This is a genomic window from Streptomyces sp. NBC_00178, assembly GCF_036206005.1.
Lineage (GTDB): Bacteria > Actinomycetota > Actinomycetes > Streptomycetales > Streptomycetaceae > Streptomyces.
Map to the genome: position 1 here is coordinate 3388310 of NZ_CP108143.1, position 57671 is coordinate 3445980.

Below are 57671 nucleotides of genomic sequence, written 5' to 3' on the forward strand. Positions count from 1 at the left end.
TCGGCTCGACCTTCGACGGGTCCTACGAGCCGATCGCCGAACTCTGCGCCGCGCTGGACGACCTCCAGGAGCGGACGGGGCTCGACATCCCCGTGCACGTGGACGGCGCGTCCGGGGCGATGGTGGCCCCGTTCATCGACAAGGACCTGGTGTGGGACTTCCGGCTCCCCCGGGTGTCCTCGATCAACACCTCCGGTCACAAGTACGGTCTGGTCTACCCGGGCGTCGGCTGGGCGCTCTGGCGTTCACCGGCCGAGCTGCCCGAGGAACTGGTCTTCCGGGTGAACTACCTGGGCGGCGACATGCCGACCTTCGCGCTGAACTTCTCCCGGCCCGGCGCACAGGTGGTGGCGCAGTACTACACGTTCCTCAGGCTGGGCCGGGAGGGCTACCGGGCCGTCCAGCAGACGTCCCGGGACATCGCGATGCGGCTGGCGGAGGGCTTCGAGTCGCTCGGGGACTTCCGGCTCCTCACCCGCGGCGACGAGCTTCCGGTGTTCGCCGCGACGACCAAGCCGGAGATCACGGCGTACGACGTCTTCGACGTCTCACGGCGGCTGCGGGAGCGCGGCTGGCTGGTGCCCGCGTACACCTTCCCGGCCAACCGCCAGGACCTGTCCGTGCTCCGCGTCGTGTGCCGCAACGGCTTCTCGTCGGACCTCGCGGAGCTGCTGCTGGACGATCTGCGGAGCCTCCTGCCGGAACTGCGTGCCCAGCCGGGCCCGTTGCAGCGCGACAAGGCGGCGCAGACCGCCTTCCACCACTGACCGCCCGCCGGGCCGGGTCCCGGTGACGGTCAGCCGAGGTCGCCGGGGTCGGGCGTGCCCGTCGCGTACGGGTTCTCCTGCCCCTCGGCGAGCACCCCGACGAAGGGCTCCCCCTCCCCGGCGAAGGTGTACGCACCGGCCTCGACCCGCGCGATGAGACCACGGGTCCACGCGGCGCCCGCGTCGGCCGAGTGGACCCACAGGTTCATGATCTCGCCGATGTGCCCGAGCGGTTCGGGTCCCTCGGAGGGCGTGTAGTGCTCGGTGACCGAGGCGCGCCAGCCCTCGATGGCGGTGATGCGCCGGCGCAGCAGCGCCACCGCCTCCTGCCGCTCCAGCTCGACGATGAAGCCGATGCCCGCCGAGAGCACGTCCACCCCGGGGTCGTAGGAGGTCAGGGCGGACCTCAGCAGGGCGAAGAACTCCTCGGTGCCCCGCTCGGTGACCTCGTACTCGGTGCGGGGCGGACCGCCTGCCGTGGACGGGGCGGTCTCGTGGGCGAGGAGCAGTCCCTGCTTCGCCATCTGCTTGAGCGCGTGGTAGATCGATCCCGGCTTGGCGTTGGACCACTCGTGGGCGCCCCAGTACTCCAGGTCGTTGCGCACCTGGTAGCCGTGCGCGCGGCCGTGCTGACGCACGGCGCCCAGGACCAGGAGACGGATCGCCGACATGCCGTCCACCCTACGTAGTCAGCTCCTGCCCGGGGAACCCGCCTCCTGGGCGACCAGATCGAGGGCCTTCCGGCCGTCCAGCGACTCGCGGAGGATGTCGGCGTGGCCCGCGTGGCGGGCGATCTCCTCGACCAGGTGGACCAGGAGCCAGCGCATGGAGCAGCGCTCGTTCTCCGGGTACCAGGGTGCGGGCGGCAGCGGGAAGGTGTCGTTCATGTCGCCGACCTCGTGGTGGATGAAGGTCTCGGTCTCCGAGGCGACCTTCTTCCAGAACTCGAGCATCCCGGGCACGGTCTCGTCGCCGACGAGGCGGAAGCCGTCGGCCCAGGTGGTCTCGTCCCGCTGCCGGTCGTTGGGGCGCCGCTGTGCCAACCGCAGCCAGTTCAGCTCCGTCTCGGCTGCATGCTTGAGCAGCCCGGACAGGGAGAAGTCGCTGACCGAGGGACGGCTCGCCGCCTGTTCCTCCGTGAGTCCGAGCACGGACCGGCGGATCGCGCCGCGCTGCGCCTCGACGAAGGCGAGGAGCATGCCCCGCTCGTCTCCGGGGTCGCCTGCGGGAACGTGCGTGACCATGCTGCCTGCCTTCGGTCGTACGTGACGGTGTGCCCCGCCAACGTACGGAACCCGGGGGCCGGATCCGCTCCCCGGCCGCGGGTGTCAGAAGGGAAAGACTGTTCGCCCGTGCTGCACCGAGATCCACTGCTGGGTGGTGAAGGCCTCCACCGCGGCCTCGCCGTTCAGGCGTCCCATGCCCGGCCTCTTCTCGCCCCCGAGCGCGACGAGTGGATCGTCCTGCACGGTGGGTCCGTTGACGTGGAACATGCCGCAGGTGATGCGCCGGGCGAACCGCACGCCGCGTTCGGCGTCCGCCGTGTGCACGGCGCCGCTCAGCCCGTACGGGCTGTCGTTGACGATGCGTACGGCGTCGTCCTCGCCGTCGAACGGCACCAGCAGGGCCACGGGGCCGAAGATCTCCTGCTCCAGGAGCGGTGAGCCCTCGGGCAGTCCGGTCAGCACGGTCGGTTCGACGAGTGTGCCGCGGGTGCGGCCGCGCACGAGAGCCGTGGCCCCCTCGGCGAGAGCGCCGTCGACCAGCGCCGTCAGCGCGTCCGCCTGGAACTCGCTGATGACCGGCCCGATCCGGGTGCCCGGATCGCGCGGATCGCCCACCTCCAGGGCGGACACCTCGGCCGTGAGAAGCGCCGAGAACTCCGCCTCCACGGACCTGTCGACCAGGATGCGGTCGGCGGCCATGCCCACCTGCCCCTGGAACAGGAAGCGGCTGAAGACGGCTGCCCGGACCGCGTGGCCGAGGTCGGCGTCCTCCAGGACGACCAGTGCGCTGTTGCCGCTGAGTTCGAGCACGGTCCTCTTGAAGAGCCCCGCCGCGGTGGCGGCGATGTGCCGGCCGACCCGGTCGGAGCCGGTGAAGGCGATCACCTTGGGCACGGGGTGCTCGATGAACGTGTCGCCGATCTCGGCGCTGTCGGTGATGAGGACGTTGAGGAGGCCTGCGGGCAGCCCGGCGTCCTCGAAGATGCGGGCGACCAGCGCCCCCCCGGCTATCGGGGCGTTCTGGTGGGGTTTGACGACGACCGCGTTCCCCAGGGCCAGTGCGGGGGCCACGGTCTTCATCGTCACCAGGAAGGGGAAGTCGAAGGCGCTGATCACGCCCACGACCCCGACGGGCAGCCGGTGGACGCGGTTCTCCTTGCCGTCCGCCAGGGAGGGCAGCAGCCGGCCGGAGGGGCGGAGCGCCTGCCCGGCCGCCTCGTGCAGGAACTCCTGCGCGAGGCGCACCTCGTACTCGGCGCGGTGACGGGTGCCGCCGAGCTCGTCGATGATCAGCTCGGCTATGTCGTCGGCGCGTTCCGCGACGAGCCGGGCGGCTTTCTCGAGAACGTCGCGCCGCCCATAGGGACTGGCACCGGCCCATTCGACTTGCGCGCGTTCCGCGGCTCGGTAGGCGCGGTCGACTTCCGCCGCTGTCGCCACGGTGACGGAACAGAGCTTTTCGCCGTTGAAGGGATTGAAATCAATGATGTCCCACGCACCGCCACCGGTCAGCCACTCGCCGTCGATGTACTGGTGGGCCAGTTCACTGAAGTAGGACATGCAATCCCTCACTGCAGGCGCCGACTCCTGTCAGTTCGTCATCGTACTGGCGATTCACGTCAGTTGAAGGAGTCCCCGGAGAAGATCCCGGCTCTCCTCCGCACCCGGGCTGTCCTCGTGGAGCCGCGTCATGGCCTTTTCGTACTGGGCGACTTCTTCGGGCTTGTCCAGATAGAGGGCACTTGTCAGCTGTTCCAGATACACGATGTCCGACAGATCGGATTCCGGAAAACGCAGCATGGTGAATGCCCCGCTCTCGCCGGCATGGCCGCCGAAACTGAACGGCATCACCTGGAGAGTGATGTTCGGCTGCTCGGACATGTCGATCAGGTGCCGCAATTGCGCACGCATCACTTCACGGCCCCCGTAGGGGCGGCGCAGGGCCGCCTCGTCGAGCACGGCGTGGAAGCGGGGGGCACGCTCCGAGACGAGCGCCTTCTGGCGCGCCAGTCGCAGCGCGACCCTGCGGTCGATCTCGGCCGGCGGGGCTCCGGGCATTCCGCGCGCGACGACGGCATGGGCGTAGGCCTCGGTCTGCAGCAGTCCGTGGACGAACTGCACCTCGTAGATCCGGATGAGCGAGGCCGCCCCCTCCAGACCGATGTATGTCTGGAACCAGCCGGGCAGCACGTCGCCGTAACTGTGCCACCAGCCCGCCACGTTGGCCTCACGCGCCAGACTGAGCAGGGAGTCCCGCTCCGCCTCGTCCGTGACTCCGTACAGCGTGAGCAGGTCCTCGACGTCCCTGGCCTTGAAGCTCACCCGTCCCAACTCCATGCGGCTGATCTTCGATTCGGAGGCGCGGATCGAGTAGCCGGCCGCCTCACGCGTGATGCCGCGCGACTCGCGCAGGCGCCTGAGCTGTGAGCCCAGCAGGATGCGCCGCACCACAGAACCACTCGACTCGCCTGCCGACACTGGCTTCCGACCCTCCCCATCGCTTCCCGTGCACCGGAGCTCCCCCGAACCCCGGAGCCGGATTCTGCCACCAAAACGCTTCAGCCCGTACTCATTCGATTACAGAGATGGCAAGGCTTTCCGAAAACCCCGGAACCGGGAAGCGGAAGAAATGAGTCAGAACCGTCACGCTACCGGGCACGTCCGGCGCGTGCACGTGCATCTGCCCTTGCATCTGCCGTGCGCATTGGGAACCATGGTCCTCGCGCACCTGCGTGCTCGTTCGTGTTGTGCCGCTGTACCCGCAGTGCCCGCTACAAGCAGTGTCGCTACAGCCGCGAATCCTGGGAGTGCCTCGCATGGGGACGAATGGATCGACGATGCTCGAGCCGTTACGGCAGGGGCTTCCACCCATCGACCCCTCGGCGGTCGCGGGATCGGCCTCCTGCTCGCTGCCGGCCCGGTACGAAGCTGTGGGCGGCGCACGGAAGTTCACCCGTACGACACTGACCTCGTGGGACCTGGGCGACCGCTTCGACGACGTCGCCCTGGTCGTGTCCGAGCTGGTCACCAACGCCCTCCGGCACGGTCTGCCGGACGAAGCGGCGCCGAGGCACCAGGACTCCTCCGTGCGTCTGCACCTCATGCGCTGGACCTCACGGCTGGTGTGCGCGGTGCGCGACCCGAGCGAGGCGAGTCCTGTCGCGGGCGAGGCACCCGATTCCGCCGAGTCCGGCCGGGGGCTGTTCCTGGTGGAGTCCTTCAGCGACTGCTGGGGCTGGCACCCCTCCCCGCTCCTCGGCAAGGACACCTCGGCCGCGGCGGGCCCGCGGGGCAAAGTGGTGTGGGCGCTGTTCCGGCTGACGGACCACGCCGTACCGGCGTACCCCGTGCCGGTGGACGCCTTCCCCGACAGTCTGTAGCCAGGGGGCCGGTCAGCGCCGCACGGGCGGCGCGCGCGACCACGCACCCCTCCGGCTCCGCCGGCCGCGTGCACCGCTCTCCGGGCCGTGCCGTTCCCGGGCAGGCCGCGGCGCGGCCCCGGGGTGCGGTCAGGCACCCGTCGCGAGATGGTCGAACTCCCCGTCCTTGACGCCCAGCAGCAGCGCCTCTATCTCGGCCGGCGTATAGACGAGCGCGGGCCCGTCGGGGTGGCGCGAGTTCCGCATCGCCACATTTCCGCCGGGCAGTTTCGCGAACTCCACGCAGGACCCCTGGGAGTTGCTGTGTCTGCTCTTCTGCCAGACGACTCCGCGGAGCTCTGTGGCCGCCATGCCGTTGTACACGTGGTGCACAGGACGCTCCCCGAGTTGCAAGGTGCAAGTGTCAACTAGCTCGGATCATAGCTGTGTTCATATGCCAATGCATGAGCAGATGCACGTGCACGGGCGGTGCGCGCGCGACTACAGCCTTTCCCTCTGATCCACTCCCCCAGGGCCCCTCTTCATCCGCCCCTATGGGAGAGAGACGAACGGCGCGCCAATTTGGCTCCCGTTTAACGGAGTTGTTCTGTCGCCACCCTCCGGGCGGGCGGGGGGATTCCAGGCTGTGAATCGGCAGGGGAAGTGCCGTCGTCCAGGATTGCGCAGTCCGGCACTCCGATCGCCGTCCTCCTGCCCGCCCCGCTCGCGTCGGACGGTTGCGACAGCGACGCCACGAAGGAAAGGATGCGGACGTGCGTGGAACAGCCCTCAGGGCTTCCCGGTGCCCTCCAGCGCCCGCGAGAAGTCCTCGAGGGCGTCCAGCAGCAGCAGCGCCCCGTCCCGCACGAAGGCGTCCGGCACGGGCCCCTCGGCGTCCCGGCGCCCCAGCTCGGCCCGGACAGGTTCCCAGTCGGGGACGCGGCGCTCCCGCACCGCCTTGGCCGCCTGCTCCGTGGTGCGCCGCAGCGCCACGGCCAGCCCGGCGGCCTCCGGGACCGGGGTCGCGGAGACAGCCGGCAGATGGGCCTCCATGAGCATCGCGACGCGGCCGAACTGGGCGAGGGCGTCCTCGGCGTCCGAAGCGGCCGTACGGGAGATGCCCCGGTGCCGCACGGGTTCGTGGCGGGCCGTCTCCAGGGCCTCCTGCCACGCCACACGCGCCTCCCGGGTGGTGAGCAGGGCCGTGCGCACGTCGTCGAGGCTCCGGGAGGCGGGATCGGCGTACCGGTCGAGGACCGTGGCGGCGTACCGCCCGTCCGTGACCAGCCAGCCGGCCAGCCGGTCCCGCAGTCTCGGGGTCTCCCAGGCCGGGTAGAGGGCGTACGCCACCATCGCGAGCAGCCCGCCCACGAACGTCAGCAGGACGCGCTCCGGGACGGTCTGGGCCCAGTCGTCCCCGGCCATGCCGAGCAGGAAGACGACGTAGGCGGAGACGCACACCTGGCTCACGGCGTAACCGGTGCGCATGAGCAGGTACATCAGTCCGGCGCTGATCACGGCGAGCGCCGCGGAGGGCCACGCCGTCGGGTGCGCGAGCTGCACGATCCCGGTCGCGAACCCGACTCCGACGACTGTCCCGCCGAAGCGGGCCACCGAGCGGGAGTAGGTCTGCGTGAACTCCGGGCGCATCACCATGACGGCGGTCATCGGCGCCCAGTACCCGTGGCCGAACGGCAGCACGAGGCCGATGAGATAACCCGACGCGGCCACCGCCGAGACCCGGACCGCGTGCCGCAGGACCGTCGACCCGAGGCGCATCTCGCGTCGCATGGCCCGGTACACGACGGGGACCAGCCGCAGCAGGGTGGGACGGCGGCGGTGCGGGACGAGGGGCTCCCCCGGTGTCGTGTCGTCCGTGCCGGTGCCCTCGGCGATCTCGATGACGTCGGCGAGGAGCGAGACGAGCCGCTCGGCCGCCCGGCGCGGCGGCCCCACGAGGATCACCTCGGTGTCGGGGGACTTCAGGACGGAGAGCGCCTCCTCGTCGAGCCGGACCGCGTCGCCGTGGCGCACGGCGTCGGCCGCGGAGTCGAGCAGGGAACCGGCGGCGCCCAGGATCTCCCGCGCCCAGTAGCGTTCCGGCCCCTCCGGGGGGACACCCAGCGCCGGATCGGCGAGCGAGGCCAGGACGGGCCGCAGGCGTTCGGCGACCCCGCGCGCCCCGTGCAGCTCGGCGGGGCGGCGCCGTGCCTGGCGCGGGGTGACGGCGGCCGCACTGCGCGCCGTCATCAGCGGTACGGGGTCGAAGGGCGCCACCGGGTCGTCCCGCAGCCTGCGGGCGTAGTCGGCCTCGGCCGCGAGGGCGTCGGCGAGCGCGTCGCGCTGGGCGCCCCATCTGCGTACGGGGAACAGCACGATGAGGGCCGCCTGGACGAGTCCGCCGAGCGCCATCATCCCGGCGTGCTCCGCCGCGTCGAGGACGGACGTGGGCAGGGTGATGGTGACCAGCATGATCGCGACGTTGGAGCCCGCGATGATGCCGGCGGTGGAGCCCACCGCCCAGGTCAGGCCGGCGACGAACGTCCAGAGCACCAGCAGCGCCAGGAACAGCATGGTGTGATTGACGGTGAGGTAGCCGATGAACGTCGACACGGCCAGGCTGACCCCGGAGACGAGGGCCAGCACAGGCCGCGGGCGCCAGCTGCGCTGGAAGGTCGCGATGGCCGCCTGGAACGCTCCGAACGCCGATCCGGCGGCGATCACCGGGCCGAAGAACGCCAGGCTCAGCCCCACGACCAGGGCCAGTCCCGCGGCTCCGCGCAGAGCGATGAGCGGTTCGAGACTCTGCCGCTCGATCGTCAGGCCCGAGCGGGCGGTCTCCTTCAGCGCCCGGAGCCAGCTCATGGGGCGAGCGTAGCCGGATTCCACCACCAGACCGATATAAGCCGCATGACGGTTTCTAGCGTCGGATTTCGGGCCCTCTCCCGCCCATCCTGGCCCGGTCGGCGGCGGCTGTGCCGTGGTCCCAGCCCTCGGCGTCCGTCGCCCCGCGCAGCCGGGTCGTGGTGGTCCGCGGGAACATCCGCTCGGCGGTGTCGGTGACGGCGACGTCCCTGGCCGCCAGGACCGGCAGCAGCGCGTCCCGTCCGCCGTCGTCGCCCTCCGGGCCGGGCCCGGCACCGGCCGCGGCGGTGACACGGGCGGTGTCCGCCGCGAGGCGGCTGCCCAGGCGCTGGGCGTACGCCAGCAGGAAGGACTGCCGGAACGTCTTGGTCCGCTTGCGTCCCGCCGCTCGCTGCCCGGCCTCCGCCTTCGTCATCGCGGCGGTGCCCTGGACGAGCAGTGAGGTGAAGAGCAGTTCCACGGCGTCGAGGTCCGGCTCGAAGCCCACGACCGTGGTGAACCCGAGGTCGCTGTTCCACACGGCACGGCAGCGGTTCGCCGACGCGACGGAATCGAGCAGGACCGCCTTGGCACTCTCGTACGGGGCGTCGACCCCGATCCGGCGGGCGCCCGGCGTCCCGGCGGCGTGCGTCCGGGCGGCGAGGAGCGCCTCGTCGATGCTGTGCCGGGCCATCAGCTCCTGCGCCTTGGTGGTGAGCGCCTCGGCCTCCTCGGGGAAACCGGTGGCCTCCGCCTTGGCGAGCAGCGCCCGGATCCTGGTCAGCATGCGGGGCTCGCCGTGGGCGGGCGGCCGGTGCGAGGCCTCGGCCGCGGTCCCGGGGGGCGGGCCGGTCGGCTCGATGGCGGGCAGCCGCAGCAGCACCCGGTAGAGCACGAGGATCTCCGAGGCGTAGGTGAAGCGGTCGGGCCGGTTACGGGGCACGGGGCCGGGCAGCGCGGCGACCTGGTCGGCCCAGCGCGGGGGCAGCTGCCCGTACGCGGCCGTCTCGGCCCTGATCAGCACGGCGGCCAGGGCCGCCCCGTCCTCGTCCAGCTCGCGCCGGACGGTCCGTACGACGTCCGCGGGCTGCCAGCCACGCGCCCACGCGCGGCGGACGAACTCCTCGCCCCGGCGGTGCAGCTCGTCGTCGGCGGACGGATCGGCGGCGAGGAGGGAGGCGCCGGTGTCCAGACCCGCGTCGTCGTCCGAATACAGGGCCGCGGCGCACGCCCGGTCGATCACCGATTCCATACGGCAAGCGTAGGCGGCGGGGTGCCGCTCAGTGCTCCCCGGGGAGCAGGACCAGTTTGCCGCGCACGTGCCCGGCCTCGCTCAGCTCCTGCGCCCTCGCCGCCTCGCGGAGCGGGAAGGTCCGCTCGACGGGGATCCGCAGGCCGCCGACGGCCGCCGCCTGCGCGTACTCGCCGAGCCGCCTGCTCTCGCCGGCGGCGCCACCGCCGCCCGCCGAGAACGCGACCCCGTGGTGCGCCGCGTCCGCGTCCGCGATGGTGACGATCCTGTCGGCGGTACCGCCGCGCAGTTCCACCGAGTCGGCGAGCACGCCTTTCCCCGCGACGTCGAACACCGCGTCCACGCCCTGGGGAGCGACCTCCCGCACCCGCTCCACCAGCCCGTCCCCGTACGCCACCGGAACCGCGCCGAGCACCCGCAGGTAGTCGTGATTGGCCGGTGACGCGGTCCCGACGACCGTGGCCCCCCGCGCGACGGCCAGCTGCACAGCGGCGGAACCCACCGCTCCGGACGCCCCGTGCAGCAGCAGCGTCTCGCCCTCGGACACCGCGAGCTCGTCCAGTACCCGGGCGGCGGTCCCCGTCGCGACCGGCAGCGCGGCGGCCTCGGGCCAGCCCAGTATCTCGGGCTTGCGGGCGACGGCGCCCACGTCGGCCAGCACGTAGTCGGCATACGCCCCGGTCGCGCTCCGGCCGAGTACCGCGTCCCCGACCGCGAACTCCGTCACGCCCTCACCCGTCTCGTCGACGACCCCGGAGAACTCGCTGCCCGGCACGGCGGGCAGCGGGGTCGGGAACGCCGCCTCCATCCAGCCGTTGCGGATCTTGTAGTCGACCGGATTGACCCCGGCGGCCCGGACCGCCACCCGGATCTGCCCGGGGCCGGCGTGGACGTCGTCGATGCGGGCCCGGCGCAGCACCTCGGGGCCGCCGAACTCCTCGTACACGATCGCTTCCATACCGGCTCCTCCGCGTCCTCGCCGCTCCCGGTGCGCGCGGCGCGCACCTCCCTCCGATCCTCGCCGCAGTCCGGCGCGCCCGCCCGCCGAGCCGGGGGCGCCGGACCTGGCGTGGGGGACGCCAGGGCGTGGCGGTTCCGGTCACCGGGCGGCCCGGCGAGCCCGGGTGCGCTGTCAGTGGCGGGTGCAAGACTCGGCCCATGACCGAACGTTGGGCTCTGGCCATCGCGGAGGGTGGCGGCGCACTCGTCGCGCCGCTGACGCGCGACGGCCTTCCCTCGGGCCCCGTCCTGGCCGAGCCCGACCTCGTGGAGGCGGTCCGCTCCCGCCCCGGGGTGACCCGTTGGGTCTGGCGCTCGACCGCGGCGGTCTACCCCCGGCTGCTCGCCGCCGGCGTCCGGGTCGAGCGGTGCTACGACATCGAGTGCGCCGAGCAGCTGCTGCTCGGCCACGAGGGAAGACTCGGCGAGCCCCGCTCCGCCCCGGCGGCCTGGGCCCGGCTGCGCAACGCCCCGGTGCCACCCGATCCGCCGCCCCGCTCCGCGGAGCCCGGTTCGCAGTCCTCCCTCTTCGAACCGCGCTCGGGCGCCGATCTGCCGTTCGAGGCGCTCCTGGAGGTCTACGCCGAGCAGCTGCGCCGCCACGAAGCGGCCGAACACCCGGACAGGATGCGGCTGCTCACGGCGTCCGAGTCGGCCGGCATGCTGGTCGCCGCCGAGATGAACCGGTCCGGCCTGCCCTGGCGGGCCGACGTGCACCGCGAGGTGCTGAACGACCTGCTCGGCGAGCGCTACGCGGGCGGGGGCGAGCCGCGCAGGCTGGCGGAGGCCGCGGACGAGGTCTCGGCGGCGTTCGGCAGACGGGTGCGCCCCGACCTCCCGGCGGACGTGGTGAAGGCCTTCGCCGGGGCTGGGATCAAGGTGCGGTCCACCCGGCGCTGGGAGCTGGAAGGGCTCGACCATCCCGCGGTGGAGCCGCTGATCCGGTACAAGAAGCTGTACCGCGTCTGGACGGCCCACGGCTGGAGCTGGCTCCAGGACTGGGTGCGCGAGGGGCGCTTCCGGCCCGAGTACCAGCCCGGGGGCACGGTCAGCGGCCGCTGGACGACCAACGGCGGCGGCGCCCTGCAGATCCCCAAGGTGATACGCCAGGCCGTCGTCGCCGACGAGGGCTGGCGGCTGGTCGTGGCCGACGCCGACCAGATGGAACCGCGCGTGCTGGCGGCGATCTCCCGCGACCGGGGGCTCATGGAGGTGGCGGGTCATGACGCCGACCTCTACAAGACCCTGTCCGACCGGGCGTTCCACGGCGACCGCGACCACGCCAAGATCGCCCTGCTCGGCGCCGTGTACGGACAGACCTCGGGCGACGGCCTGAAGAACCTGGCGGCGCTGCGGCGACGCTTCCCCCACGCCGTGGCGTACGTCGACGACGCGGCGAAGGCCGGCGAGGAGGGGCGGCTCGTCCGCACCTGGCTCGGCCGTACGAGCCCGCCCGCCGCCGGGGCGGACGAGGACGGGGAGGCCGGCATCCCGCAGGAGAGCGAGGAGCCACCTGCCGGGGGGAGTGCCGACGGGTACGGCGTCACCCCGGGCTACGCCTCGTCGAACGCCCGTGCCCGGGGCCGCTTCACCCGGAACTTCGTGGTCCAGGGAAGCGCGGCGGACTGGGCCCTTCTGCTGCTGGCCGCCCTGCGGCGGACACTGGCCGCGCAGGGGATGCGTGCGGAGCTGGTGTTCTTCCAGCACGACGAGGTGATCGTGCACTGCCCGGAGAAGGAGGCACCCGCGGTGGTGGAGGCGATCCGCGAGGCGGGAGAGCTGGCGGGGCGGGTGGCGTTCGGCGAGACGCCGGTCAGGTTCCCGTTCACCACGGCGGTCGTCGGGCGCTACTCCGACGCCAAGTAGCCCTGTCCGAACGGCCGATCCCGTCGCACCGCGACCGCGGCGCCCGCCGTTCGTCGGCGGACACGGCCTGCGACGTGAGGCCGCCGGGGTGCCCCCGCGGGCGGGTCCGCACCGGTCCGGCGTCCGCGGACACGGCCCGCGACGTGAGGCGCCGGGATGCCCCCGCGGCGTGTCCGGTGCCCCGCTCCGCGCGTTGCGGGGCGCCCCGGGGAGCGCCCCCGGCGCACCCACGTCCGAACGGGAAAGGGCCCGTACCCCGCTATAGGCTCCGGCCATGGCGACGCACGAGCACGAGATCACCGAGCCCGTCGACCTGTGCCTGCCCGACGGCAGCCTGAACCCGGCGGCGGTCGGCTGGTCCAGGAAGCCCTTGCACCGCGCCAACCTGCGGGGCTGGGGCCGGACGAAGCGGTGGGAGCACTGGTGCGTGACGACGCCCACCCACCTGGTCGCCCTGACCGTCAGCGATCTCGACTTCCTCGCGCTGAACAGCGTCTACGTCCTGGAGTTCGGACCCGGGGGGCGGGAGTTCGAGTGCTCCGCGATCGTGCCCGCCGGGCGGGGCGTCAGCCTGCCCGACACCATCGCGGGGTCCCCCGGCTCCCAGGACGTGGTGGTCGGGCCCGCCCGGCCGACGGGCGGCAGGGTGCGCGTCGAGATCCGTGACGAGAACGCCGGGACCCGCCTGCGGGCCCGCTGCCTGACGCCGGAACGCCTGCCCCTGGAGGTCGACATCCTGGTCGCGCGGCCGGAGGGCCACGAGTCGCTCTCGGTCGTCGTTCCGTGGAGCGGGCAGCGCTTCCAGTACACCTCCAAGCACACGGCGCTCCCCGCCGCCGGGCGGGTCCGCGTCGGCAGGGACCTCCTCGTCTTCGGCGGGGCGCACGACGACACCTGGGCCGTCCTCGATCACGGGCGCGGGCGCTGGCCGCGCACGGTGGACTGGAACTGGGGGGCCGCATCCGGACGTGCGGGTGGACGGACGATCGGCCTCCAGTTCGGCGGACGCTGGACGAAGGGCACGGGGGCCACCGAGAACGCCCTCTGCGTCGACGGCCGGCTCACCAAGATCGGCGAGGAGCTGGACTGGCGGTGGTCGATCTCCGACCCACTGGCCCCCTGGACGATCCGTACGCCCGGATCGGACCAGGTGGACCTGACGTTCGTCCCCTTCCACAACCGCTCCGCGCACACGGACGCCGGCCTGATCGCCAACCGCACCGACCAGCGCTTCGGCCACTACACCGGCACGATCCGCACCGACGACGGCGAGCGCATCGCCGTGCGGGAGCTCCTGGGCTGGGCCGAGGACGTCCACATGCGCTGGTGACTCCCCCGCGCGGGGCGGCGCGGGTAGGTTTCCCGCATGCATATAGGCCCACTCCTGGGCTCGGGCCGCACCGCCGACGTGTACGCACTCGAAGGTCCCTGGGTCCTGCGCCGCTACCGCGACGGCATCGACGCCGCCGGTGAACTGGCCGTGATGTCCTACCTCTCGGCTTCGGGCTTCCCTGTCCCGCGCATCGGTCCGCGCGCCGAGGGGGCGCTGCCGACGGACCTGGTGCTCCAGCGGCTGACCGGTCCGACCCTGGCCGAGGCCATGCTGACGGGGGTGGTGACCGCCGCGGAGGGGGCGGGGCTGCTGGCACGGCTCCTGCGCGAACTGCACGCGATCCCGCCCCGGCTCTCCCTCGACACCGGGGACACGATCCTGCACCTGGACCTGCACCCCGAGAACGTGGTCCTGGACCCCGAGGGTCCCAGGGTGATCGACTGGCTGACGGCGGCCGAAGGGCCTCCCGCCCTGGACCGCGCCATGTCCTGCCTGATCCTCGCCCAGGTGGCGCTGGACCCGTCGTTCCCCGCCGGCGCACCCGTCCGCGACCTCCTCGAAGCGTTGCTCCGGCGGATCGACGAGGACGGCGGCGTACCCGCGGAGGCCCTCGCGCGGGCGACGTCCCTGCGCGGACGGGATCCCCGGCTCACCGCGCACGAGCGCGCGGTGCTGGACGAAGCGGCGGCGCTGGTGGCAGCGCTCGGCGGCTGACCCGGCGGCGCCGGACCGTGCGGATCACTTCCGCAGGTAGGCCAGGACCGCCAGGACGCGGCGGTTCGTCGCATCGGTCAGCGAGAGGTCGAGCTTGGTGAGGATCGAGCCGAAGTGCTTGCTGACCGTGCCCTCACTGACCGTCAGCGCCTGTGCGACCGAGGCGTTCGACCTGCCCTCCGCCATCAGGGCCAGCACCTCCCGCTCACGGGCGGTGAGACGTTCCAGCGGGTCCCGCCGGTGCCTCAGCAGCTGGCGGACCACCTCAGGGTCGACGACGGTTCCGCCCTCGGCCACCCGGCGCAGCGCGTCGACGAACTCCTCGACGCGGCCCACGCGTTCCTTGAGGAGATAGCCCACGCCCACTCCGTCGCACGAGTCGAGGAGTTCTTCCGCGTAGGCCCGCTGGACGTACTGGCTGAGCACCAGGACCGGCAGCCGGGGCCGGGCCTCACGCAGGGCGACGGCCGCCCTGAGCCCTTCGTCGGAGAAGCCGGGCGGCATCCGTACGTCGGTCACCACGACGTCCGGGACGTGTTCGGCCACGGCGGCGGTGAGTTCCCCGGCGGTACCGACGGCCGCGGCCACCTGGTGGCCGAACCTCTCCAGCAGCCCCACGAGGCCCTCCCGCAGGAGCACACTGTCCTCGGCCAGCACGATGCGCAGCACGGAATCCTCATTCGGCCGGGTGGGCGGGCACCCGGGGCACGTCGAGCCGCAGCACGGTCGGCCCTCCGGGCGGGCTGGACAGTAGCAGGCTGCCGTCGAGCACGGACAGCCGGTCGGCGACCCCCTGGAGCCCGGTCCCCCCGCTGGTCGCGGCTCCGCCGTTCCCGTCGTCCCGCACCTCGACGGTAAGCCGCCCGCCGTCCGCCCGGCCGGTCACCCGGGCCCGGCTCGCCCCGCTGTGCCTGGCCACGTTGGCCAGGGCCTCGCAGACCGCGAAGTACACGGCACTCTCCACCGGTTGAGGCAGCCGCGGCAGGGGGAGGTCCACGTCGACGGGTACCGCCGAGCGGTCGGCGACGTCCTCGACCGCCGCGGCCAGACCCCGGTCGGTGAGAACCCGCGGGTGGATGCCCCGGATGAGTTCCCTGATCTCCACCAGGGCCGCCCCCGCCTCGTCGTGGGCCCTGGCCAGCAGACCGCCCAGCGGCTCGGCCGGACTCTCCAGCCTGGCGAGGCCGAGCGTCATGGAGAGGGCCACCAGCCGCTGCTGCGCCCCGTCGTGCAGATCGCGCTCGATCCTGCGCCGCTCGGCCTCGAAGGCGTCGACCAGCCGCATCCGGGACCGCCCCAACTCCTGGATGCGGGCGTCGAGTCCACCGGGCTCCGACGGCAGCAGCACCCGGGTGAGAGCCGCCCGCCCGACGGCCGCCCAGCCCAGCGGATACGCGGACAACGGCAGCAGCGCCACCCCGAGCAGGGCGACGGCGAACGCCTGCGGATAGGAATCGGCCAGGTACAGCTTCAGCACACGCACCTCCCCGCCCCCGGTGACGGCGGCCATGACGACGGGAGTCGCCGACAGGGCGCCGCAGACGGCCAGGACCCCACCGGCCAGCAACGCCTCCAGGGGCCACAGAACCCCCGCGAACAGCACCGCGTACCCCAACTCCCGCCAGGTGGCCGGCTCCCGCAGCCGGGTGCGCAGCCAGACCGCGAGCCCGGGACGCTCCGGCGCCCGGTGCGGGTCGCCGAGGCGTACGGGATCGATCAGTCGCAGCCTGCGCCGCTCCACCGCGGCGACGGGGATTCCGATGAGGACCAGCGTCAGCAGGAGGGGCAGACCCACGAGTACGGGCGTCAGGGCGGCGCCCGTCGCGGCCAGCAGCACGACGGACACGAGGAGCACCAGTCCGGCCGGAACGCTGCTCAGCAGGTACAGCGCCGCGCGCCACGGCCAGGCGCCGAGCAGGTAGCGGCGCCGCACGAGGGCCTGCCGGAGGGTGAGGGAGCTCATGGACCGCACGGTAGACAGGGCGGACCACCGGCCACCACCCGGCAGGCGGGGGCCCCGTGGTGGAGCTGTCTCCACCACGACGACTCCCCCTCGCTGCGATGTGCCCGCGGTCCGCGGGCGGTTGGCTCGACACCATGAATCAGCGACCAGCCGAAGCCCCGCCGGCCGTCCGGCTCGACACCGTCACCCGGTCCTTCGGGAAGGGCGGGGACACGGTCACGGCCCTGGACGGCGTCAGCCTCACCGTTCCCCGCGGTTCCTTCATGGCGATCATGGGACCGTCCGGTTCGGGGAAGTCGACTCTGCTCCAGTGCACCGCCGGCCTCGACCGGCCCACGTCCGGCCGGGTGTTCCTCGGCGACACGGACCTGACGGAGCTGGGCGAGCGCCGGCTGACCCTGCTGCGCCGCGAGCGGATCGGCTTCGTCTTCCAGGCCTTCAACCTGCTGCCCGCGCTCACCGCCGAGCAGAACGTGGCACTCCCGCTGCGGCTGGCGGGCCGCGGGCCCCGGCGCCCGGAGGTGCGCGCGGTGCTGGAGCGGGTCGGCCTGGGCTCCCGGGCGCGGCACCGGCCCGCCGAACTGTCGGGCGGGCAGCAGCAACGCGTCGCCCTGGCCCGTGCCCTGGTGACCCGGCCCGAGGTCCTGTTCGCCGACGAGCCGACCGGCGCACTCGACTCCCGTACGGGCCGCGGGGTCCTGGAACTGCTGCGGTCGATGGCCGACGACGGCCAGACGGTGATCATGGTGACGCACGACCCGGTCGCCGCCTCCCACGCGGACCGGGTGGTCTTCCTGGCCGACGGATCGGTACGCGACGAGCTCCACGCCCCGGCTCCGGAACACATCGCCGCGCGCATGACCTCCCTGGCGGTGGTCCCGTGCTGAGCACCGCGCTGCGTTCGATGCGGACGCGCTGGGTCACCTTCACCGGCTCCTTCGTCGCTCTCACGCTGGGCGTCGGGCTGACCGCCATGACGGGACAGGCCCTGGCCTCGACGTTCGACGCCCCCGAGCGCGCTCCGGAACGCTTCGCCGCGGCCCCCGTGGTCGTGGCGCCCTCAAACACCCTCCGGGTCGCCACCCCCGTCGGGGAGCGCACGGCCCCCCTCACCGACCCCCGTCCGGTGCCGGAGGCTCTGGCCGCCGGTCTCGCACGGCTGGGCCGGACGGCCGAGGACCGTACGTTTCCCGTGGAGGCGGCCGGGAGAGAGGCCGTCGGCCATCCCTGGTCCATCGCCGCCGCCACCCCGTACCGCGTCGTCTCGGGCCGTGCCCCCGCCGCTCCGGGTGAGGTCGTCGTGACGGGCGGCGCGGGCCTCCGGACCGGGGACCGTATCCGTGTCGGCACTCCCGGCGGAGCCGGAACCCGGACCGTCGTCGGCACCGTCGCGGACGCGGGCTTCGAGTCGGCCGTGTTCTTCACCGACGCCGAGGCCGCCCGCATCCGTCCGGCGGTCGACGCGGTGGCCGTGCACGCGGACCCGGCCGCCGTACGGGCGCTGACCCGCACGGTCCCCGGGATGAGCGTCCTCACCGCGGACGAGCGGCGCCGGGCGGACCCCGGTCCGGACCGGGACCGCGAGGCGCTGACCGCGGTCAACGCGCTGCTCGGGACCGCGGCCGGCATCACCGGTTTCGTCTCCGTCTTCGTCGTCGCCTCCACCTTCTCCTTCGCGGTGGCCCAGCGACGGAGGGAGTTCGGGCTGCTCCGCACGGCCGGCGCCACACCGGGCCAGATCCGCCGCGCGGTCGTGGCCGAGGCACTGGTGGTCGGGGCCCTCGCCTCGGCGGCCGGCTGCCTGCTGGGGGAGGCGGCCGCACCACGGCTGGCCGCCCGGCTTGCGGCTCAGGGGCTCGCACCGGCCTGGTTCACGATCGGGGACGCGGCCTGGCCGCTGCACACCGCCTTCTGGACCGGGCTGGGTGTCGCACTCGCCGGTGTCGCCGTCGCCTCGCACCGGGCAGGCCGGGTCCGGCCGGCCGAGGCGCTGCGGGACGCCTCTGTGGACGAGAGCAGCATGCCCCTGAGCCGTCTGCTCGGGGGCTCCGCCGTCCTGCTGACCGGGCTCGGGCTGCTGGGGTGGGCCCTGCTCACCGACCCCGGCGACCTGCTGAAGCGGAAGACGTACCTCCTGCAGCCCTTGTGGATCATCGTCGGTGTCGCGCTGCTCGCGCCGCTGTTCTCCCGCCCGCTCACACGTCTGCTCGCCTGGCTGCCCGCCCGGCTGCCGGGGGCGACCGGGCTGCTGGCCCGGCAGAACGCGTCCGCCGGCGTCCGCCGTACCGCCGCGGTCGCCGCACCCGTCCTGATCACCGTCGCGCTCGCCGCGTCCCTGCTGGGCACCGTGGCCACCATCAACGAGGGCAAGGCGTCCGAAACCGCGGCGGTCCTGTCGGGCGCGGACTTCCGGGCGGGCGGGGACGGCCCTCTGGACCCCCGCTTCATGCAGCGCGTGCGGCACATCCCCGGCGTCGTGACGAGTGCGTCCCGCTCGACGGGGGTCACCGTCCTGGAGGACGGCACGGCGCTCGTCTCCTCCGAGGCCAGGGCGGCCGAGCCGGCGGGCCTGGCGGCGACGGGCCGGCTCCCCCTCGTGTCGGGCCGGCTCGCCGACCTCGACGACGACTCCATCGTCGTCAACGAGGAGTGGGAGACACGGACGGTGGGCCGCCGCGTCGGCGTCTGGCTCGGCGACGGCCGCAGGGTGTCGCTCCGGATCGCGGCCGTGATGCGTGTCGGCACCGGAGGCAACGGCGTGTACGTGACCCCCGCCAACGCTGCGGGTGCCGCCGTCGACCGAGTCGACGTCAGGCTCCGTGCGGGCGCCGACCGTTCGGCCGTACGCGCCCTGCTGGAGGAGGCGGGGCGCGACACGGGCACCCCGGTACTGACGGGCGAGGCATGGGTGGCGGCGCACCACCCGTCCGCCGGCGGCCACACCCGTGCCGGCCTGCTGCTCGTCCTGGGCATCGCCCTGCTGTACAGCGGGATCTCGCTGGCGAACACCATGGTCATGGCCACCTCCGACCGGGTCCGTGACTTCGCGGTGCTGCGCCTCACCGGAGCGACGAAAGCCCAGGTGCTTCGGCTGGTGGCCGTCGAGGCGCTGCTGGTGGTGGCGGTGGGTGCGGTGCTCGGAGCGGCCGTGGCCGGGCTGGACCTGCTGGGCGTGCGGGCTGCTCTGGCCCTCCTCTCGGTGGACTCCCCGGTGGCGGTCCCGTGGATCCCGGTCGGCGCGGTGGTGGCGGCCTGCGCCGTACTGGCCGTGGTCTCCGCCGTGCTGCCGGCCCTCGCGGCGATGCGCACACGGCCGGTGGAGTCCGCGGGCACCCGAGAGTGAGCCGGACGGGGGCGACCACGGGGCGGACCGACGGGGTTGCGGGCCGCCGTGGGCACGTACGGACCGGGCGGCCTCCGTACGGGGCCCGGAGGCGGTACGGACCGGGCGGCCTCCGTACGGGGCCCGGAGGCGCGGGCGGCCGGAGCGACGGTGATCCGCTCGGGCGGGGTCAGGCTCCGTCGTCGCCGGCGGGATTCGGGCCCGTCACGACCGGTCGGTCCGACGGCAGACCCCACTCGCCCCACGAGCCGTCGTACACGAACACGTCGCGGTACCCGGCCAGTTCGGCCCCGAGCGCCAGGACACACGCGGTGACGCCCGATCCGCAGCTGACGACGAGCCGCTCCCGGCTCCCCGCCGACGCCGTGAACGCCGCGCGGAGTTCGTCGGCGGGGAGCATCAGGCCGTCACGCTGGATCTCGCCGAACGGCAGGTTCACCGACCCCGGCATATGGCCGCCGCGCAGGCCGGGCCTGGGTTCCGGGGCCGAACCCGCGTACCGCTCACGGGACCTCGCGTCGAGCACCGCCGAGCGGGCGTCGCCCAGGGCCTCGGCGACATCGTCGGCGCCGGCGAACATCCCGGGGCGGGGGCGGGCGGTGAAGTCACCGGCCCGCTCCGCGGTCCCGAGCTTCGCGGTGCCGGGCTCCCGGTACTCCACCGGGAGCCCGGCGGCCTCCCAGGCGGGCAGGCCGCCGTCGAGCACCGCGACCCGGTCGAAGCCCATCGCCCTGAGCATCCACCAGGCGCGTGCGGCCGAGTAGATCCCCGCGGTGTCGTAGACGACCACGGTGTCGCCGCCGTCGACGCCGAGGGCCCGCATTCCGGCGGTGAACTGCTCCGCTCCGGGCATCGTGTGCGGCAACGGCACGGCAGGGTCGGACATCGCGCCGTCGATGTCGAAGCGCAGGGCACCGGGGACGCACCGCCCGGTGGCACGGTGGGCACCCACGGACGCGTCGAGGACCACCATCCAGGGGAGAGCCAGACGCCCGGCGAGCCACTCCACCCCGACGAGCGGGCCGGGCAGCGCGCCCGCCTCCGGCGCCGTCCCCGCGTGCCCGGTCATGTTCTCCCTCTCGTCGGCGCCTGCGCGGTCGCGGGTGCGGACGTGCTCTCGCTGCGAAACGGGTCCGCGTCGAGAGGCACGTCCGCACCCGCGCCTGGCCGGCATCCTGATCCGCTGCTCCGGGAAAAGCAGAAGCCCCAGGTCACGGCGAGTGAGTCCTGGGGCTTCGGCAGGGCCGCCTTCGGGATTCGAACCCGAGACCTACGCATTACGAGTGCGTTGCTCTGGCCAGCTGAGCTAAGGCGGCACGCCCTGTCGCACCGTGGTGCGATCAGCAGCGACGCCAAGTCTACACAGTTTCCGGGGGTGCTCCGCACCGCCCGCCCTTGGCGGCATAAACGCAGGTCAGGCGCACTTCTTCCCGTTCTTGGGCGGAGTGCCGTCCAGCAGGTACCTGTTGATCGCCGTGTCGATGCAGTCGCTGCCGCGGCCGTACGCGGTGTGCCCGTCGCCCTCGTAGGTGAGGAGGACGCCGGAGGACAGCTGGGCCGCGAGGGCCTTGGCCCACTTGTACGGGGTGGCGGGGTCCCGGGTGGTGCCGACCACCACGATGGGGGCCGCCCCCTCGGCCACGGTGCGGTGCGGGGCACCGGTGGGGTCGACGGGCCAGGCGTCGCAGTTCAGCGCGGCCCAGGCGAAGCCCCTGCCGAAGACCGGGGACGCCTTCTCGAAGGCCGGGACCGCCTTCTCGACCTCTTCCGGGCCCGAGAAGGCGGGGGCCAGGTCGAGGCAGTTGACGGCCGCGTTGGCGAACATCAGGTTGGCGTACTTACCGCTCGGCTGCCGCTCGTAATAGCTGTCGGCGAGCGCGAGCAGGCCGGACCCGTCGCCGCGCTTCGCCCCGGCGACGGCCTCCCGCAGCTGGGGCCAGGCGGCCTCGTCGTACATCGCGGCGATCACCCCGGTCGTGGCCAGGGACTCGGTCAGCTTACGGCTCTCACCGGTCGGCACCGGCTCGGCGTCCAGGTCGGCGAAGAGCCGCTTCAGCGCGGTCGCCGCGTCGGCCGTGGACGTGGTGCCGAGCGGGCAGTCCGACTGCTTCACGCAGTCCGCGGCGAACGACTGGAACGCCTTCTCGAAGCCCGCGGTCTGATCCCGGTTGATCTCCTCCGCGGGGAGCGACGGGTCCATCGCCCCGTCCAGGACCAGACGGCCCACCCGGGCCGGGAACAGGTCGGCGTAGGTCGCACCGAGGAACGTGCCGTACGAGGCGCCGACGTAGTGCAGTTTCTCGTCACCGAGCAGCGCGCGCAGGATGTCCATGTCCCGGGCCGTCTCGACCGTGGACACGTGCGGGAGGATCCGGCCGGAGCGCTTCTCGCAGCCTTCGGCGAACTTCTCGAACGCCTGGTTCAGCCGGTCGGCCTCGCCCTGGTCGTCGGGGGTCTGGTCCACCTGCGTGTAGGCGTCCATCTCCTTGCCCGTGAGGCACTCGACGGGCTCGCTGCGGGCCACCCCGCGCGGATCGACGGCCACCATGTCGTACCGTGCGCGGACGGGGGCGGGGTAGCCGATGCCTGCGTAGCCCTGGAGGTACCCGATGGCCGAGCCGCCCGGACCGCCCGGGTTCACCAGGAGCGAGCCGATCCGCTTGCCCGGACCCGTGGCCTTCGTACGGGACACGGCCAGTTTGACGTCCCCGTCGCCCGGCTTCGCGTAGTCCAGCGGGGCCTTCATCGTGGTGCACTGGAAGCCCTCCACGCCGCAGTCCCGCCAGCGCAGCTTCTGCGCGTAGTACGGCTTCAGCTCCTCGGTCGCGGCCGAGCCCGTCGCCGAGGCGCTGGGCGCCGAACCGCCACTGCTGCAACCGGAGACGAGCACGCCGGCAGTGCCGAGCGCGGTGGCGAACGTACGGAGCAGGCGCCTGGTGTCCATCCCAGGAGCGTAGCGGCAGGGTGACGAGTCGATCGATTTCCAGCTCATACGGGTGAATTCGCTCATCCCGTAGACATCTTGACGGGACGTCAGGATGCCTCGCCCACCCGCGCGCGCAGGACGGGGCCACTCCCCGGCCCCCGGATTCAGCCCGCGCGCAGTGCCACGGCCATCGCCTCGACGGCGAGCAGCGGGGCGACGTTGCGGTCGAGGGCGCGACGGCAGGCGATCACGGACTCGATCCGCCGCAGGGTGCGCTCGGGCGTCGACGACTCGGCGACCCGGTCCAGCGCTTCCCGCACGTCCATGTTGGCCAGGGCGATACGGGAGCCCAGCTGGAGCGCCAGCACATCGCGGTAGAAGCCGGTGATGTCGCTGAGCGCGAGATCCAGGCTGTCGCGCTGCGTACGCGTCCTGCGGCGCTTCTGCCGGTCCTCCAGCTCCTTCATCGCCCCCGCCGTGCCGCGCGGCATGCGCCCTCCAGCGACGCCGCCGAGCGCCGCCTTGAGGTCCTCGGTCTCCTTGACGTCGACCTCCTCCGCGACCTGCTTGGCGTCCTCCGTGGCCGTGTCGATCAGTTCCTGGGCCGCCTTGAGGCAGCCACCGACGTCGTGGACGCGCAGAGGGAGCTTCAGCACGGCCGCACGGCGGGCGCGCGCCCGCTCGTCCGTGGCCAGCCGGCGGGCCCGGCCGATGTGCCCCTGCGTGGCGCGGGCGGCGGAAGCGGCCCGCTCGGGGTCGATGCCGTCCCGCCTGACCAGCACGTCCGCGACGGCCTCCACCGGTGGCGTGCGCAGGGTCAGATGGCGGCAGCGGGAACGGATCGTGGGCAGCACGTCCTCGATGGACGGTGCGCACAGGAGCCACACCGTGCGGGGGGCGGGCTCCTCCACCGCCTTCAGCAGGACGTTCCCCGCGCCCTCGGTCAGGCGGTCGGCGTCCTCCATGACGATGACCTGCCAGCGGCCCACGGCCGGCGACAGCTGGGCACGGCGGACCAGTTCACGGGTCTCCTTCACACCGATGGACAGCAGATCCGTGCGGATCACCTCCACGTCCGCGTGCGTCCCGATCAGCGCGGTGTGGCAGCCGTCGCAGAATCCGCAGCCCGGCGCGCCCCCCAGCGCCCGGTCGGGGCTGGTGCACTGGAGCGCGGCGGCGAAGGACCGGGCCGCCGTGGACCGGCCCGATCCGGGCGGGCCGGTGAAGAGCCAGGCGTGGGTCATCTTCGAGCCGGGCGGCACCGCCCCGCCCTCGGACTGCGCGGTGACCAGCGCGTCGGCGTCCCGGGCGGCGGCACCGAGCTGCTCCTGCACCCGGTCCTGTCCGACCAGGTCGTCCCATACGGTCATGGTCACCGCCCTTCCGATGGCGTGTGGTGCGGCAAAGCGGGTGGTTCGGGAAAGCGTGTGGTGCCGGAGACCGCGCGAGACGGAAACCGGCTTCCCCGTCGGACTCCCATTGTGCGGGACGGGTCCGACAGTCCCGACAGTCCTGGTGTTCCGGCTGCCGGGCCCCTCGCACCCGGGCCGTCGCGCCCCCGTCCCGTTCCGGCCGCCGAAGTGGTCGGGCCGCCGCGGGGAGACCGCGGCGGGACGGCCGCAAAAGCGCCGGGCCCGCCGCATCACCGGTGACCGGTGGTGCGGCGGGCCCGGCGCCGGACCGTCAGCGGCGTGGCGGACGGCCGCCGGAGCCGCGTTCGTCGTCGTGCTCGCCGAGCAGTTCGTCGGCCAGCGACGGCAGATCGTCGAGCGGTGTCTCCTCGGCCCAGTCGGGCCTCGGCCGCTTCCGCTGGGCGGAGCCGTCCTGCGCCGACCGCCCCGCCTGCGGGTCCTCGGCGACCTGGGGCAGCTCGCGGGTGCGCTCGTTCTCGCTCTCGGCCGACCGGTCGCGGGGCTCGTCGCGGAAGACGCCCGGAGGTACCCGGTCCGACGGCTTCTCGTCCCGGACGGGAGGCAGGACCGCCGTCTCGTCCGCATCCCGCAGGGACGGCAGGACCGTGGTCTCCTCCGCGTCACGGGAAGGACCGTCGGGCCGTGCGACCGGCACCGGCTGGGTGATCTCGTTCGGATTGACGACCGGGGTCGGCACCGTGAGCTCGTTGTCCGGTGCGGAGGAACCGGATCCGGACCGCTCCGCCTCGCGGGAACGCTTCGCGGCGGCGGCGGCAGCGGCCTCCTCCGCCCGTGCGGCGGCCTCGCCCTCGGCCCGGCGACGCGCCTCCTCGGAGCGGATCAGCGCCTCCTCGGCCTTGCGCTGCTTCTCCAGGCGGAGTTCCTCGGCCTCCTTGCGGAGCCGCGCCTCCTCCTGGGCCTGCAGGCGCAGCCGCTCCTGTTCGGCGTCACGCACCCGCTCCTCGGCTTCGAGGCGGGCGCGCTCCTCCTCCGCCCGGCGGCGGGCCTCCTCGGCGCGCTGCCGGGCCTCCTCCGCCTGGCGCTCGGCCTCACGCTGCCGGGCCTCTTCCTCCTCGCGGCGCCTGCGCTCCTCCTCCTCGGCGCGGAGCTTGGCGAGCTGGGCCTCCCGCTCGCGCTCCAGCCGCTCCTCCTCGGCCTTGCGCGCCGCCTCTTCCTCGGCCTTGCGGCGGGCTTCCTCCTCGGCCGCCCTGCGCGCCTCCTCCTGGGCCTTGATCTCGGCCTCGGAGAGCGGGAGGAGCCGGTCGAGCCGGTGGCGCACGACGGTGGTGATCGCCTCCGGCTCCTGTCCGGCGTCCACGACCAGGTAGCGGGCCGGGTCGGCGGCGGCGAGGGTCAGGAATCCGGACCGCACCCGCTCGTGGAACTCGGCCGGCTCGGACTCCAGCCGGTCGGGGGCCTCGGTGAACCGTTCCCTCGCGGTCTGCGGGTCGACGTCCAGAAGCACCGTGAGATGCGGTACGAGTCCGCTCGTCGCCCAGCGCGAGATACGGGCGATCTCGGTCGGGGCGAGGTCCCGTCCGGCGCCCTGGTAGGCGACCGACGAGTCGATGTAGCGGTCGGAGATGACGATCGCGCCGCGCTCCAGCGCCGGGCGGACGACGGAGTCGACGTGCTCCGCGCGGTCGGCGGCGTACAACAGCGCCTCGGCCCGGTTCGACAGTCCGGCCGACGACACGTCGAGCAGGATCGAGCGCAGGCGCTTGCCGATCGGGGTGGCCCCCGGCTCGCGCGTCACGACGACCTCGTGCCCCTTGGCGCGGATCCAGTCGGCGAGCGCCTCCACCTGCGTGGACTTGCCGGCCCCGTCGCCGCCCTCGAGGACGAGGAAGAAGCCGTTGCCGGCGGGCGAGACGGCGGGGTCGCCGCCGCGCAGCGCCTCGCGCAGGTCGCGGCGGAGCGGCACCCCGGCGCGGTCGTCGGTCTTGGCCAGGACGATCACCGCGACGGGCAGCAGCAGCGCGCCGATGAGCATGAGCGCGAACGCCGCTCCGCCGTGCGCGAAGACGAAGTCGCCCGAGCCGAGCCGGTGGCGCCCGATGGCGGCGGCCAGCAGCGGGCCTCCCACAGCTCCGAGCGCGACCAGCACCCGGACGACGGCCTGGAGGTGCTCGGTGTTCCTGGCCTGGCGGAAGGCCTCGGTCTCCTGGTCGATGACCGCGTGCCCGATGTGGGCGGCGACACCGGCGGCGTAACCGGCGACGAGGGCGATCAGGATCCCGGTCGCCGTGTCGGGCACCAGGCCGAGGGCGAGGAGGGCCACACCCGTGACCGCGGTGGCCAGCGCCAGCAGCCTGCGTCGCGACAGGGCGGGCAGCACCTTCCGCGCGGTACGGATGCCGAGCGCGGTACCACCGGTCAGGACCAGGATCAGCAGCGCGAAGGTGACGGGCCCGCCGTCGAGGTCCGCGGCATGCAGCACGGACACGGACGCGGCGGCCGAGATGGCCCCGGCGACCGCGGCGGACGCGGCGACGACCAGCGGGATGCTGCCGGTGCGGCCCTTGTCCGAGCCCGATTCGGCGGTCGGACGCCGCAGTCCTTCCAGGGGGGACCGGGGCCGGGGCGTCTGCGTGCCCGGGAAGTGCAGGAAGTACAGGGTCGAGATCGAGGCGGAGAACAGCCCCGCCGCGACGTACGAACCGAGGGCCGCCTGGTGGAAGGAGAACCAGTCCAGGCCGGTCCCCAGCAGTTCACCGATCAGCGCCGCGACGACGAGGACCGCCGCGGCCGCCGGGACGGCGAGGAAGTTCGTGCGCAGGGACAGCCTGCGCAGCGCGTCGAGGTGGTCGGGCAGCGGGCGCACGGCGGCGCCCTCCGGCGGCGGGGCGGGGAGCAGCGCGGGAGCCGCGCTCTCCTTGGCCACCGCCCACAGCCGCTCACCCGCACCGGTCACGAACACGGTGATGAGGACCATCAGGAGTGCCTTGTCCGGCATCCAGTCGATCCAGAGGGGCGCGACGACGAGCAGGGCGAGCCGGAGCCCGTCCGCCCCGATCATCAGCCAGCGGCGGTCGACCGGCCCGCCGGGCGAGGTGAGCGCCGTCAGCGGCCCCAGGAGTACGGCTCCGAAGAGCACGGTGGAAAGAATCCGGGCACCGAAGACGGCGGCGACGGCAAAGGCCGCCCCGCGGTATCCGGCCCCGAAGGAGCCCTCGACGACCGCCGCCTGCAGCGACAGCAGCACAAGCACGAGAAGGGCGAGTGAATCGCCGATACTGCCGACGACCTGGGCGCTCCACAACCGCCTGAGCGGGGGAACACGCAACAGGGCTCGTACGGCGCGCTCGCGTGAGTCTGCGGCAAGTGTGTCGGAGGTGGGGCTCACGACCGGTGGCTGCTCGGCTCGCGTCATCCGCCCAGCCTATCGGGAGCGGTGCGGTGGCCGGGGGCCCGGTCCGAACATATGCCCGCGGGAATGCCCTCACCGCACGCACGAACGCCGGAGGAGCTGGTCGTCCCATCTCCTCCGGCGTTCACGCACGGCCCGTGGCCGAAAGGTCAGCTCTCGTCCTGCGAGGCCGGAGCCGCCTTCCGCGCCGCGGCGGTCGCCCGCTTCGCGGGCGCCTTCTTGGCCGTGGTCGCCTTCTTCGCCGCCGTCGTCTTCGTGGCGGTCGCCTTCTTGGCCGTGGCCGCCTTCTTCGTCGCGGTGGCCTTCTTGGCCGGGGCCTTCTTCGCCGTCTTCTTCTTCGCCGGCCCCTTGGCGCGCTTCTCGGCGAGCAGCTCGTAGCCGCGTTCCGGCGTGATGTCCTCGACGCTGTCGTCGGTCCGCAGCGTCGCGTTCGTCTCGCCGTCCGTGACGTACGCGCCGAAGCGGCCGTCCTTCACGACGACCGGAGCACCGCTCACGGGGTCTGTGCCCAGTTCCTTCAGCGGCGGCTTGGCGGCGGCCCGCCCGCGCTGTTTGGGCTGGGCGTAGATCGCGAGCGCCTCGTCGAGGGTGATGTCGAAGAGCTGGTCCTCGGACGTCAGCGAGCGCGAGTCCGTGCCCTTCTTCAGGTACGGGCCGTAGCGGCCGTTCTGCGCGGTGATCTCGACGCCCTCGGCGTCCTCACCGACGACGCGGGGCAGGGACATCAGCTTGAGCGCGTCGGCCAGCGTCACCGTGTCGAGGGACATCGTCTTGAAGAGCGAGGCGGTCCGCGGCTTCACCGCGTTCTTCCCGGTCTTCGGGGTGCCCTCGGGCAGCACCTCGGTGACGTACGGGCCGTAGCGGCCGTCCTTCGCGATGATCTGGTTGCCGCTGACCGGGTCGGCGCCGAGCTCGAAGTCGCCGCTCGGCTTGGCCAGCAGCTCCTCCGCGAGTTCCACGGACAGCTCGTCGGGTGCCAGGTCCTCGGGCACGTCGGCGCGCTGGTGGCCCTCGGAGTCCTTCTCGCCGCGCTCGATGTACGGCCCGTAGCGGCCGACACGGAGCTTGATGTCGTTGCCGACGGGGAACGACGAGATCTCGCGGGCGTCGATCGCGCCGAGGTCCGTCACCAGTTCCTTGAGACCTCCGAGGTGGTCCCCGTCGCCGTTGCCCGCGTCGGACGCCGCCCCGGCACCGGCCGTGTCGTCACCGGCTCCGAAGTAGAAGCGCCGCAGCCACGGCACGGACTGGGCCTCGCCCCGCGCGATGCGGTCGAGGTCGTCCTCCATGCGCGCGGTGAAGTCGTAGTCGACGAGCCTGCCGAAGTGCTTCTCCAGCAGGTTGACCACGGCGAACGAGAGGAACGACGGCACCAGGGCCGTGCCCTTCTTGAACACGTACCCGCGGTCCAGGATCGTCCCGATGATCGACGCGTACGTCGACGGGCGGCCGATCTCGCGCTCTTCGAGCTCCTTGACCAGCGATGCCTCGGTGTAGCGGGCCGGCGGCTTGGTGGCGTGCCCGTCGACGGTGACCTCGTCCGCCGTCAGGGCGTCGCCCTCGGCGACCTGCGGCAGACGGCGCTCGCGGTCGTCGAGCTCGGCGTTCGGGTCGTCCGCGCCTTCGACGTACGCCTTCATGAAGCCGTGGAAGGTGATCGTCTTGCCGGACGCGGAGAACTCGGCCTCACGGCCGTCGCTCGCCCGGCCCGCGATCTTGACGGTGACGGAGTTGCCGACCGCGTCCTTCATCTGGGAGGCGACGGTGCGCTTCCAGATCAGCTCGTACAGCCGGAACTGGTCGCCCGTGAGGCCCGTCTCCGCCGGGGTGCGGAAGCGGTCGCCCGAGGGACGGATCGCCTCGTGCGCCTCCTGCGCGTTCTTGACCTTGCCCGCGTAGGTGCGCGGCTTGTCCGGGAGGTAGTTCGCCCCGTACAGCTGCGTGACCTGCGCCCGGGCCGCGGAGATCGCGGTGTCCGAGAGGGTCGTGGAGTCCGTACGCATGTAGGTGATGAAGCCGTTCTCGTACAGCTTCTGCGCCACCTGCATCGTGGCCTTGGCCCCGAAGCCGAGCTTCCGGCTCGCCTCCTGCTGGAGGGTCGTGGTGCGGAAGGGCGCGTACGGCGAGCGGCGGTACGGCTTCGACTCGACCGACCGGACCGCGAACGCGGAGTCGGCGAGCGCGGCGGCCAGGGCGCGGGCGTTCGTCTCGTCCAGGTGCAGCGTCTGGGCGGAGCCCTGCTTGAGCTGCCCGTCGGGGCCGAAGTCCCGGCCCTGGGCGATACGGCGCCCGTCGACCGCGCTGAGGCGGGCGATGAGCGTCGAGGGGTCGGAGGCGTCACCGGTGCGGCCGGTGGCGAAGGTGCCGGTCAGGTCCCAGTACTCGGCGGAACGGAAGGCGATCCGCTCGCGCTCCCGCTCGACGACGAGGCGGGTGGCGACGGACTGCACCCGGCCCGCGGACAGCCGCGGCATGACCTTCTTCCACAGGACCGGCGAGACCTCGTAGCCGTAGAGGCGGTCGAGGATGCGGCGGGTCTCCTGGGCGTCGACCATCCGCTGGTTGAGCTCGCGGGGATTGGCGACGGCGGCCCGGATGGCGTCCTTGGTGATCTCGTGGAAGACCATCCGGTGGACCGGGACCTTGGGCTTGAGGACTTCCTGCAGGTGCCACGCGATGGCTTCGCCCTCGCGGTCCTCATCGGTGGCGAGGAAGAGTTCGTCGGATTCGGCGAGGAGCTGCTTGAGCTTCCTCACCTGGGCCTTCTTGTCGGCGTTGACGACGTAGATCGGCTGGAAGTCGTTCTCGACGTCCACACCGAGGCGGCGGACCTCACCGGTGTACTCGTCCGGCACCTCGGCGGCGCCGTTCGGCAGGTCGCGGATGTGCCCGACGCTCGCCTCGACGACGTATCCCGGGCCGAGGTAGCCCTTGATCGTCTTCGCCTTGGCAGGCGACTCGACAATGACGAGTCGGCGGCCTGCGGTCTCGCTGGTCGGGGACAACTTCGCTCTTCTCTCCGGTCGGCACTCGTGGGCATCCGGGCAGCGCTCTGCGCTGCCTGCGGTGCTGTCGCTGCGGAGTGTGACGGTACAACCCGCCCCCGTGTCAAACGGCAAAAGCCCGCAACGGCCACTCGAACGGTAACCCGACTTCCGCCATTCCTGCCGCCCGGACCGCCCGGTCCGCTCTTCGCAGTGCCGCCGTCTGCGGCTTTCGGGCCACCGCCGGGAAGGACGCCCGGCGGATCTCCGGCAGGTGGCCGGACCGGCCGGCGAAGTGGATCAGATGCGGGTGAAGCACCACACGCCGAGGACGAGGAAGAGTACGCCGAAGAGCGTGGCGAGGGCGGTGGAGGCGACGGGGCTCACACCGAGTGCCACCGGCGCGCGCTGGATGGTGCGCGCCCCCGTCCAGACGAGGAGGGCGGCGCCGAACAGGGCGAAGGCCGTACCGGCGAAGAACGCGGCGGTGCTCTCCATGTCCGTACCCCTCGTACTCGTCCCAGCGGCCGCCGAGGCACGGCGAGTCCCGCGTGCGCCCGGCAGAGGGGAGGCTGCCACCCCCGGACGTCCCCGGCACGAACCCCGGATGAACGCCGCACAGCGCGCCGGGGAACGCCCCGGCCGGAATCCCGGGGCACATCCATGGCCCCGCTTCGCCCGCACCAGCGGGCGTGCGGTGCGGGCGGGGGACGCGGCCGGGACAGGTCTTGGCAGCCTGGGCGGCGTCCATGAGCCCGCTTCGCCCCGCACTCCTTGCGCCGCTGGGGGCATACGGATGGACGGGTCGGCGGACGCGGAGAAACGGAACCCAGCGGAAGCTCTTCCAGGCAGGCCGGGGGCCGGCCGGATCAGCGCAGCGGAACGCCGTCGCCGCCCACCGGGTCGAGGAAGCCCTCCTCGACCAGGAGCCGGATCGCCTGCGGCGTGCGGTCACGCAGCAGAACCGGGTCCTCGGCCATCAACTGGGCGATGGCGTCCAGGATCCGGCCGGCGGGGAGCGAGCCGTCGCAGACCCCGGCGAACCCGGCACCCACCGCGTCGACCTTGGTCGCCCTCCGCATCCCGCGGTTCTGACGCAGCACCACATGCTCCGGGTCCTCGGCGCCCGGCATCCCGACCTGCTCCTGGACGACCTCCTCGGACAGCGTGAAGTGCGCGGCGAGCAGGGCCGCGTCGTCGTGCTCGCGCAGGTAGTCCTGCCGCGCGAAGTGCGCCTCCACAGCCGGTCCGAGAGGCTGCTCCACCGCGTGCGGCCATTCCTCGGCCACCACGGAGGGATGCCCGGCGGCCGCCGACGCGGATTTCCGGAGCGTGATCCAGCCGAAGCCCACGGCCCTGGTGGCGCGCGCCTCGAACTCGTCCAGCCAGGACTCGTAACGCTGGGCGTACTCGTCGGGGTCGGTGCGGTGATCGCCGCTGTCGCGCAGCCACAGTTCGGCGTACTGCGTGACGTCCTGCACGTCGCGCTGCACGATCCAGGCGTCACAGCCCGCCGGCACCCAGGAGCGGACACGGTCCTGCCACTCCTCGCCGTCGACGTGCTGCCAGTTGGCGAGGAACTGCGCGTAACCGCCTTCGTTCAGCCGGTCCCCGGCCTGACGCACGAGAGTGCTGCACAGGTCGTCGCCGCCCATGCCTCCGTCGCGGTACGTCAGCCGTGCGCCGGGCGAGATGACGAACGGCGGGTTGGACACGATCAGGTCGTACGTCTGTGTGCCCACCGGCTCGAAGAGGGAGCCCTCCAGCAACTCGGCCGGCGCCGCGCCCGACAGGGCGAGCGTCAGACGGGTGAAGTCCAGGGCGCGCGGGTTGACGTCGGTGGCCGTGACGCGGGTGGCGTGCTGGGCGGCGTGCAGCGCCTGGATGCCGGAGCCCGTACCGAGGTCGAGGGCGGAGGCCACGGGCCTGCGGACGGTGATGCCGGCCAGTGTGGTGGACGCGCCCCCGACACCCAGGACGACGCCTTCCTCGCGCGAGCCGATCCCCCCGGCCCCGCCGACCGCGCAGCCCAGGTCGGAGACGATGAACCAGTCCTGGGCCTCGGGTCCGCCGTAGGGGCGGACGTCGACCGTCGCCCTGACCAGGTCGTCCTCGCGGACAACCCAGCCGTCCTCGACGCACTCGTCGAGGGGCAGGGCGGCGGCGGCCGCGGCGGCCGGGACGGAGCGCTGGAGGAGGAACAGCCGCACCAGCGTGTCGAGCGGCGATTCCTCGCGGGTGGCCCGGAGCGCGGGGACGGTCTCGCTGCGGGCCAGCGCGGCGTACGCGGGCGCGCCGAGCTGTTCGAGGAGGCCGTCCGCGGTGAACGCGGCGGCGATCAGGGCTTCGCGGAGCCGGGGGGCGCGGTGGGATGCGGGAAGGCTGGTCGTACTCACCCGCCCATTGTGGCCGCTCCCGCCGACAACGGCAGCGGCCCGGTGGCCACACATGCCCACCGGGCCGCTTCACGCGCTTCGTCCCGGCTCGGCGCGGGGCAGAACGGAAGCGGGGGCACCGGCAGGAACCCGAAGCGGTCGTCGGGGGCGAGGCGGCCGTGTCGACCGCCTGACGCCTCCGAACGCCGCCCGATGGGACCGCCCACCCGTGCACCCTCGCTGCGCTGCGCCGGGCCTGAGGTGCCGGGCCTGAGGTGCCGGGCCTGAGGCGCCGGCCCCTTCGCCACCTGCTTTCGCTGCGGGCAGCGCGCTGCCCGTCCTCCGCCCTCAGCCCCTCGTTGTCCGCCCACCGACGGTCGGGCCTTCGCGGTAGGCCCGACACGGTCAGGCCCCAGCGGGCAGGCATTCCGGGTTCGGGCTTTCCGCGTTCATGCCTTTCGGCCTTCATGCCCTTCGGGTCAGGCCTTCGGGTCAGGCCTTCGCGGTCGCGGAGGCCGAGGGCGACGCCTGCTTGGACGCGGGAGCGGGAGCGGACGGCGCGGAGGCGGGCGGCGCGGAGGCCGTCGGCTTCTGGCAGCCCTTCTGCTTCGCCATCGCGGATCCGACCTCGCCGGACTGCAGCTTCTTCAGCGCCTGGTCTCCGTTGGTGCTGATCTTGTTCAGCTCGTCGGCGATGCCCTTGAGACCGTCGGCGAACTTCGCCTGGTCCTTCGTGTCGAGCGCGTCGACCTTCGTCTTCAGGTTCGCGTAGGCCACGGAGGAGGCGTTGAGCTCCTTCACGGCCTCCTTCTGCGTGGTGTCGCCACCGTCCACGGGCGGCGCGCCCGCCGACTCGACGGCGGAACCGAGTGCCTTGTACGCCTGCGAGATCTGCTGGAAGGCCGCCGAGTCCGTCTTCTGGACGTCGACGGGCTTGCTGTTGTCGGCCGTCTGCTGCTGGATCGCGGCATTGGCGTTGGCGATCTTCTGGAGCTGCGGCTGAACCTGGTCGCAGACCTTCTTCGCCCAGTCATTCACCTTGTTGTCGCTGTCGTCGCTGCAACCCGACAGTGCCAGTACGAGTACCGCACTGCCGGACAGTGCGGCTGCAAGCTTCTTGTTCACCGGTCTGGATCCCTTCCAAGGCTCTCGGCCCCGGAACTTACACGCCATGTGGGCGACATTCAGGCGCCCGGCATCCGATATGCATTCTTTTGCAGCCATTTGCACCAAGGGAAATGAGGGAGATACAACTCACCCGCCGAGTCGGACATGCGCCTGGTTCCGCGACCTTCCGACGACACCCGCCGCGCACGGCAACGGCGGACGACACGTCAGTTCACGTCGTCCGCCGCGGCACTGAACAGGCGTCACTCAGGAACTGCTTCCCCGCGACACCGAATCCTCATGAAACGGATCCTCATGAAAGGGCGGCGGGATCGGTGGATACGACCGGGCCCTCCCCGCCGCTGTTGCCGCCCCCGCCGGAATTGTCGTCGTCCCCCACGGTGACGCCCCGGCGCTTGGACACGTAGACCGCGCCGACGATCACGGCGATCGCGATGACGGCCACGAGCGCCCGGATCCACGGGCTCGCGTCATCTCCGTAACTGAACTGCACCACCGCCGGGGCGATGAGCAGGGCGACGAGGTTCATCACCTTGAGAAGCGGGTTGATCGCCGGGCCCGCCGTGTCCTTGAACGGGTCGCCGACCGTGTCCCCGATCACCGTCGCCGCGTGCGCCTCACTGCCCTTGCCGCCGTGATGACCGTCCTCCACGAGCTTCTTCGCGTTGTCCCAGGCTCCGCCGGAGTTGGCGAGGAAGACCGCCATGAGCGTGCCCGTGGCGATCGCCCCCGCGAGGTACGAGCCGAGAGCGCCCACACCCAGGGTGAACCCCACCGCGATGGGAGCCAGAACGGCGAGGAGCCCGGGCGTGGCCAGCTCGCGCAGCGCGTCCTTGGTGCAGATGTCGACCACACGGCCGTACTCCGGCTTCTCCGTGAAGTCCATGATTCCCGGGCGCTCGCGGAACTGCCGTCGCACCTCGTAGACCACGGCCCCGGCGGAACGGGAGACCGCGTTGATGGCCAGCCCGGAGAACAGGAAGACGACCGCGGCTCCGAGGATCAGGCCGACCAGGTTGTTCGGCTGCGAGATGTCCAGACTCAGCCCGAGCTCCCCGGCCCGGGCGCCCACGTCGTCGACCGCCGTCGCGATGGCGTCCCGATAGGAACCGAAGAGCGCCGCGGCCGCCAGGACGGCCGTGGCGATGGCGATGCCCTTGGTGATCGCCTTGGTCGTGTTGCCCACGGCGTCGAGGTCGGTCAGGACCTGGGCGCCGGCGCCCGTGACGTCTCCCGACATCTCGGCGATGCCCTGGGCGTTGTCCGACACCGGGCCGAAGGTGTCCATCGCGACGATGACGCCCACGGTGGTGAGCAGACCGGTACCCGCCAGGGCCACCGCGAAGAGCGCCAGCATGATCGACGTCCCCCCGAGCAGGAACGCCCCGTAGACCCCGAGGCCGATCAGGAGCGCCGTGTAGACGGCGGACTCCAGGCCGATGGAGACCCCGGCCAGGACGACGGTCGCCGGGCCGGTCAGCGAGGACTTCCCGATGTCCCGGACAGGGCGCCGGGTGGTCTCGGTGAAGTAGCCGGTCAGCTGCTGGATCAGGGCCGCGAGCACGATCCCGATGGCCACGGCGACGAGGGCGAAGACACGCGGGTCACCGCCGTGCGAGGAGACGGCGGCGTCGGTGACCCCGTCCAGGCCGGCGTACGAGGACGGCAGGTAGACGAAGACCGCGACGGCCACCAGGACCAGGGAGATCACGGCGGAGACGAAGAACCCGCGGTTGATGGCGCTCATCCCGCTGCGGTCGGTCCGCCGGGGCGCCACGGCGAAGATCCCCACCATCGCGGTGATCACACCGATCGCCGGAACGATCAGCGGGAAGGCGAGCCCGGCATCCCCGAAGGCCGCCTTGCCCAGGATGAGCGCGGCGACGAGCGTGACGGCGTACGACTCGAAGAGGTCGGCCGCCATTCCCGCGCAGTCCCCGACGTTGTCGCCCACGTTGTCCGCGATGGTGGCGGCGTTGCGCGGATCGTCCTCGGGGATGCCCTGCTCCACCTTGCCCACGAGGTCGGCACCGACGTCGGCGGCCTTGGTGAAGATTCCGCCCCCGACCCTCATGAACATCGCGATCAGCGCCGCACCGAGGCCGAACCCCTCCAGCACCTTGGGCGCGTCGGCGGCGTACACGAGGACCACGCAGGAGGCGCCCAGCAGCCCGAGGCCCACCGTGATCATTCCGACCACGCCACCCGTGCGGAAAGCGATCTTCATGGCCTTGTGCGAAACGGCGGTCAGATCTTTGTGCGGTTCTCCTTCGGCGGGAGTCGCCTCACGCGCGGCGGCGGCCACACGCACATTGCTGCGTACGGCGAGCCGCATCCCGATGTATCCGGTGGCCGCCGAAAAGAGCGCACCCACCAGGAAGAACAAGGAGCGCCCCACACGCTGCGACCAGTTGTCGGCCGGGAGGAGCATGAGCAGGAAGAACACGGCGACGGCGAAGACACCGACGGTTCGCAGCTGCCGGGCCAGATAGGCGTTGGCACCCTCCTGGACGGCTGCCGCGATCTCTTTCATGCGTTCGGTGCCCTCGCCGGCCGCCAGGACCTGGCGTACGAGCAGCTGGGCGACGATCAGCGCGGCGAGGGCCACCACCGCGATGACCACGACGATCAGCCGGTTGCCATCGGTCAGCACAGCTGCCGCGAGTGGGTTGAGCCGGCCGGAAGGTACGGAAACGTGCGCCAGTTCTGCCATTGGGGTGTTGAAGAACTCCGCCATACGTCCTCCTTGACGCTCAGCGCTCAAGTCGTGGACGGATTGTAGGGAGCCGGGGCTGATCAAAACAGTGGGTGGTCAATGAAATCGACTTTCGTCCACCCAATGACAAATGATCTCCTCCCGGAGGGGACCCGAATGCAGTAATGGGGTCGGGGCATGACACCCGCGCATTCCTGGAGATCGCCGATCAGGCAAGCCTGTAATTCCCCTGTTCACCGGGGTTGATAAACGTTCGCCGGGACCGGGCCGGCCGTGGGGCCTGCTGGGGGCCTGCCGTGCCGGGAACGAGGAAACAGCACCACTACGCCGCGCCGCCGAGTCCGCGCGAAGCCGAGCACCGGCCGGCAGACCGCTTCGCTCCGGCGGCCCCGCGAGCGCCCGGGCCCAGGTGTCTGCGCGGCCCTCTCCAGCCTCGCCGACGGACAGTTCGATGAGCCGGTGATCGGGCCGCACCTCAAGCGAGCCGGCCGGACGGCCCCTCTCGGACGCAGGCGACGAGGTGCAGGCGCAGGCAAGGTGCATCGCGCGCGTCCGGCAGATGCGCGCCGCCCCTGCCTAGTGCCGGATCAGGCCGCCGACCGGGATGGGCGCGACGTGGCCGGTGGCGGGAAGGGCCTCGGCCAGGGTGAGGCCGACGTCGACCAGTGATGACCTGCGCAGGCCGGCGACGTCGGCGGCCTTGGTCCACACCGTCTCGGCTATCTCGCCGTTCAGCTCAGGCCGCAGCCGACCACCGGTGATGCGGACCCGGTAGAAGACGCCGACATTCTGATGCTCTACTCCCGCACGCGCTTCGGCCGCTGGAATGATCCGTGAGTCGATGCCCAGCAGCCGATCCACCACGGCGACACAGCCGGTCTCCTCGGCAACCTCCCGAATGACCGCATCGAACGGATCTTCGCCGTGCTCCACACGGCCGCCCGGCAGGGTCCAGGTGCTTTCGCCCATCGGCGGTACGTGGCGGGCGAGCAGCACCCACCCGTTCTCGACACACACGGCGTACGCCGCCAACCGAAAACGCATCCCCCACCTTCCTTGCTGCTACCTCGATGGCCCGGCCGGATACTGTCCCACGCCCCCTCCGGAGCAGCGCACGGTTGCTCCACGAGGCTCCGGTGCGCCAGAGCGCGGGAGGCTACGACGGTGGCGCGCGAGCCCGTTGGCCCATTGCGGGCATCGCGTCGGCCCATTGCGGGCATCGCGTCCGAAGCATGGGGAAGGCATGGCCCGCGCAAGCCAAGGCCACACGGCCCTCATGGCTGCACTTGCGGCATGGGGCGGGCCTGCGGAGGGGGCACTGGGGGCGTGTGGCGGTGGACCTGCGGATGGCTGGGTGGCCTGCGGCACGGGCCTACGGGATGGACTGGGTGGCCTGCGGGGCGGGCCCTCGGGATGGACTGGGTGGCCTGCGGGGCCCTCGGGATGGACTGGGTGGCCTGCGGGATGGACTGGGCAGCGCCCCGTCAGAGCCGGCCGCACCACGGGGGCGTCTGAGCCCATTCGAGGTGGGCCGCGCCTGTGGGCCGGCCGACGCCCGGTGGGTGAGCCGACGCGTGGGGGGCCGCGATACACCGGGTGGAAGCTGCGGGCTCGCGATGCGGAGTCTTCCGCTTCGGGGCTCAGGGGCAGCCCGCGCGTCGGCGCAAGCGAGTGTTCCGGCCGGCGGGTGTCACATGGCTCCATGCCGCGGCCTGGGGTCTGCGGGGGCAGCCGGCCAAGGCGGGCGACGCGGCAGCAGGAGCACGGGGGCTCCGGAGGGAGGCGGCCAGGGCTCAGCTCGGGTCGACCCTGCTGGCCACCAGGAGGCGCAGCGGGGCCTTGCGTACTACCCGTCTAAGCTGCGGCGCGCGCAAGTGAAGGGCGGGGAACGAGCCAGCGGCACCAGGCCACCGCTTCGGCTGAAGGCCGTTCCTCAGTGGCAGGGACTCCAGGGAAGAACGGTGGCAGGGACTCTAGGGAAGAACAGTGGCGGGAACGGTAGGCCAGGTCATGCGAATGACGCCGCCGTCCTCGCCCGAGAGTACTTCCATGTCGTCGACCAGCCCGCTGATGACGGCAAGGCCCATCTCGTCCTCACTGTCGGCGTCGGCCTCCGGATCATCGGGGCCCCCACCGCTGGAAGCACCTGAGGACGTGGCTGCACCGCCCGAGCTGGACAGTCCGTCGCCGACCTCGATGGAGAACGCTTTCTCCTCCTCGGTCAGGATGACCGTCACCGGCGCGGTGATGTCATGGCTCCGATGGAGACCGACAGCACGGCTGCATGCCTCACCGACGGCAAGTCTGACCTCGTCGAGCACCGCCTCGTCGACGCCTGCCCTACGTGCCACGGCGGCCGCCACAAGGCGAGCCGTCCTGACGTGTTCAGGCTGGGCGCTGAAGCGGAGTTCAACGGTTGGCATGCCATCCCCCTCGAACGTACGGGCGTGCTTCTCAGGGGCCCGGGCCTTGCGCCCGGTACCCCTGCTCTCATTCTCTCCGGCAACCGACGAAGCCGGCAGCCGACCACATGGTCGACCACCTGCTCATGGCGGCCCGAATGCTGCCGCCTGCCGGCCTGTCACCGCATGCCGGCCGACCCGGTGGGGCCGACCGGCGCCGACCGCTCTAGTCGGTCGCCGCGACAGCCTCGTCGACCGTGGTGTGGATGGGAAACACCTTGGTCAGACCAGTGATCCGGAAAATCTTGAGAATGCGCTCCTGGTTGCACACCAGGCGCAGCGAGCCCTCATGGGCCCGGACACGCTTCAAGCCGCCCACGAGCACGCCGAGTCCGGTGGAGTCGAGAAAGTCGACGCCTTCCATGTCGACAACCAGGTGGTAGCTGCCGTCATTCACCAACTCGACCAACTGCTCGCGCAGCTTGGGCGCGGTATACACATCAATCTCGCCACCGACCTCGACGACCGTACGGTCGCCACCAGGGCCGGACACATTGCGAGTCGACAGGGACAGGTCCACGGATCCTCCAGCACCTTGCTATCGAGCGGTCGCCCCTCGGTCTCCCCGACGGAGGTCAGGGGACGGATCGCCAGCCGCGATGGCATTCAATCACTTACCAGGAGCCATGCACGACGCCTTGGGACCATTGTCCGTCATGCCAGTGACACACTCGATGCCGATGGCCAAGAATCACCGCCCCAGTCGACCACCCGAGAACGCGGGCTCGCGCCCCTCTCCGTCGGTGGTTCTCGACCGGCTCGCCGCAGGGGCGAGCCGGGCAACGCGCATCACTCATACGGAGCACTTGCCCCCACGTGCCGGAACCCATGCCATCTGGCCGGATCGCATCCGGCCGGAAGTGATCTCGGCGATCGGCAGGGCCGGAATCGACCATCCGTGGACGCACCAGGCCACGGCGGCCGAGCACGCCTTGGACGGCGAATCCGTCGTGATCGCCACCGGGACCGCGTCCGGCAAGTCGCTCGCCTACCTCGCGCCGGTACTGAGCGCCCTCGTCGACGGCTCCGAAGCACCCACCGGCCGCGGCACGACCGCCCTGTACCTCGCCCCCACGAAGGCTCTCGCAGCTGACCAGCGCCGGGCGGTCAAAGCGCTCGCGGCCCCCCTCGGCACAGCGGTCCGCCCCGCGGTCTACGACGGGGACACCCCGGTCGAGGAACGCGAATGGGTGCGCCAGTACGCCAACTACGTCCTGACGAACCCCGACATGCTGCACCGGGGCATACTCCCGTCACACCCTCGGTGGGCCTCCTTCCTGCGTGCCCTCCGTTTCGTCGTCATCGACGAGTGCCACACCTACCGGGGCGTTTTCGGATCCCATGTGGCCCAGGTACTGCGCCGACTCCGCCGCCTGTGCGCCCGCTACGGCTCCGATCCGGTCTTCCTCCTCGCTTCCGCCACCGCGGCACACCCGGCTGTGGCAGCGGGACGTCTGACGGGCCTGCCGGTCCAGGAGGTCGCGGATGACGCTTCTCCCCGGGGGGAGATGGTCTTCGCCCTCTGGGAGCCCCCGCTCACCGACCTGCACGGGGAGAAGGGCGCCCCCGTGCGCCGCACCGCCACGGCCGAGACGGCCGACCTCCTGACCGACCTGACCGTCCAGGGCGTCCGGTCCGTCGCCTTCGTGCGCTCACGGCGTGGCGCCGAGCTCGTCTCCGTCATCGCCAAGGAGCGTCTGGCCGAGGTGGATCGCTCCCTGCCCGGGCGCGTCGCCGCCTACCGGGGCGGCTATCTGCCCGAAGAGCGGCGCGCCCTGGAGCGCGCCCTGCACTCCGGCGAACTGCTCGGGCTCGCCGCCACGACCGCCCTGGAGCTCGGCATCGACGTCTCCGGCCTGGACGCCGTCGTGATCGCGGGTTACCCCGGCACGCGCGCCTCCCTCTGGCAGCAGGCCGGCCGCGCCGGACGGTCCGGGCAAGGGGCCCTGGCCATCCTCGTCGCCCGGGACGACCCGCTGGACACGTATCTCGTCCACCACCCCGAAGCGCTGTTCCAGCAGCCCGTGGAATCGACCGTCCTGGACCCGGACAACCCGTACGTACTCGCTCCGCACCTGTGTGCCGCCGCCGCCGAACTGCCGCTCACGGAAGCCGACGTCGCACTCTTCGGCCCCGCGGTGCCCGACCTGCTGCCTCAGCTGGAGGCCGCGAAGCTCCTGCGCAGGCGGACGACGGGCTGGCACTGGACCCGCCGAGAGCGCGCGGCAGATCTGACCGACATCCGCGGCGGGGGCGGCCGGCCGGTCCAGATCGTCGAGGAGGGCACCGGCCGGCTCCTGGGCACGGTGGACGAGTCGGCCGCGCACACAAGCGTTCACGAGGGTGCAGTCCACCTCCATCAGGGCCGGACGTACCTGGTCCGGAAGCTCGATCTGGAAGACGCGGTCGCCCTGGTGGAGGAAGCCGCCCCGCCGTACTCGACCAACGCGCGGGACACCACCGCCATCGCCGTCCTGGAGACCGACACCGAGATCCCGTGGGGCGACGGCCGTCTGTGCTTCGGCTCGGTGGAGGTGACGAACCAGGTCGTGTCCTTTCTGCGTCGGCGGGTGATGACCGGCGAGGTCATGGGCGAGACCAAGCTCGACCTGCCACCCCGGACTCTGCGTACCCGCGCCGTGTGGTGGACGGTCACCGAGGGTCAGCTCGACGCCGCCCGGATCAATCCCGAGATCCTCGGAGGCGCCCTGCACGCGGCTGAGCACGCGTCCATCGGGATGCTGCCGCTCTTCGCCACCTGCGACCGGTGGGACATCGGTGGCGTCTCCGTCCCTCTGCACCCGGACACCCTCCTTCCCACGGTCTTCGTCTACGACGGCCATCCGGGTGGCGCGGGCTTCGCCGAACGGGCCTTCCACACGGCCCGCACGTGGCTGACGGCAACACTGCAGGCCATCGCGTCCTGCGAGTGCGAGGCGGGTTGCCCGTCCTGCATCCAGTCGCCCAAATGCGGCAACGGAAATGAACCACTGCACAAGCGCGGCGCCGTACGCCTCCTGAACGAGTTGCTCAGAACCGCACCACCGGACCCCGAGGCGGACTCCGAGGCGGACTCACGAGTGACACCCGGGGCCGACTCGCGGCCTGACGGGATGACCGACCGTCGGCCGACAGGGGCGGAAGGACCCTGACCGAGGATCGCTGAGTGCTGCCCCTGCGGGGCTGCACCGGGGTGTCCACCGACGCCGGTGACGACAGGTGATCTGCATGCCCCACAGCCCCGGGAGGCCCTGCTCGCGCCCTGACTTCCGGCTTGTAGGGGCCGAAATGCGCACGGGCCGTCACGTCGGCGATCTCGCCCTCGATCGAGCACCGCACAAGTTCCGCTTCCTGGGCCGCGGCGACCTCGCCCGCTGCGCCACACGCCTCGGCGGGACCGCTCAACGCACGGTCGGCCGCGGCCAACGCGGCGAGGTCCGCCGCACCGCCGGCCCTGTGCCGGGCAGACACGACCTGCCCGAGGGCCAGCACCACTGCGAACACCACGCAGAGGCTCGTCGTCGTGATGGCCGCCCAGACCGTAGCCAGCCCCTCGTCCTCGGCGGAGCGAAGCCGGCCGTACCTCCTCCTGGCTCGCGACCAGCCGACCCTCGGCCTCACGGTTCCAACCCTGCCGCGCCTCACGGTTCCGGTCCCCCTCTGCCTCCTGGCTCCTCCCCTACCGTGTCCTCCGCCAACGCGACCGCTTCCGCGCTCAACATCAGGCTCAGCGGACCAGGACCCGGCGTCGGCGCATCCACCCGGACGCGCCACGAATCCCCGACCCGCCGCACCTCCACCCGCGCACTGTCCGGTGCCGACTCCTTCGCCACCAGCCGTACAGCCGTCTCCGGTTCGGATCTGGCCGCAGCCCTCGCACCCGCCCGTGCAGCGTCCACACACCGAATCTGGTCCGAAGCGGCGACCAGCGCCCAGACGAGAACCATGACGAATGCCACCAGTACAGGCAGCACCATCGCGGCCTCCGCCGTCACCGCACCGCGGTCCCCAGAACCCTGGTTCGCCTTGGCCGCCGCCAGGTTGAGCGTCCTGTGCACCGTGCGTGCTTCAGAACTTCGCATCGAGAGCGTCCTTGATCAACGACTGCAGGGCCGACAGCACTGCCCCGCTGGTCACCACCTTGTAGAGCACGGCCGCGAACGCGCATGCGGCGATGGTTCCCACCGCGTACTCGGACGTCGTCATCCCCCGGTCGCAGCCGCCGGCGCGGCGCCTGACCACCAACATCTCCCAAGCGCGACGACTTGCGCTCAGCGCCCGCCGGATGCTGTTCCTCTTCATCTCTACCTCCATGATCTCGTTACGTTGGGCTGATGTTGTTGCGCTCGCTCGTCAATGCCGGCGAACAGCGCTGCTCTGCCCCGGACTTCGACGGGTGCAGGTGCGGGCTCGGCCGCGGTCACGGCTCGGGCACTGGCCCCGTGGCGGGCCAGCCACCGGTCGCGGCGGCAGGATCGGCCCCGGGCCGGGGTTCGCCGCAGGGCGGGATCGACCGCGGGCGGGATCTGCAACGGAGCGGGACCGGCCTGAGAGCAGGCCGCGCACCCGGTATCGGCCTGGGCCGGAGCAGATCCACACGGGCGCTCTCCATATCGGCCTGGACCGGAGCGGATCCACACGGCCGCGCCTATTCGGCGGCCGCGGTGGCCCCGGGTCCGCCCGGGCACGTGCGCACGCTCGGGAACGCGTGCGGCCCTCCCCGAACTCCCCGAACCTGCACTTCGCCTCTCGCCCCCGGCCCTCAGCGCAATCGGCCAGACATACAGCGAATGCGCCGGCTCAGGCTCTGACCTTCCCTACGCAGTAGCTCAGTTGCGATGCAGCAGGCCGGACGCAAGCCCGATGACCACAGGCGCAACGCCGACCGCCAAGAAGGCGGGCAGGAAACAGAGGCCGACGGGCGCGGTGATCAGAACACCCGCCCGCTGGGCACGTGCAACGGCCGCGCTTGCCTGCCCCGCGCGCATCTCGTCAGCAAGTCGGGCTACGGGCTCCGCAGCAGGCGCCCCGGTCGTGGCAGCCCGCTCCAGGCAGTGCGCCAGGGACGCGGCACCCGGTATCTCAGCGAACCGCCCCCATGCCTCGACCGGGTCGCCTCCCAGCCGGATCTCGGCTGCCGTCCGGGCCAATCGGTCACCGAGTGGTCCTCCCATGGACTCTCCCACCGCTTCCGCGGCATCCCGAGGCCCGGCTCCGGCAGAGATGCACGACGCCAGAAGGTCTGCGGCAAGGGGCAGTTGTCGGCCGATCCGAGCGGACTCGCTCTGCTCACCACTCTCTTCCCTGCGCTTCGAAGAATGCCGCCACCCTCGGACGCCATACGCGGCCACCGCGCCCAGTACGCAGCCCGTCGCACCACCGACCAGAACCCATCCGGTCGCCCAGGCCGCGAGGGGCGCGCCCCAGCGCCGAGCCTGACGCCACCCAGCCCGCCGCAGATCCAGTCCACCCCGCCCCTTCCTGGGCGATGAGGACATGGTCAGGAGCGTCCCTCGTCTGCGTATCACCCGCGCGTGCCGGCCCTCGGCCACTGTGAGGGCCATGTACGCAGCGGCGCCGAGCGCCGCTCCCACCACACCCGCCGTTCCGAACACTTCGCCGGCTTCAGGCACACCGCTCACGTCGCCTCTCCCGCCCTCACGATCCGCGCTGCCCAGAGAAGTCCAGCAACCTCGAGCAGGCCCCCCGACATCAGGCAGACCAGTCCCCCCGGGGTGTGCAGGAGGATGTGCAGGGGATCCGCTCCAAGCGCCGCGCCGAGTCCGAGGCCGATCAACGGAAGCAAAGCCAGCACCGAAACCGTCGACCACGCTCCTGCCAACTGGGCCCGCAATTCCTCTCGCCGGCGCCGTTCGGCCCGCAGCGAACCCTCCAGGCGCGCCAACCCCGCAGCAAGGCCGGCTCCCCCGTCGACCGCTACCCGCCAGCAGGCCGCGACTCCGGCAAGCCCGTCAAGACCGGGGCCGGCCGATGCCCGTCTCAGCGCACTCGGCACGTCGCCGCCGAATCGCGCAGCCGCCAGCACCGCGGATTCGGCGACACCCAGCGCACCGGCATTCCGCCCAGCAGCCAGCAGAGCCTGTCCAGGCTCTCGCCCTGCCCGCAGCTCACCCACCACCGCTGCGCAGAGCGCCGTGACCGCGTCGGCGGCTTGCTCACGCTCGCGACGCCGGGCTCTCCGACGCAGCCAGCGCCGCACCAGCGGGATCGCCACCGCCCCCACGATCAGGGGCAGCACCGAATCCCCCACGACAGCAAGGCAGACCGCTACAGGGGCACACAGCCATTCGCGCCGCCGATTGGCGAACGTACGTACCACTGCGCACGCCACCGCAGCGTCCGGCCAAGACGCCCGTTTCCTCACGAAGAGCGCCCTCGCCCGCCGTACGCCCTGGTCGCGGGTCACGGCCAGGCCACCAGCCACTCCCGCGCATACGGCCATCACCCATGCAAGTCCGCTCATGAGCGGGTCATCGCCCGCCGCGATCACAACTGCTCCCCGGTCAGCGCGCCGAGCCGCTGCCACCCGCGCTCCCGGATGAACCCCTCGGGGCCCCACCTCAGCGCGGGCACGGTGACCACAAGGCCCGCCCCGTCTCTCTCGATCACATGCACCTCGGCCAGCCGGCGCCTTCCCCCGCGGTCCCTCGCGAGATGGAGGACAACGGAGAGTGCCGCGGCCAGTTGGCTGTGCAGGGCAGCCCGGTCGAGGCCAGCAGCAGTCCCGAGGGCTTCCAGACGCGCCGGGACGTGCTCGGCCGCATTCGCGTGCACCGTGCCGCACCCGCCTTCGTGCCCCGTGTTCAGCGCCGCCAGCAACTCCGTCACCTCGGCACCTCGCACCTCGCCCACCACAAGGCGGTCAGGACGCATGCGCAGCGCCTGCCGCACCAGATCCCTGAGTGTCACCTGGCCCGCTCCCTCCTGGTTGGCGGGGCGGGACTCGAGGCGCACCACATGCGGGTGGTCGGGGCGCAGTTCCGCAGAGTCCTCTGCGAGCACGATGCGTTCGCGCTCGCCGACCGCCCCCAGCAGGCTCGACAACAACGTCGTCTTCCCGGCGCCGGTTCCACCGCTGATCAGATAGGACGCCCGAGCCTCCACCAAGGCCTTCAGGAGCCGGTCACCGCCGGACGGGACCGTTCCCGCCTTCACCAGTTCCGCCAAGGTGAAGGCCTTGGGCCGCACCACACGCAGAGACAGACACGTCGAGCCGACCGAGACCGGTGGCAGCACGGCATGCATCCGCGTGCCGTCGGGCAACCGCGCGTCCACCCACGGCCTTGCGTCGTCCAGCCGGCGACCGGCCACCGCGGCAAGGCGCTGAGCCAGTCTCCGGACCGCAGCCGCATCGCGAAAGGTCACGCGGGTGAGTTCGAGCCCGCCCCCACGGTCCACCCACACCCTGTCCGGTGCGGACACCAGTACGTCGGTCACCGCCGGGTCTGCGAGGAGCCGCTCAAGGACCCCCGTGCCGACCAGCTCACCACGCAGCTCCTCTGCTGCTCCCAGGACTTCGGTGTCCCCGAGAAGCCTGCCCTGTTCCCGCAGCGCGGCAGCGACCCCGGCCGGAGTGGGCTCCGCCCCGCTGCGCGCCAGCCGCTGCCGAACCGCGTCGAGAAGCGCTTCGGTCATGGCGTGCCTCCCTGGGAGTGCCCGGCCGGGATGCCGGCCGAGGTACCGGCGGCTGTCCAGAAAGCCGCACAGAAGCGGGCGAGAGCTCCACGGGGGTTGCCGCCGGGCGGCATGCCGCCTGCCTGGGCCGCGAACAGTTCCGCATCCACGGGCAAATCGCCCACGAGCGGCAGCCCCAGCGCCTGCGCCACCCACTGATCGTCCAGTCCTGGCCCATACGGGCCGCGCGCGACAACTCGCAGGTCCTCGACGATCGTTCCCACTGCGGATGCCACACGCTGGGCCGCTGCCACCGCTCTCAGTTCCCCGGGGACCACCAAGAGGCCGACGTCCAGCTGCGCGATCGCTTCCGCCACGCTTTCATCGACCCGCCGCGGCAGGTCCACCACCACCGCTCCGCCGAGTCGGCGAGCCGCGGCGAGAACCGACCGCATGGCCCGAGGCGGAATGACCACCCCGTCGTCCCGGCCCCAGCTGAGGACGCGCAACCCATGCAACTCGGGCAGGGAATCCTCCAGCGCGCCTCCGCCGACCCGCCCTTGCGACCGCGCGAAATCCGGCCACCGCGAGCCCTTGGATCCCTCACCTCCCAGGAGCACGTCGATGCCGCCGCCCAGCGGATCACCGTCGATCAGCATCGTCCGGCGGCCGGACCTGGCCGCGGCGACAGCCAGCGCGCAGGCCAGTGTCGACGCGCCGGAACCGCCCCGGCCCCCCATCACTCCTACGGTCAGCGCCGTCCGGCCCACGCCCTCCGCCGCGTTGGCGATCTGATCGACCAGCCAGCCCTCGGAGTCCGGGAGCCGCAGCACGTACTCGGCCCCGATCTCCACTGCACGCCGCCACACCTCGGGGTCGTCCTGATCCCGCCCGACGAGCAGGACGTCCCGCCTGCGGGTCAGGCCCCGGCACCGCGCCGCCGCGTCATCCCCCACCAGGACGAGCGGAGCCCGCTCCCACTCACCTCTTTCATCCGGGGGGCCGTGGTGCACCTCGGGCACGGCTCCGGCAGCGGCACACAGCCGGAGCAGATCATCGAGGAGATCCACGTCCCCCGTCACGATCATGGGTCCGCCCCCTGCTCCCCCGACGCTCGGCAGCGCCACGTCCGCGATGGATCCAGCCACGATCTCCGCCTCCTTCTCCGGTCCCTCCCGTGCGGATTCGCGGCGGCTCGACAGCTCCCGAGACGCGCGATTCCGGAACCCGCGGTCTTCACGGGTGGAAACAACATGCAACGCCTCGGAAAAACATGTGGATCTTGCTCAAAAACTGTGGACAACCACAGCATTGTGAATAACTCGGTAGCTCGTACAGGGGACATTCGGAGCGCAGCCCTACCGCTACACCGAGTAACCAGGCATGATCGAGACGACCCGTCCCGCGAGGGGTCAGCGGACCGCGCGACAAGCGGGAAGAGGCCTGGATCGTGAAGCCGGAAATGCGTCCGGACATGCGACGACCCCCGCCGGGGGGGAGAGCGGGGGTCGTCCCCACGGCCGACTCGGGGGGGGAGGAGCCGGACCGGGTTAGCACGGTCGCGAACGATCCGTGACTTCCATGGTGTACCCGAGCGCCTTCTCAAGCAAACCCACCCACCGCGGTTTACGCCGAATGGCGGGCCCCTATGCTCACCTTTGTGGAAAACTGCTTCTCGCCGCGTACCGCAGCCTTCTTCGACCTGGACAAGACGGTCATTGCGAAGTCATCGACACTGACCTTCAGTAAGTCCTTCTACCAGGGCGGGCTGATCAACCGCCGCGCCGTACTGCGCACCGCGTACATCCAGTTCGTGTTCCTCGCCGGGGGCGCCGATCACGACCAGATGGAGCGAATGCGCGAGTACCTCTCGGCGCTCTGCAAGGGATGGAACGTCCAGCAGGTCAAGGATCTCGTGGCCGAGACCCTGCACGACCTGATCGACCCGATCATCTACGACGAGGCAGCGACCCTCATCGAGGAGCATCACACCGCCGGGCGCGACGTCGTCATCGTCTCGAGCTCGGGAGCCGAAGTCGTCGAACCCATCGGGGAACTGCTCGGCGCGGACCGGGTCGTGGCAACCCGGATGGTCGTCGGCGACGACGGCTGCTTCACCGGTGAAATCGAGTACTACGCCTACGGCCCGACCAAGGCGGAGGCGATCAGGGCCCTCGCAGAATCGGAGGGCTACGACCTTTCTCGTTGCTACGCCTACAGCGACTCGATCACGGACGTGCCGATGCTCGATGCGGTCGGCCACCCGTACGCCGTCAACCCGGACCGAGCCCTGCGGCGGGAGGCCGCCCTCCGCGAATGGCCGGTTCTCGCCTTCGACCGCCCCGTCCGCCTCAAGCAACGCCTGCCCGCCTTCTCCATGCCGCCGCGTCCGGCTCTCGTAGCCGCCGCAGCCGTGGGCGCCGCAGCTTTGACCGCGGGGCTGGTCTGGTACACCAACCGCCGACGCGCTGCCGCACTCACCACCTGACGGTCGGGGATACCGCCGAAGCCGAGACCCGAAGCGCAACTGCCGGCACGACGATGCGGGTCTGGGGGTCGCGGGGCCGCACCTAGAAATAGCCGATTCGCCCCATTTGAAAGCAAAAGTAAAGAAGTCCGCCCAGGGGTTCCTCGGCACTGGATCCTGGAGTAGAAAGGGATTACCGGCCCGCGAGACCAGGGACATCCGGGAGGATTACCCTTTCACGCACGAACGGCCCCACGGACCGCGCACGAAAGCCGGGTACCCACGCGACGTCGACCCGTCGATTACGGGCCTGCCGCACCAGGTGACGGGCAATGAACCCGACCTGATGGGCGCACCTCGAGGACGCCTGGTAACCCGGCGGACGTGCCAGCGGCGGTACCGGATCCGGTACCGCCGCAACCCTTCCCGGCACGACGCCTGAACCCGGCGCCACGATGGACCATTTCAGCGCTAGGCCGCGCCCCGCTGCAGGGCTTCGCACACAGCGGTGGATTCCCTGACGCCCAGCTCCACGGACCGTCCACAGTGGGCGATCCACGCCGCCATTCCTTCGGGACGGCCCGAGAGATACCCCTCGAACGCCGCGACGTAGGACGCCCGCCCCTGCTCGGCGTGACCGACTTCGGCGGGACAGATCGACTTCGGATCAAGACCGCTGCCGATCAGCACGATCCGCTCGGCGGTCCGCGCCACCAGACCGTTGTGGGAACCGAACGGCCGCAACGCCAGCAGTTCACCGTGGACGACCGCGGCGGTCACGAGCGCGGGCGCCGCACTCCCGGTGATGATCAGACGCGACAGCCCTTCCAGCCTCCCCGACACTTCATTCGCGTCGGGCAGGGGCGCCTCGATCACGGGCTCCACCACCGGCTCACCCGGCAGTCGCGGCCGGCCCACACCGTCGTCGGGAGCGGCCCCACCGGCTGCGACGAGATGCAGACGCGCGAGCACCCGGAGAGGCGACTGCCGCCAGATGGAGAGCAGCTGCCCCGCCTCCGCCGTGAGCCGCAGAGCGGCACCGACAGTGCGAGCCTCCGGATCACCGCTGAAATCCGTACGCCTGCGTACCTCTTCGAGATTCCAGTCGGCGCCCGAGAGGGCCGCCGAACCTCTGGCGCCGCGCAGGGCCGCTTCCGCGGTGACCTCGTTGCTGCGGCGTCGCATCACTCGATGGCCGTAGACCCGGTCCACAGCCTTGCGAACGGAGTCCACCGCGCCGGTGACTCCCGGCAGGGCGCCCAGGGCGGCAAGCGGGTCCGAGGAAGTCGTACTCATAAGTAGGGAGGCTACGCGTCCCCCGCGCGGATGCCGCCGCGGAGTGTCCTTCTTCACGAACTGCGGACACAAAGAGCGATGGTGCAGCTACCCTAGGTGAACATGAAGATCGCTTTCGTGGGGAAGGGCGGCAGCGGCAAGACAACGCTGTCCTCGCTCTTCATCCGCCATCTCGCCGCCAATGAAGCCCATGTCGTCGCAGTGGACGCCGACATCAACCAGCATCTCGGAGCCGCTCTCGGCCTGACCGAGGACGAGGCGTCCGCACTTCCCGCCATGGGGTCCCAGCTCCCCCTCATCAAGGACTACCTGCGCGGAAGCAATCCACGTATCACCTCAACGGCCACCATGATCAAGACCACGCCGCCCGGGCAGGGATCGCGGCTGCTGCGCGTCCGGGAGGACAACCCCGTCTACGACGCCTGCGCCCGCACGGTCGCGCTCGACGACGGTGACATCCGGCTGATGGTCACCGGCCCGTTCACCGAGTCCGACCTTGGAGTGGCGTGCTACCACTCGAAGGTCGGGGCGGTCGAGCTCTGCCTGAACCACCTGATCGACGGCCCTGACGAATACGTCGTGGTGGACATGACGGCAGGTTCGGACTCCTTCGCGTCCGGGATGTTCACGCGCTTCGACATGACCTTCCTCGTCGCCGAGCCGACGCGTAAGGGCGTCTCCGTCTACCGGCAGTACAAGGATTACGCGCGCGACTTCGGCGTCGCGCTGAAGGTGGTCGGCAACAAGGTGCAGGGCCAGGACGACCTCGACTTCCTGCGCGCGGAGGTCGGCGAGGACCTGCTGGTCGGGGTCGGCCATTCCAACTGGGTACGGGCGATGGAGAAAGGGCTGCCCGCACCGTTCGACCTGCTGGAGGCGGACAACAGAATGGCCCTTCAGGCGCTGCAGGATGCCGCGGAGGATTCGTACGAGCTGCGCGACTGGGAGCGCTACACCCGGCAGATGGTGCACTTCCACCTGAAGAACGCCGAGAGCTGGGGCAACGAGAAGACGGGCGCCGACCTGGCTGCCCAGGTCGACCCCGCCTTCGTCCTGCATGAGCGCCACGCGGGTGCGGGCGCCGCACAACCGGCCTGACCGCACGGAAAGAGCCCGGGTGGTTCAGTTCAGTCCTGGCCGGCCCCCTCCCCGGCACCCGTGCCGGCCGGCCGTCCATCCGGCCCGGCGGGCACGGGACTCTCCGAGGCGTTGGCCTGCGCCGTGCCCGCCATGAAGGGCGCCCAGCCGGGCTTGGGCGCCTGGCCGACCTTCAGCGTCCCGAGCTTCTCCAGCGTCGCGGGGTCCTGAGCGTCCAGCCAGTCGGCGAGCTGACGGAAGGACACGCACTGCACGTCCCGCTGGGTGCACACGGTCTTGATCGTCTCTTCGATCGCACGCATGTACGTGCCACCGTTCCACGATTCGAAGTGATTGCCGATGATCAGGGGAGCCCGATTCCCGTTGTAGGCGCGGTCGAAGGCCTGGAGCAGGCCGTCGCGCATCTGGTTGCCCCAGTACGCGTGCTTGGCCTGATCCCCCTGCGTCGTGCCCGACTGGTTGAACATGAAGTTGTAGTCCATCGACAGCGTCTCGAACGCCCGGCCCGGCACGGGGACCAGCTGAAGCGGGAGGTCCCAGAGACCGTCCTTCTTCGAGGGCCAGACCTGGTTTCCGATACCGCTGGAGTCGTAGCGGAAGCCCATAGTCCGCGCTGCCGCGACCATGTTCTTCTGGCCTTCGAGGCAGGGAGTGCGGGCGCCGACGAGTTCCTTCTCGTAGTCGAACGGCAGGGGCGCTTCGTTCTTGAGGGCCGGAACGTTGGTCTTCCAGCTCTTCACGAACGACTTCGCCTGACTGATCTCGCTCTTCCACTCATCCACGGACCAGGTGCCGACACCTCCGTCCGGACCGCAGAAGTGCCCGTTGAAGTGGGTGCCGATCTCGTTGCCGTCGAGCCACGCGGCCCGGAGCTCCGTGAGGGTGTCACGGATTCCCTCGGCGTCGTTGAACCCGATGTCGGAGCGCCCCGCCGAGTGCTGAGGCGGGTCGTAGAGCGCCTTCTTCTCCTCGGGCAGGAGATACACACCGCTGAGGAAGTACGTCATCTTGGCGTCGTACTTCTTGGAGACGGCCCGGAAGTGCGAGAACAGCTTCTGGCTGTCCTCACCTGCTCCGTCCCACGAGAACACGACGAACTGCGGCGGCTTCTGACCAGGCTTCAGCCGCTTCATCGTGGGGAGCTTCGGCTGAGTACCGGTGAACGCGGTGGAGCCGTCCCCGATGAGGGTGACCGCCGCCTTCGGCGCCGCAGCCGGCGAGTTGCCCTCCGCCGGCTTCTTTCCGGGACCCGCGGCTCCCGTACCGAGGCCCGAGCAGCCGGACAGGCCGGCGATCAGTGCCGTGACCACGGCACCCAGGGCAATCCGCTTCGTGGCGGCCATCATCCGTCCACCCTCTTCCTTGCAGGAGGTCGCGCTCCGTAGCGCCGACACGGCGCGGCCAACCTCACACGCGGGGGAGGGAAACCAGTACTACAAACTGAATGAAAAGCTGCTTATTCACTTAAACGAGTGACCAAATGGGCTATTTGCTCGAAAACATGGACACCACTCTTTACCCTCCATTACGATTCGTTTACTGAGCGTTGAAGATCCCGCCGCTTCACCCCCACCGCCGCACGCCGTGATCCACGGCCGCCGTCACTCACATACCGCGACCGCGCTGCCCCGGAGGAGACGGGAACATGTCTGCCTGCGTCCCTACCCGCGATGACCATTCATCCCGCAGTTCGCGCCTCTCTGAGGCGTCGGGCTTCAAGCAGCCCCACAGTCCGCCACCTCGCCGCGGACGCTTCCGCGTCTCCGGTGCCGACCTGTCCGCATCCATCACCGTCTTTCTGATCGCCGTGCCCATGTCGCTCGGGCTTGCCGTGGCCATGGACGCCCCCCTCGCGGCCGGACTCGTCTCGGCGGCAATCGGCGGCATCGTCGCCGGGCTGCTCGGAGGCACACCCCTCCAGGTCAGCGGCCCGTCCGCGGGACTGACCGTCGTCACGGCCGAGTTGATCCAGATCTACGGGTGGCGGACCACCTGTGCGATCACCGTCGGAGCGGGCCTCCTGCAGATCCTGCTCGGCTCGCTGAGAGCCGCCCGCAGCGCTCTGGCCGTCAGCCCCGCCATCGTGCACGGGACGCTCGCGGGCATCGGGGTGGCGATCGCCCTCGCCCAAGTGCACATCGTGCTCGGCGGAGGTCCTCAGAGCTCCGCACTCGACAACGCCCTGGCGCTCCCTGCCCGCCTCGCACAGTCCGAGCCGGCCGCCCCTCTCATCGGCGCGCTGACGATCCTTCTCCTCATCGTGTGGCCACGCCTGCCCGGCCGCATCGGGTCGACGATGGGAAGAATTCCGGCCGCGCTCGCCGCCGTGGGTGTGGCAACGGCGGCAGCCGCCGCGGCGACACCGGGAATCGCGCGGGTCGACCTTCCGTCCTGGCGCTCCCACGCCCTGCCCGAGGTGCCGCACGGCCCGGTGGCCGCTCTGGCCACGGCGGTGTTCACCGTCATGCTCGTCGCGAGTCTGGAGTCCCTGCTGGCCGCCGTCTCCGTGGACAAGCTGTCGGCCGACCGGGCGATGTCCGTACCGAAGGACGGGGCCGCACCGCTTCCGCCCGTCGAACGCTCGGATCTCGACCGGGAACTGCGAGCCCAGGGCGTCGCCAACACCTTGTCGGGACTTGTCGGGGGCCTGGCGGTCTCCGGTGGCGCGGTGCGCAGTTCCGCGAACGTTCGAGCCGGTGCGGAGACCCGTGCTTCCACGGTGCTCCACGGCGTATGGGTGCTGCTGTCGGCCGCGCTGCTGGTCACGGCACTCGAATGGATTCCGCTGGCCGCGCTGGCCGCACTGGTGATGGTGGTCGGCATCCAGATGGTCAACTTCGCCCACATCCGCAAGGTGCACAAACACCGCGAGTTCCTGGTGTACGGAGCCACCATCAGCGGCGTGCTCCTCGCCGGTGTGCTCGAGGGGGTGGCCATCGGCATCGTCGTGGCGGTGGCGGTCGCACTCCACCGACTGGCCCGCACACGCATCACCGTGTCGGAGCAGGAGGGCCGCTATCTCGTGGCCGCTCGCGGACAGCTGACCTTCCTCGCGGTGCCACGACTGAGCCGTGCCCTGGGACGGCTCCCGCACGGAGTCGACGCCGTGGTCGAACTGGACGGCTTCTTCATGGACCACGCGGCATACGAGACCATCCAGGACTGGTACGCGGCTCAGACCGCGATGGGTGGGCGGATCGAGTTCACCGGGCGTTCCGGAGGCCGCATCGCCGAGCCCGCGTCGGCGGCCCACTCCTGCTGCCGCCCATGGACACCATGGCGCAACCATCACTGCCACGACCGTGTGCAGGAGACCGTGCCCACGCCCGCCGCCGCGGTCCCGCCCGTGGTCCCGGAGAATCCGCCGGCGGCCACCTCGGTCAGCGACCCGTCCGAGCGAAAGGGCGGGCATCGCCTGCTCAGCGGTCTCAGCTCCTTCCAGCGCAACACGGCACCCCTGGTCCGTGAGGAACTGGCCCGCCTGGCGGCCGAGGGGCAGCGACCCTCCCAGCTCTTCATCACCTGCGCCGACTCCCGTCTGGTCACGAGCATGATCACTGCCAGTGGACCGGGTGATCTCTTCACCGTGAGGAATGTCGGCAACCTGGTGCCGCCGCCGGGCGCCCCGGAGGCGGGCTCCCAGGACGACTCGGTCGCAGCCGCTGTGGAGTACGCCGTGGACGTTCTGGGGGTGGAGTCCATCACCGTATGCGGCCACTCGGGATGCGGTGCCATGCAGGCCCTGCTGGGGGCGGCCCCGGAAACACCCCGTACGCCTCTGTGGCGTTGGCTGCGCCATGGGCTGCCGAGCCTGGACCGGATGCGTTCGCGCCGGCACTCCTGGGCTCGCATCGCGGGCAGGATGCCCACCGACGCGGTCGAACAGCTCTGCCTCACCAACGTGGTCCAGCAGTTGGAGCATCTACGGGCACACGAGTCGGTGGCCCGCAGACTGGCGACGGGCTCCCTGCAGCTACACGGCATGTACTTCCATGTCGGTGAGGCGCAGGCCTATCTGCTGACCGAGGGCGTCAGTTCCGGGACGGGACCCGATGAGGTCTTCGCCAAGGTCGCTCCCGGGGCGGAGGAGACGGCGGAAGACGGCGCCGAGATCCTGGACCTCGCACCCGGCACCGCGGTCCGCGCCTGAACCGCTCGCGCATCCGGTCCGTGAGACCTGGTGGTCCCGCTTCTGCTCGGCGCACGTCGCGCCTCGCGGAGGCGGGACCCGTAGCTCCATACACGAAGCACAGGTCTAAACCAATTCCCGGCAGACACTTGTCACCTGGCCCGCAGCCTGATGAGCTGTCCCCCGGGACACAACGGACACCCTGGGAATGGGAGATGTCGTGAGCAACGAAAGCCTGGCCAATCTGCTCAAGGAGGAGCGGCGGTTCGCACCGCCTGCCGATCTGGCCGCGAACGCCAACGTGACAGCACAGGCGTATGAGCAGGCCGAGGCGGACCGGCTGGGCTTCTGGGCCGAGCAGGCCCGTCGCCTGACCTGGGCCACGGAACCGACCGAAACACTGGACTGGAGCAATCCGCCCTTCGCGAAGTGGTTCGCGGACGGCAAGCTCAACGTCGCCTACAACTGCGTGGACCGCCACGTCGAGGCGGGCAACGGCGACAGGGTCGCCATCCACTTCGAGGGCGAGCCCGGCGACAGCCGCGCGCTCACGTACGCCGAGCTGAAGGACGAGGTCTCCCGCGCCGCCAACGCCCTCATCGAGCTGGGCGTCTCCAAGGGCGACCGGGTCGCGGTCTACCTGCCGATGATCCCCGAGGCCGCCGTCGCGATGCTGGCCTGTGCCCGTATCGGTGCCGCGCACTCGGTGGTGTTCGGCGGCTTCTCCGCGGACGCCATCGCCGCCCGCATCCAGGACGCGGACGCCAAGGTCGTCATCACCGCCGACGGCGGCTACCGCCGAGGCAAGCCCTCCGCGCTCAAGCCCGCTGTGGACGCCGCCGTCTCGCGCATCGACAGCGTGGAGCACGTCCTCGTGATCCGGCGCACCGGGCAGGACACCGCGTGGACGGAGGGCCGGGACGTCTGGTGGCACGAGATCACCGCACGGCAGTCGGCCGAGCACACTCCCGAGGCCTTCGACGCGGAGCAGCCGCTCTTCATCCTGTACACCTCCGGGACCACGGGTAAGCCGAAGGGCATCCTGCACACCTCCGGCGGCTACCTGACCCAGGCGGCCTACACGCACAACGCGGTCTTCGACCTCAAGCCGGAGTCGGACGTGTACTGGTGCACCGCCGACATCGGCTGGGTGACCGGACACTCCTACATCGTCTACGGGCCGCTGGCCAACGGTGCGACCCAGGTCATGTACGAGGGCACGCCCGACACCCCGCACCAGGGGCGCTTCTGGGAGATCGTCCAGAAGTACGGCGTCACGATCCTCTACACCGCGCCTACGGCGATCCGTACGTTCATGAAGTGGGGCGACGACATCCCCGCCAAGTTCGACCTGTCGTCCCTGCGCGTCCTGGGTTCGGTCGGTGAGCCGATCAACCCCGAGGCGTGGGTCTGGTACCGAAAGCACATCGGGGCCGACGCCTGCCCGGTCGTGGACACCTGGTGGCAGACGGAGACGGGCGCGATGATGATCTCCCCGCTGCCCGGCGTCACGGCGACCAAGCCCGGTTCGGCTCAGCGTGCCCTGCCCGGCATCTCCGCCACCGTGGTCGACGACGAGGCCAACGAGGTACCGAACGGCGGGGGCGGCTATCTCGTCCTCACCGAGCCGTGGCCGTCGATGCTCCGCACCATCTGGGGTGACGACCAGCGCTTCATCGACACCTACTGGTCGCGCTTCGAGGGCAAGTACTTCGCAGGCGACGGGGCCAAGAAGGACGACGACGGGGATATCTGGCTGCTCGGCCGGGTCGACGACGTCATGCTCGTGTCCGGGCACAACATCTCCACCACCGAGGTCGAGTCGGCCCTCGTGTCGCATCCGTCGGTCGCAGAGGCGGCGGTGGTCGGTGCCAACGACGAGACGACCGGTCAGGCCATCGTCGCCTTCGTCATCCTGCGCGGCACCGCCACCGCTTCCGAGGAACTGGTGGCCGAACTGCGCAACCACGTCGGAGCCACACTCGGACCGATCGCGAAGCCCAAGCG

General features: G+C 71.5%; 42 protein-coding genes, 1 tRNA gene and 1 pseudogene (2 of these 44 running past the window's edge). 12 read left to right on the top strand and 32 right to left on the bottom strand.

The window, feature by feature from the left end; translation table 11 throughout:
- Window positions 1-767, top strand: partial view of a glutamate decarboxylase gene (locus OHT61_RS14615; protein ID WP_329038567.1) — the 3' portion only. The gene continues 658 nt to the left of window position 1, outside the view; 767 of the gene's 1425 nt are visible here — the last part of the coding sequence; its start codon lies off the left edge, out of view; it ends in the stop codon at window positions 765-767.
- A 29-nt stretch (window positions 768-796) separates the two neighbouring features.
- Here OHT61_RS14615 and OHT61_RS14620 read toward each other — a convergent pair whose 3' ends face one another.
- The 4 genes from OHT61_RS14620 to OHT61_RS14635 form a co-directional block, all read right to left on the bottom strand.
- The gene (locus OHT61_RS14620) at window positions 797-1438 is read right to left on the bottom strand and encodes a PadR family transcriptional regulator (RefSeq protein ID WP_329038569.1); all 642 of its coding nucleotides are present in this window, start codon (window positions 1436-1438) and stop codon (window positions 797-799) included.
- Between the two features lie 18 nt (window positions 1439-1456).
- Window positions 1457-2011 carry a DinB family protein gene (locus OHT61_RS14625; protein ID WP_329038572.1) on the bottom strand — a complete coding sequence of 185 codons (555 nt, stop codon included), beginning with the start codon at window positions 2009-2011 and terminating at the stop codon, window positions 1457-1459.
- 84 nt (window positions 2012-2095) lie between these two features.
- Window positions 2096-3553, bottom strand: a complete 1458-nt coding sequence (locus OHT61_RS14630) for an aldehyde dehydrogenase family protein (RefSeq protein ID WP_329038574.1) — start codon at window positions 3551-3553, stop codon at window positions 2096-2098.
- A 54-nt stretch (window positions 3554-3607) separates the two neighbouring features.
- Window positions 3608-4471: a helix-turn-helix domain-containing protein gene (locus OHT61_RS14635; RefSeq protein ID WP_329038576.1), complete on the bottom strand. Its 864-nt coding sequence runs from the start codon at window positions 4469-4471 to the stop codon at window positions 3608-3610.
- A 359-nt stretch (window positions 4472-4830) separates the two neighbouring features.
- Between OHT61_RS14635 and OHT61_RS14640 the strand changes: the two genes are divergently transcribed.
- The gene (locus OHT61_RS14640) at window positions 4831-5373 is read left to right on the top strand and encodes an ATP-binding protein (RefSeq protein WP_329038579.1); all 543 of its coding nucleotides are present in this window, start codon (window positions 4831-4833) and stop codon (window positions 5371-5373) included.
- Window positions 5374-5502: 129 nt separating this feature from the next.
- On the opposite strand, the gene OHT61_RS14645 is transcribed toward OHT61_RS14640, so the two are convergent.
- The 4 genes from OHT61_RS14645 to OHT61_RS14660 form a co-directional block, all read right to left on the bottom strand.
- Complete coding sequence (locus OHT61_RS14645; RefSeq protein ID WP_327117265.1) at window positions 5503-5745, bottom strand: DUF397 domain-containing protein; 243 nt, start codon at window positions 5743-5745, stop codon at window positions 5503-5505.
- A gap of 396 nt (window positions 5746-6141) precedes the next feature.
- Window positions 6142-8217 carry an FUSC family protein gene (locus OHT61_RS14650; RefSeq protein ID WP_329038581.1) on the bottom strand — a complete coding sequence of 692 codons (2076 nt, stop codon included), beginning with the start codon at window positions 8215-8217 and terminating at the stop codon, window positions 6142-6144.
- A gap of 55 nt (window positions 8218-8272) precedes the next feature.
- Window positions 8273-9448 (bottom strand): DUF2786 domain-containing protein, encoded by a 1176-nt coding sequence (locus OHT61_RS14655; RefSeq protein WP_329038582.1) that lies wholly within the window; start codon window positions 9446-9448, stop codon window positions 8273-8275.
- 28 nt (window positions 9449-9476) lie between these two features.
- The gene (locus OHT61_RS14660; protein WP_329038584.1) at window positions 9477-10406 is read right to left on the bottom strand and encodes an NADP-dependent oxidoreductase; all 930 of its coding nucleotides are present in this window, start codon (window positions 10404-10406) and stop codon (window positions 9477-9479) included.
- A 200-nt stretch (window positions 10407-10606) separates the two neighbouring features.
- Between OHT61_RS14660 and OHT61_RS14665 the strand changes: the two genes are divergently transcribed.
- The 3 genes from OHT61_RS14665 to OHT61_RS14675 all read left to right on the top strand — a co-directional run bounded on the left by OHT61_RS14665 (window position 10607) and on the right by OHT61_RS14675 (window position 14360).
- Window positions 10607-12313 carry a bifunctional 3'-5' exonuclease/DNA polymerase gene (locus OHT61_RS14665; protein WP_329038586.1) on the top strand — a complete coding sequence of 569 codons (1707 nt, stop codon included), beginning with the start codon at window positions 10607-10609 and terminating at the stop codon, window positions 12311-12313.
- A gap of 274 nt (window positions 12314-12587) precedes the next feature.
- Window positions 12588-13643, top strand: a complete 1056-nt coding sequence (locus OHT61_RS14670; RefSeq protein ID WP_329038588.1) for a DUF2804 domain-containing protein — start codon at window positions 12588-12590, stop codon at window positions 13641-13643.
- Window positions 13644-13679: 36 nt separating this feature from the next.
- Entirely contained in the window at window positions 13680-14360 is a 681-nt protein-coding gene (locus OHT61_RS14675; protein ID WP_329038590.1) for a phosphotransferase, read from the top strand.
- Between the two features lie 24 nt (window positions 14361-14384).
- On the opposite strand, the gene OHT61_RS14680 is transcribed toward OHT61_RS14675, so the two are convergent.
- Together OHT61_RS14680 and OHT61_RS14685 are read right to left on the bottom strand one after the other, a co-directional pair.
- Window positions 14385-15029 carry a response regulator transcription factor gene (locus OHT61_RS14680; RefSeq protein ID WP_329038593.1) on the bottom strand — a complete coding sequence of 215 codons (645 nt, stop codon included), beginning with the start codon at window positions 15027-15029 and terminating at the stop codon, window positions 14385-14387.
- A 7-nt stretch (window positions 15030-15036) separates the two neighbouring features.
- Window positions 15037-16323 carry a sensor histidine kinase gene (locus OHT61_RS14685; RefSeq protein ID WP_329038595.1) on the bottom strand — a complete coding sequence of 429 codons (1287 nt, stop codon included), beginning with the start codon at window positions 16321-16323 and terminating at the stop codon, window positions 15037-15039.
- A 134-nt stretch (window positions 16324-16457) separates the two neighbouring features.
- Here OHT61_RS14685 and OHT61_RS14690 point away from each other — a divergent pair, with 134 nt between their 5' ends.
- Both OHT61_RS14690 and OHT61_RS14695 read left to right on the top strand, forming a co-directional pair.
- Window positions 16458-17210, top strand: a complete 753-nt coding sequence (locus OHT61_RS14690; protein ID WP_329038598.1) for an ABC transporter ATP-binding protein — start codon at window positions 16458-16460, stop codon at window positions 17208-17210.
- Window positions 17204-19666: an ABC transporter permease gene (locus tag OHT61_RS14695; RefSeq protein ID WP_329038600.1), complete on the top strand. Its 2463-nt coding sequence runs from the start codon at window positions 17204-17206 to the stop codon at window positions 19664-19666. The genes OHT61_RS14690 and OHT61_RS14695 overlap by 7 nt, the downstream gene beginning before the upstream one ends.
- 169 nt (window positions 19667-19835) lie before the next feature.
- On the opposite strand, the gene OHT61_RS14700 is transcribed toward OHT61_RS14695, so the two are convergent.
- The 13 genes from OHT61_RS14700 to OHT61_RS14760 form a co-directional block, all read right to left on the bottom strand.
- Window positions 19836-20735, bottom strand: coding sequence for a sulfurtransferase (locus OHT61_RS14700; RefSeq protein ID WP_329038602.1), 900 nt, complete (start codon window positions 20733-20735; stop codon window positions 19836-19838).
- 173 nt (window positions 20736-20908) lie between these two features.
- Window positions 20909-20982, bottom strand: a tRNA-Thr gene (locus OHT61_RS14705).
- Window positions 20983-21080: 98 nt separating this feature from the next.
- Window positions 21081-22610: an alpha/beta hydrolase gene (locus OHT61_RS14710; RefSeq protein WP_329038604.1), complete on the bottom strand. Its 1530-nt coding sequence runs from the start codon at window positions 22608-22610 to the stop codon at window positions 21081-21083.
- 146 nt (window positions 22611-22756) lie between these two features.
- Entirely contained in the window at window positions 22757-23962 is a 1206-nt protein-coding gene (locus OHT61_RS14715; protein WP_329038606.1) for a DNA polymerase III subunit delta', read from the bottom strand.
- Between the two features lie 313 nt (window positions 23963-24275).
- Complete coding sequence (gene tmk, locus OHT61_RS14720; RefSeq protein WP_329038608.1) at window positions 24276-27377, bottom strand: dTMP kinase; 3102 nt, start codon at window positions 27375-27377, stop codon at window positions 24276-24278.
- 146 nt (window positions 27378-27523) lie between these two features.
- Window positions 27524-30379: a type I DNA topoisomerase gene (topA, locus tag OHT61_RS14725; RefSeq protein ID WP_329038610.1), complete on the bottom strand. Its 2856-nt coding sequence runs from the start codon at window positions 30377-30379 to the stop codon at window positions 27524-27526.
- A 279-nt stretch (window positions 30380-30658) separates the two neighbouring features.
- Entirely contained in the window at window positions 30659-30856 is a 198-nt protein-coding gene (locus OHT61_RS14730; protein WP_329038612.1) for a hypothetical protein, read from the bottom strand.
- A gap of 371 nt (window positions 30857-31227) precedes the next feature.
- Window positions 31228-32754 (bottom strand): DUF7059 domain-containing protein, encoded by a 1527-nt coding sequence (locus tag OHT61_RS14735; protein ID WP_329038614.1) that lies wholly within the window; start codon window positions 32752-32754, stop codon window positions 31228-31230.
- 471 nt (window positions 32755-33225) lie between these two features.
- Complete coding sequence (locus OHT61_RS14740; RefSeq protein ID WP_329038616.1) at window positions 33226-33858, bottom strand: small secreted protein; 633 nt, start codon at window positions 33856-33858, stop codon at window positions 33226-33228.
- Window positions 33859-34153: 295 nt separating this feature from the next.
- Entirely contained in the window at window positions 34154-36598 is a 2445-nt protein-coding gene (locus OHT61_RS14745) for a sodium-translocating pyrophosphatase (RefSeq protein ID WP_329038617.1), read from the bottom strand.
- Window positions 36599-37153: 555 nt separating this feature from the next.
- Entirely contained in the window at window positions 37154-37621 is a 468-nt protein-coding gene (locus tag OHT61_RS14750) for an NUDIX hydrolase (protein WP_329038620.1), read from the bottom strand.
- A 929-nt stretch (window positions 37622-38550) separates the two neighbouring features.
- The gene (locus OHT61_RS14755; protein ID WP_329038622.1) at window positions 38551-39000 is read right to left on the bottom strand and encodes an ATP-binding protein; all 450 of its coding nucleotides are present in this window, start codon (window positions 38998-39000) and stop codon (window positions 38551-38553) included.
- Between the two features lie 205 nt (window positions 39001-39205).
- Window positions 39206-39559, bottom strand: a complete 354-nt coding sequence (locus tag OHT61_RS14760) for an STAS domain-containing protein (RefSeq protein WP_003967428.1) — start codon at window positions 39557-39559, stop codon at window positions 39206-39208.
- Between the two features lie 79 nt (window positions 39560-39638).
- Between OHT61_RS14760 and OHT61_RS14765 the strand changes: the two genes are divergently transcribed.
- Window positions 39639-42191: a DEAD/DEAH box helicase gene (locus OHT61_RS14765; protein WP_329038624.1), complete on the top strand. Its 2553-nt coding sequence runs from the start codon at window positions 39639-39641 to the stop codon at window positions 42189-42191.
- A gap of 154 nt (window positions 42192-42345) precedes the next feature.
- On the opposite strand, the pseudogene OHT61_RS14770 reads toward OHT61_RS14765, so the two are convergent.
- The 7 genes and pseudogenes from OHT61_RS14770 to ssd form a co-directional block, all read right to left on the bottom strand.
- A pseudogene (locus tag OHT61_RS14770) lies at window positions 42346-42684 on the bottom strand (Rv3654c family TadE-like protein); the annotation flags it as partial.
- Window positions 42681-43121 carry a TadE family type IV pilus minor pilin gene (locus OHT61_RS14775; RefSeq protein WP_329038626.1) on the bottom strand — a complete coding sequence of 147 codons (441 nt, stop codon included), beginning with the start codon at window positions 43119-43121 and terminating at the stop codon, window positions 42681-42683. The gene OHT61_RS14775 and the pseudogene OHT61_RS14770, both read right to left, overlap by 4 nt.
- Window positions 43108-43287 (bottom strand): DUF4244 domain-containing protein, encoded by a 180-nt coding sequence (locus OHT61_RS14780; protein ID WP_329043259.1) that lies wholly within the window; start codon window positions 43285-43287, stop codon window positions 43108-43110. The genes OHT61_RS14775 and OHT61_RS14780 overlap by 14 nt, the downstream gene beginning before the upstream one ends.
- Before the next feature lie 581 nt (window positions 43288-43868).
- Complete coding sequence (locus OHT61_RS14785) at window positions 43869-44681, bottom strand: type II secretion system F family protein (RefSeq protein ID WP_443049443.1); 813 nt, start codon at window positions 44679-44681, stop codon at window positions 43869-43871.
- Entirely contained in the window at window positions 44678-45523 is an 846-nt protein-coding gene (locus OHT61_RS14790) for a type II secretion system F family protein (RefSeq protein ID WP_329038628.1), read from the bottom strand. The genes OHT61_RS14785 and OHT61_RS14790 overlap by 4 nt, the downstream gene beginning before the upstream one ends.
- A 23-nt stretch (window positions 45524-45546) precedes the next feature.
- Window positions 45547-46695, bottom strand: coding sequence for a TadA family conjugal transfer-associated ATPase (locus OHT61_RS14795; RefSeq protein WP_329038630.1), 1149 nt, complete (start codon window positions 46693-46695; stop codon window positions 45547-45549).
- On the bottom strand, window positions 46692-47822 hold the full coding sequence (gene ssd, locus OHT61_RS14800) for a septum site-determining protein Ssd (protein WP_443049444.1): 1131 nt from the start codon (window positions 47820-47822) through the stop codon (window positions 46692-46694). Before ssd ends, OHT61_RS14795 begins: the two co-directional genes overlap by 4 nt.
- 500 nt (window positions 47823-48322) lie before the next feature.
- Here ssd and OHT61_RS14805 point away from each other — a divergent pair, with 500 nt between their 5' ends.
- A complete protein-coding gene (locus tag OHT61_RS14805; protein WP_329038632.1) occupies window positions 48323-49162 on the top strand; it encodes an HAD family hydrolase in 840 nt (279 codons plus the stop codon).
- A 450-nt stretch (window positions 49163-49612) separates the two neighbouring features.
- On the opposite strand, the gene OHT61_RS14810 is transcribed toward OHT61_RS14805, so the two are convergent.
- Window positions 49613-50437 carry an oxidoreductase gene (locus OHT61_RS14810; RefSeq protein ID WP_329038633.1) on the bottom strand — a complete coding sequence of 275 codons (825 nt, stop codon included), beginning with the start codon at window positions 50435-50437 and terminating at the stop codon, window positions 49613-49615.
- A gap of 102 nt (window positions 50438-50539) precedes the next feature.
- Here OHT61_RS14810 and OHT61_RS14815 point away from each other — a divergent pair, with 102 nt between their 5' ends.
- Window positions 50540-51535, top strand: coding sequence for an ATP-binding protein (locus OHT61_RS14815; protein WP_329038635.1), 996 nt, complete (start codon window positions 50540-50542; stop codon window positions 51533-51535).
- A gap of 29 nt (window positions 51536-51564) precedes the next feature.
- Here OHT61_RS14815 and OHT61_RS14820 read toward each other — a convergent pair whose 3' ends face one another.
- The gene (locus OHT61_RS14820) at window positions 51565-52881 is read right to left on the bottom strand and encodes a hypothetical protein (protein WP_329038636.1); all 1317 of its coding nucleotides are present in this window, start codon (window positions 52879-52881) and stop codon (window positions 51565-51567) included.
- Window positions 52882-53180: 299 nt separating this feature from the next.
- Here OHT61_RS14820 and OHT61_RS14825 point away from each other — a divergent pair, with 299 nt between their 5' ends.
- Both OHT61_RS14825 and acs read left to right on the top strand, forming a co-directional pair.
- Window positions 53181-55685, top strand: a complete 2505-nt coding sequence (locus tag OHT61_RS14825) for a SulP family inorganic anion transporter (RefSeq protein WP_329038639.1) — start codon at window positions 53181-53183, stop codon at window positions 55683-55685.
- A gap of 187 nt (window positions 55686-55872) precedes the next feature.
- Window positions 55873-57671 carry the 5' portion of an acetate--CoA ligase gene (acs, locus tag OHT61_RS14830; RefSeq protein WP_329038641.1) on the top strand. 169 nt of this gene lie beyond the right edge of the window, so the window shows 1799 of its 1968 coding nt (coding positions 1-1799); the start codon lies at window positions 55873-55875; its stop codon lies beyond the right edge, outside the window.

Bases quoted from the DNA above. Each gene is read 5' to 3' on its own strand.
- OHT61_RS14620 (WP_329038569.1), bottom strand. From the start codon at position 1,438: ATGTCGGCGATCCGTCTCCTGGTCCTGGGCGCCGTGCGTCAGCACGGC.
- OHT61_RS14625 (WP_329038572.1), bottom strand. From the start codon at position 2,011: ATGGTCACGCACGTTCCCGCAGGCGACCCCGGAGACGAGCGGGGCATG.
- OHT61_RS14630 (WP_329038574.1), bottom strand. From the start codon at position 3,553: ATGTCCTACTTCAGTGAACTGGCCCACCAGTACATCGACGGCGAGTGG.
- OHT61_RS14640 (WP_329038579.1), top strand. From the start codon at position 4,831: ATGCTCGAGCCGTTACGGCAGGGGCTTCCACCCATCGACCCCTCGGCG.
- OHT61_RS14650 (WP_329038581.1), bottom strand. From the start codon at position 8,217: ATGAGCTGGCTCCGGGCGCTGAAGGAGACCGCCCGCTCGGGCCTGACG.
- OHT61_RS14655 (WP_329038582.1), bottom strand. From the start codon at position 9,448: ATGGAATCGGTGATCGACCGGGCGTGCGCCGCGGCCCTGTATTCGGAC.
- OHT61_RS14660 (WP_329038584.1), bottom strand. From the start codon at position 10,406: ATGGAAGCGATCGTGTACGAGGAGTTCGGCGGCCCCGAGGTGCTGCGC.
- OHT61_RS14665 (WP_329038586.1), top strand. From the start codon at position 10,607: ATGACCGAACGTTGGGCTCTGGCCATCGCGGAGGGTGGCGGCGCACTC.
- OHT61_RS14670 (WP_329038588.1), top strand. From the start codon at position 12,588: ATGGCGACGCACGAGCACGAGATCACCGAGCCCGTCGACCTGTGCCTG.
- OHT61_RS14675 (WP_329038590.1), top strand. From the start codon at position 13,680: ATGCATATAGGCCCACTCCTGGGCTCGGGCCGCACCGCCGACGTGTAC.
- OHT61_RS14685 (WP_329038595.1), bottom strand. From the start codon at position 16,323: ATGAGCTCCCTCACCCTCCGGCAGGCCCTCGTGCGGCGCCGCTACCTG.
- OHT61_RS14690 (WP_329038598.1), top strand. From the start codon at position 16,458: ATGAATCAGCGACCAGCCGAAGCCCCGCCGGCCGTCCGGCTCGACACC.
- OHT61_RS14700 (WP_329038602.1), bottom strand. From the start codon at position 20,735: ATGACCGGGCACGCGGGGACGGCGCCGGAGGCGGGCGCGCTGCCCGGC.
- OHT61_RS14710 (WP_329038604.1), bottom strand. From the start codon at position 22,610: ATGGACACCAGGCGCCTGCTCCGTACGTTCGCCACCGCGCTCGGCACT.
- OHT61_RS14715 (WP_329038606.1), bottom strand. From the start codon at position 23,962: ATGACCGTATGGGACGACCTGGTCGGACAGGACCGGGTGCAGGAGCAG.
- tmk (WP_329038608.1), bottom strand. From the start codon at position 27,377: ATGACGCGAGCCGAGCAGCCACCGGTCGTGAGCCCCACCTCCGACACA.
- OHT61_RS14730 (WP_329038612.1), bottom strand. From the start codon at position 30,856: ATGGAGAGCACCGCCGCGTTCTTCGCCGGTACGGCCTTCGCCCTGTTC.
- OHT61_RS14745 (WP_329038617.1), bottom strand. From the start codon at position 36,598: ATGGCGGAGTTCTTCAACACCCCAATGGCAGAACTGGCGCACGTTTCC.
- OHT61_RS14750 (WP_329038620.1), bottom strand. From the start codon at position 37,621: ATGCGTTTTCGGTTGGCGGCGTACGCCGTGTGTGTCGAGAACGGGTGG.
- OHT61_RS14755 (WP_329038622.1), bottom strand. From the start codon at position 39,000: ATGCCAACCGTTGAACTCCGCTTCAGCGCCCAGCCTGAACACGTCAGG.
- OHT61_RS14765 (WP_329038624.1), top strand. From the start codon at position 39,639: ATGGCATTCAATCACTTACCAGGAGCCATGCACGACGCCTTGGGACCA.
- OHT61_RS14775 (WP_329038626.1), bottom strand. From the start codon at position 43,121: ATGCGAAGTTCTGAAGCACGCACGGTGCACAGGACGCTCAACCTGGCG.
- OHT61_RS14780 (WP_329043259.1), bottom strand. From the start codon at position 43,287: ATGTTGGTGGTCAGGCGCCGCGCCGGCGGCTGCGACCGGGGGATGACG.
- OHT61_RS14790 (WP_329038628.1), bottom strand. From the start codon at position 45,523: ATGAGCGGACTTGCATGGGTGATGGCCGTATGCGCGGGAGTGGCTGGT.
- OHT61_RS14795 (WP_329038630.1), bottom strand. From the start codon at position 46,695: ATGACCGAAGCGCTTCTCGACGCGGTTCGGCAGCGGCTGGCGCGCAGC.
- OHT61_RS14805 (WP_329038632.1), top strand. From the start codon at position 48,323: ATGCTCACCTTTGTGGAAAACTGCTTCTCGCCGCGTACCGCAGCCTTC.
- OHT61_RS14810 (WP_329038633.1), bottom strand. From the start codon at position 50,437: ATGAGTACGACTTCCTCGGACCCGCTTGCCGCCCTGGGCGCCCTGCCG.
- OHT61_RS14815 (WP_329038635.1), top strand. From the start codon at position 50,540: ATGAAGATCGCTTTCGTGGGGAAGGGCGGCAGCGGCAAGACAACGCTG.
- OHT61_RS14820 (WP_329038636.1), bottom strand. From the start codon at position 52,881: ATGATGGCCGCCACGAAGCGGATTGCCCTGGGTGCCGTGGTCACGGCA.
- OHT61_RS14825 (WP_329038639.1), top strand. From the start codon at position 53,181: ATGTCTGCCTGCGTCCCTACCCGCGATGACCATTCATCCCGCAGTTCG.